Source organism: Streptomyces sp. NPDC014734 (assembly GCF_043083325.1).
GTDB lineage: Bacteria > Actinomycetota > Actinomycetes > Streptomycetales > Streptomycetaceae > Streptomyces.
Map to the genome: position 1 here is coordinate 441,770 of NZ_JBIBYN010000002.1, position 57,671 is coordinate 499,440.

Annotated in this window: 50 protein-coding genes and 1 tRNA gene (2 of these 51 running past the window's edge); 28 read left to right on the top strand and 23 right to left on the bottom strand. The window is 69.3% G+C overall.

The genetic code is table 11. From position 1 onward, the window contains the following. Positions 1–1,345, top strand: the 3' portion of a protein-coding gene (locus ACF1CT_RS05870; protein WP_391782501.1) for an ABC transporter ATP-binding protein. Its footprint begins 515 nt before the window's first position; the window shows 1,345 of its 1,860 coding nt (coding positions 516–1,860); its start codon lies beyond the left edge, outside the window; it ends in the stop codon at positions 1,343–1,345. 963 nt (positions 1,346–2,308) lie between these two features. Here ACF1CT_RS05870 and ACF1CT_RS05875 read toward each other — a convergent pair. Next, positions 2,309–3,055: a DUF5324 family protein gene (locus ACF1CT_RS05875; RefSeq protein WP_391782502.1), complete on the bottom strand. Its 747-nt coding sequence runs from the start codon at positions 3,053–3,055 to the stop codon at positions 2,309–2,311. Positions 3,056–3,358: 303 nt separating this feature from the next. Here ACF1CT_RS05875 and ACF1CT_RS05880 point away from each other — a divergent pair, with 303 nt between their 5' ends. Both ACF1CT_RS05880 and ACF1CT_RS05885 read left to right on the top strand, forming a co-directional pair. After that, on the top strand, positions 3,359–3,886 hold the full coding sequence (locus ACF1CT_RS05880) for a peptidylprolyl isomerase (RefSeq protein ID WP_391782503.1): 528 nt from the start codon (positions 3,359–3,361) through the stop codon (positions 3,884–3,886). A 154-nt stretch (positions 3,887–4,040) separates the two neighbouring features. After that, complete coding sequence (locus tag ACF1CT_RS05885; protein WP_391782504.1) at positions 4,041–4,943, top strand: rhomboid family intramembrane serine protease; 903 nt, start codon at positions 4,041–4,043, stop codon at positions 4,941–4,943. A gap of 23 nt (positions 4,944–4,966) precedes the next feature. Here the strand turns inward: ACF1CT_RS05885 and ACF1CT_RS05890 are convergent, their stop codons facing one another. Next, a complete protein-coding gene (locus ACF1CT_RS05890) occupies positions 4,967–5,122 on the bottom strand; it encodes a hypothetical protein (protein ID WP_391782505.1) in 156 nt (51 codons plus the stop codon). 333 nt (positions 5,123–5,455) lie between these two features. After that, complete coding sequence (gene crgA, locus ACF1CT_RS05895) at positions 5,456–5,710, bottom strand: cell division protein CrgA (RefSeq protein ID WP_391782506.1); 255 nt, start codon at positions 5,708–5,710, stop codon at positions 5,456–5,458. 141 nt (positions 5,711–5,851) lie between these two features. Between crgA and ACF1CT_RS05900 the strand changes: the two genes are divergently transcribed. The 6 genes from ACF1CT_RS05900 to ACF1CT_RS05925 are packed head-to-tail and all read left to right on the top strand — an operon-like array spanning position 5,852 to position 10,472. Beyond that, positions 5,852–6,619 (top strand): DUF881 domain-containing protein, encoded by a 768-nt coding sequence (locus ACF1CT_RS05900; protein WP_391782507.1) that lies wholly within the window; start codon positions 5,852–5,854, stop codon positions 6,617–6,619. A 26-nt stretch (positions 6,620–6,645) separates the two neighbouring features. After that, a complete protein-coding gene (locus ACF1CT_RS05905) occupies positions 6,646–7,386 on the top strand; it encodes a class E sortase (protein WP_391782508.1) in 741 nt (246 codons plus the stop codon). Positions 7,387–7,444: 58 nt separating this feature from the next. Then, entirely contained in the window at positions 7,445–7,627 is a 183-nt protein-coding gene (locus tag ACF1CT_RS05910) for a hypothetical protein (RefSeq protein ID WP_376236153.1), read from the top strand. Next, positions 7,624–8,262, top strand: coding sequence for an aminodeoxychorismate/anthranilate synthase component II (locus ACF1CT_RS05915; RefSeq protein ID WP_391782509.1), 639 nt, complete (start codon positions 7,624–7,626; stop codon positions 8,260–8,262). The genes ACF1CT_RS05910 and ACF1CT_RS05915 overlap by 4 nt, the downstream gene beginning before the upstream one ends. After that, positions 8,259–9,716: a class E sortase gene (locus tag ACF1CT_RS05920; protein WP_391782510.1), complete on the top strand. Its 1,458-nt coding sequence runs from the start codon at positions 8,259–8,261 to the stop codon at positions 9,714–9,716. The genes ACF1CT_RS05915 and ACF1CT_RS05920 overlap by 4 nt, the downstream gene beginning before the upstream one ends. A gap of 27 nt (positions 9,717–9,743) precedes the next feature. Then, a complete protein-coding gene (locus ACF1CT_RS05925; protein WP_391782511.1) occupies positions 9,744–10,472 on the top strand; it encodes a class E sortase in 729 nt (242 codons plus the stop codon). A 194-nt stretch (positions 10,473–10,666) separates the two neighbouring features. Here ACF1CT_RS05925 and pknB read toward each other — a convergent pair whose 3' ends face one another. The 6 genes from pknB to ACF1CT_RS05955 form a co-directional block, all read right to left on the bottom strand. Next, positions 10,667–12,637 carry a Stk1 family PASTA domain-containing Ser/Thr kinase gene (gene pknB / locus ACF1CT_RS05930; RefSeq protein WP_391782512.1) on the bottom strand — a complete coding sequence of 657 codons (1,971 nt, stop codon included), beginning with the start codon at positions 12,635–12,637 and terminating at the stop codon, positions 10,667–10,669. A 166-nt stretch (positions 12,638–12,803) separates the two neighbouring features. After that, positions 12,804–14,258: a peptidoglycan D,D-transpeptidase FtsI family protein gene (locus tag ACF1CT_RS05935; protein WP_391782513.1), complete on the bottom strand. Its 1,455-nt coding sequence runs from the start codon at positions 14,256–14,258 to the stop codon at positions 12,804–12,806. Continuing rightward, positions 14,255–15,664, bottom strand: coding sequence for an FtsW/RodA/SpoVE family cell cycle protein (locus ACF1CT_RS05940; protein WP_391782514.1), 1,410 nt, complete (start codon positions 15,662–15,664; stop codon positions 14,255–14,257). Before ACF1CT_RS05940 ends, ACF1CT_RS05935 begins: the two co-directional genes overlap by 4 nt. A 22-nt stretch (positions 15,665–15,686) precedes the next feature. Further along, a complete protein-coding gene (locus tag ACF1CT_RS05945; protein ID WP_391782515.1) occupies positions 15,687–17,183 on the bottom strand; it encodes a PP2C family protein-serine/threonine phosphatase in 1,497 nt (498 codons plus the stop codon). Positions 17,184–17,312: 129 nt separating this feature from the next. Further along, positions 17,313–17,828: an FHA domain-containing protein gene (locus ACF1CT_RS05950; RefSeq protein ID WP_391782516.1), complete on the bottom strand. Its 516-nt coding sequence runs from the start codon at positions 17,826–17,828 to the stop codon at positions 17,313–17,315. 10 nt (positions 17,829–17,838) lie between these two features. Next, positions 17,839–18,720 (bottom strand): FhaA domain-containing protein, encoded by an 882-nt coding sequence (locus ACF1CT_RS05955; protein WP_391782517.1) that lies wholly within the window; start codon positions 18,718–18,720, stop codon positions 17,839–17,841. A gap of 314 nt (positions 18,721–19,034) precedes the next feature. Here ACF1CT_RS05955 and ACF1CT_RS05960 point away from each other — a divergent pair. The 3 genes from ACF1CT_RS05960 to ACF1CT_RS05970 all read left to right on the top strand — a co-directional run bounded on the left by ACF1CT_RS05960 (position 19,035) and on the right by ACF1CT_RS05970 (position 21,886). Continuing rightward, positions 19,035–19,117: transfer RNA gene (locus tag ACF1CT_RS05960), tRNA-Leu, on the top strand. Positions 19,118–19,470: 353 nt separating this feature from the next. Continuing rightward, on the top strand, positions 19,471–21,195 hold the full coding sequence (locus ACF1CT_RS05965) for a sensor histidine kinase (RefSeq protein WP_391782518.1): 1,725 nt from the start codon (positions 19,471–19,473) through the stop codon (positions 21,193–21,195). Positions 21,196–21,226: 31 nt separating this feature from the next. Next, a complete protein-coding gene (locus ACF1CT_RS05970; RefSeq protein ID WP_391782519.1) occupies positions 21,227–21,886 on the top strand; it encodes a response regulator in 660 nt (219 codons plus the stop codon). Between the two features lie 153 nt (positions 21,887–22,039). Here ACF1CT_RS05970 and ACF1CT_RS05975 read toward each other — a convergent pair whose 3' ends face one another. Then, complete coding sequence (locus tag ACF1CT_RS05975) at positions 22,040–22,507, bottom strand: MarR family winged helix-turn-helix transcriptional regulator (RefSeq protein WP_391782520.1); 468 nt, start codon at positions 22,505–22,507, stop codon at positions 22,040–22,042. 89 nt (positions 22,508–22,596) lie between these two features. Here ACF1CT_RS05975 and ACF1CT_RS05980 point away from each other — a divergent pair, with 89 nt between their 5' ends. From ACF1CT_RS05980 to ACF1CT_RS05995, 4 genes are all read left to right on the top strand, one after another. Continuing rightward, complete coding sequence (locus ACF1CT_RS05980) at positions 22,597–23,772, top strand: hypothetical protein (RefSeq protein ID WP_391782521.1); 1,176 nt, start codon at positions 22,597–22,599, stop codon at positions 23,770–23,772. 226 nt (positions 23,773–23,998) lie between these two features. Beyond that, positions 23,999–25,555: a DUF2252 domain-containing protein gene (locus ACF1CT_RS05985; protein WP_391782522.1), complete on the top strand. Its 1,557-nt coding sequence runs from the start codon at positions 23,999–24,001 to the stop codon at positions 25,553–25,555. 58 nt (positions 25,556–25,613) lie between these two features. Continuing rightward, entirely contained in the window at positions 25,614–26,633 is a 1,020-nt protein-coding gene (locus ACF1CT_RS05990) for a J domain-containing protein (RefSeq protein WP_391782523.1), read from the top strand. 46 nt (positions 26,634–26,679) lie between these two features. Then, complete coding sequence (locus tag ACF1CT_RS05995; RefSeq protein WP_391782524.1) at positions 26,680–27,024, top strand: rhodanese-like domain-containing protein; 345 nt, start codon at positions 26,680–26,682, stop codon at positions 27,022–27,024. Between the two features lie 100 nt (positions 27,025–27,124). On the opposite strand, the gene ACF1CT_RS06000 is transcribed toward ACF1CT_RS05995, so the two are convergent. The 6 genes from ACF1CT_RS06000 to paaA form a co-directional block, all read right to left on the bottom strand. Further along, complete coding sequence (locus ACF1CT_RS06000; protein WP_391782525.1) at positions 27,125–28,405, bottom strand: acyl-CoA dehydrogenase family protein; 1,281 nt, start codon at positions 28,403–28,405, stop codon at positions 27,125–27,127. Positions 28,406–28,699: 294 nt separating this feature from the next. Then, entirely contained in the window at positions 28,700–29,758 is a 1,059-nt protein-coding gene (locus ACF1CT_RS06005; protein ID WP_391782526.1) for a 2Fe-2S iron-sulfur cluster-binding protein, read from the bottom strand. Next, positions 29,759–30,271, bottom strand: coding sequence for a 1,2-phenylacetyl-CoA epoxidase subunit PaaD (gene paaD / locus ACF1CT_RS06010; RefSeq protein WP_391782527.1), 513 nt, complete (start codon positions 30,269–30,271; stop codon positions 29,759–29,761). Next, positions 30,265–30,966 (bottom strand): 1,2-phenylacetyl-CoA epoxidase subunit PaaC, encoded by a 702-nt coding sequence (gene paaC, locus ACF1CT_RS06015; protein ID WP_391782528.1) that lies wholly within the window; start codon positions 30,964–30,966, stop codon positions 30,265–30,267. The genes paaD and paaC overlap by 7 nt, the downstream gene beginning before the upstream one ends. Continuing rightward, complete coding sequence (paaB, locus tag ACF1CT_RS06020) at positions 30,963–31,253, bottom strand: 1,2-phenylacetyl-CoA epoxidase subunit PaaB (RefSeq protein ID WP_391782529.1); 291 nt, start codon at positions 31,251–31,253, stop codon at positions 30,963–30,965. The genes paaC and paaB overlap by 4 nt, the downstream gene beginning before the upstream one ends. Further along, the gene (paaA, locus tag ACF1CT_RS06025) at positions 31,250–32,254 is read right to left on the bottom strand and encodes a 1,2-phenylacetyl-CoA epoxidase subunit PaaA (RefSeq protein ID WP_391782530.1); all 1,005 of its coding nucleotides are present in this window, start codon (positions 32,252–32,254) and stop codon (positions 31,250–31,252) included. Before paaA ends, paaB begins: the two co-directional genes overlap by 4 nt. 130 nt (positions 32,255–32,384) lie before the next feature. On the opposite strand from paaA, the gene ACF1CT_RS06030 reads away from it, so the two are divergent. The 3 genes from ACF1CT_RS06030 to ACF1CT_RS06040 all read left to right on the top strand — a co-directional run bounded on the left by ACF1CT_RS06030 (position 32,385) and on the right by ACF1CT_RS06040 (position 35,430). Further along, a complete protein-coding gene (locus ACF1CT_RS06030; RefSeq protein WP_391782531.1) occupies positions 32,385–33,266 on the top strand; it encodes a DUF5819 family protein in 882 nt (293 codons plus the stop codon). Next, complete coding sequence (locus ACF1CT_RS06035) at positions 33,263–34,561, top strand: HTTM domain-containing protein (protein ID WP_391782532.1); 1,299 nt, start codon at positions 33,263–33,265, stop codon at positions 34,559–34,561. The genes ACF1CT_RS06030 and ACF1CT_RS06035 overlap by 4 nt, the downstream gene beginning before the upstream one ends. Positions 34,562–34,809: 248 nt before the next feature. Continuing rightward, positions 34,810–35,430 (top strand): TrmH family RNA methyltransferase, encoded by a 621-nt coding sequence (locus tag ACF1CT_RS06040; RefSeq protein ID WP_391782642.1) that lies wholly within the window; start codon positions 34,810–34,812, stop codon positions 35,428–35,430. Positions 35,431–35,742: 312 nt separating this feature from the next. Here ACF1CT_RS06040 and paaN read toward each other — a convergent pair whose 3' ends face one another. Then, positions 35,743–37,443 carry a phenylacetic acid degradation protein PaaN gene (gene paaN, locus ACF1CT_RS06045; protein ID WP_391782533.1) on the bottom strand — a complete coding sequence of 567 codons (1,701 nt, stop codon included), beginning with the start codon at positions 37,441–37,443 and terminating at the stop codon, positions 35,743–35,745. Between the two features lie 123 nt (positions 37,444–37,566). Here paaN and ACF1CT_RS06050 point away from each other — a divergent pair, with 123 nt between their 5' ends. Beyond that, positions 37,567–38,160, top strand: a complete 594-nt coding sequence (locus tag ACF1CT_RS06050) for a TetR/AcrR family transcriptional regulator (protein ID WP_391782534.1) — start codon at positions 37,567–37,569, stop codon at positions 38,158–38,160. Between the two features lie 125 nt (positions 38,161–38,285). Here the strand turns inward: ACF1CT_RS06050 and ACF1CT_RS06055 are convergent, their stop codons facing one another. Continuing rightward, positions 38,286–38,792, bottom strand: a complete 507-nt coding sequence (locus tag ACF1CT_RS06055; protein ID WP_391782643.1) for an Lrp/AsnC family transcriptional regulator — start codon at positions 38,790–38,792, stop codon at positions 38,286–38,288. Between the two features lie 263 nt (positions 38,793–39,055). On the opposite strand from ACF1CT_RS06055, the gene pdhA reads away from it, so the two are divergent. The 7 genes from pdhA (at position 39,056) to ACF1CT_RS06090 (ending at position 47,974) form a co-directional block, all read left to right on the top strand. Further along, positions 39,056–40,219, top strand: a complete 1,164-nt coding sequence (gene pdhA / locus ACF1CT_RS06060) for a pyruvate dehydrogenase (acetyl-transferring) E1 component subunit alpha (RefSeq protein ID WP_391782535.1) — start codon at positions 39,056–39,058, stop codon at positions 40,217–40,219. Further along, complete coding sequence (locus ACF1CT_RS06065; protein ID WP_391782536.1) at positions 40,216–41,247, top strand: alpha-ketoacid dehydrogenase subunit beta; 1,032 nt, start codon at positions 40,216–40,218, stop codon at positions 41,245–41,247. The genes pdhA and ACF1CT_RS06065 overlap by 4 nt, the downstream gene beginning before the upstream one ends. Continuing rightward, complete coding sequence (locus tag ACF1CT_RS06070) at positions 41,247–42,728, top strand: dihydrolipoamide acetyltransferase family protein (RefSeq protein WP_391782537.1); 1,482 nt, start codon at positions 41,247–41,249, stop codon at positions 42,726–42,728. The genes ACF1CT_RS06065 and ACF1CT_RS06070 overlap by 1 nt, the downstream gene beginning before the upstream one ends. A gap of 103 nt (positions 42,729–42,831) precedes the next feature. Beyond that, positions 42,832–43,680, top strand: coding sequence for an NTP transferase domain-containing protein (locus tag ACF1CT_RS06075; RefSeq protein WP_391782538.1), 849 nt, complete (start codon positions 42,832–42,834; stop codon positions 43,678–43,680). A gap of 44 nt (positions 43,681–43,724) precedes the next feature. Continuing rightward, positions 43,725–45,599, top strand: a complete 1,875-nt coding sequence (locus tag ACF1CT_RS06080) for a molybdopterin-binding protein (RefSeq protein ID WP_391782644.1) — start codon at positions 43,725–43,727, stop codon at positions 45,597–45,599. Next, on the top strand, positions 45,557–46,693 hold the full coding sequence (locus tag ACF1CT_RS06085) for a potassium channel family protein (protein WP_391782539.1): 1,137 nt from the start codon (positions 45,557–45,559) through the stop codon (positions 46,691–46,693). Before ACF1CT_RS06080 ends, ACF1CT_RS06085 begins: the two co-directional genes overlap by 43 nt. A 294-nt stretch (positions 46,694–46,987) precedes the next feature. After that, positions 46,988–47,974: an NAD(P)H-quinone oxidoreductase gene (locus ACF1CT_RS06090; RefSeq protein ID WP_391782540.1), complete on the top strand. Its 987-nt coding sequence runs from the start codon at positions 46,988–46,990 to the stop codon at positions 47,972–47,974. Positions 47,975–48,404: 430 nt separating this feature from the next. On the opposite strand, the gene ACF1CT_RS06095 is transcribed toward ACF1CT_RS06090, so the two are convergent. From ACF1CT_RS06095 to ACF1CT_RS06115, 5 genes are all read right to left on the bottom strand, one after another. Further along, positions 48,405–48,953 (bottom strand): bacterial proteasome activator family protein, encoded by a 549-nt coding sequence (locus ACF1CT_RS06095; protein WP_391782541.1) that lies wholly within the window; start codon positions 48,951–48,953, stop codon positions 48,405–48,407. Positions 48,954–49,113: 160 nt separating this feature from the next. Next, entirely contained in the window at positions 49,114–51,960 is a 2,847-nt protein-coding gene (locus ACF1CT_RS06100; protein WP_391782542.1) for an FtsX-like permease family protein, read from the bottom strand. Beyond that, positions 51,957–52,736 (bottom strand): ABC transporter ATP-binding protein, encoded by a 780-nt coding sequence (locus ACF1CT_RS06105; protein ID WP_391782543.1) that lies wholly within the window; start codon positions 52,734–52,736, stop codon positions 51,957–51,959. Before ACF1CT_RS06105 ends, ACF1CT_RS06100 begins: the two co-directional genes overlap by 4 nt. A gap of 331 nt (positions 52,737–53,067) precedes the next feature. Then, positions 53,068–53,706 carry a PadR family transcriptional regulator gene (locus tag ACF1CT_RS06110; protein ID WP_391782544.1) on the bottom strand — a complete coding sequence of 213 codons (639 nt, stop codon included), beginning with the start codon at positions 53,704–53,706 and terminating at the stop codon, positions 53,068–53,070. A 1,286-nt stretch (positions 53,707–54,992) separates the two neighbouring features. Then, on the bottom strand, positions 54,993–56,645 hold the full coding sequence (locus ACF1CT_RS06115; RefSeq protein WP_391782545.1) for a protein kinase: 1,653 nt from the start codon (positions 56,643–56,645) through the stop codon (positions 54,993–54,995). 310 nt (positions 56,646–56,955) lie between these two features. Between ACF1CT_RS06115 and ACF1CT_RS06120 the strand changes: the two genes are divergently transcribed. Beyond that, positions 56,956–57,671, top strand: partial view of a protein kinase gene (locus ACF1CT_RS06120; RefSeq protein ID WP_391782546.1) — the 5' end (the start) only. It continues 919 nt past the right edge of the window; the window shows 716 of its 1,635 coding nt (coding positions 1–716); its start codon is at positions 56,956–56,958; its stop codon lies off the right edge, out of view.

A 57,671-nucleotide genomic window follows, 5' to 3' on the forward strand; every position in this document is an offset into this window, starting at 1 on the left:
CCTCGGGATCCTCGCCTCAGCCGGCATCCTCACGGGTCTTGACCCTGTGCTGCTGCCCCTGCTGTTGCTCGCGGTGATCCCCCGGGGCGCGGCTGCTGTCCGCGGTGCCCGCGCCGCTCACCTCGCCGAACGGCATACCCTCGCCGACCGCCGCCTGCGCCACACCCTGATCTACAACACCTCCGGACGCCCCACCGCCCTGGACGTGCGGGCGAACACCATGCGGCCCTGGCTCCTACGACAGTTCACCGCTGTCACTGGCCGGCTGGAGACACATGCCGCCCGAGTGGGACGCACCACCGCCCGCTACCAGCTGCTCGGTGATGCCCTCGCCGGGACGGCGGCCCTGCTCGTCTACGCCGCCCTGCTGTGGCTGGTGACCTCCGGGCGCATCGCGCTGGCCTCGGCCGGAACCGCCGTCATCGCCGTCCAGACCAGCCGCATCCTGCTCACCGGCCTGGTCACCGGCATCAATACCACCTACAAGACGGGCCTCTATCTCGGCGACTGGGCCACCTTCCTCACCGACGCCGAGCACCGCACCCAGCTGCCCAGCAAGCCCGTCCCCGTACCGACGCGGCCGTCAGTCATCCGCGCGGACCGTCTCACCTTCACCTACCCGGGCAGTGAACTGCCCGCGCTGCACAACGTGAGCGTCAGCATCCGCCAGGGCGAAGTCCTGGCGATCGTGGGCGCGAACGGCTCGGGGAAGTCCACCCTGGCCAAACTCCTCGCCGGCCTTTATACCCCTACCAGCGGCACCGTCACCTGGGACGACGTGGACTTGACCACCACCGATCCCGAAGACGTCTGGGGCCGCCTGGCGATGCTGCCCCAGGACATCGCCCGCTGGCAGGTCACCGCCCGCGAGAACATCACCCTCGGCCAAGGGGACGGCGATGACCAGGCGGTGATGTCCGCAGCGAAGGCATCCGGCGCCGACGACGTCTTGGCCGCGTTGCCCGACGGACTTGACACCAGTCTCGCGCCCTCACACTGGGGCGGACGCGACCTGTCCGGAGGCCAGTGGCAGCGCCTGGCCGGAGCCCGAGCCTTCTACCGGTCCGACGCACCCCTCCTCATCTGCGACGAACCCACCTCCGCACTCGACCCGCGGGCCGAGGAAGCCGTCTACGAACGCATCCGCGCCCTGAGCGCGGACCGCACGGTCATCCTGATCACTCACCGGCTCGGCTCCACCCGCGGCGCCGACCGGATCATCGTCCTGGACGGCGGCCACCTTCTGGAGGAGGGCACGCACGAAAGCCTCCTGGAGGAACAGGGGGAATATGCCGAGATGTGGAAGGCGCAGGCCCAGACCTACAGCGCACTGCCCACACCCTGACACCGCTGTGGGCCCGTAGGTCCAGCCGCCCGGACGGGAGAGTGACACCCCGTCCGGGCGGCTGGCCTTCACCAGGCAACGGAAGAAGTCGGCGATGACATCCTTCGGGCGGTAACACCCGCTTTGGTTCACTTCCGCTCTGCATCAGTTCGCCGTTTGCGTGTTTGCTGGTAAGGCGAGGGTTGGAACCCTAAGATTCTGGGGGTTGGTGCGCTTTCGAGTTGCACCCGCAACGGGTTTTGAGTGTGTGCCCACTGGTGGGCACATTCGGTCGGGGTAGCGGGATGGAGCAGGATGGAGCGGGATGGAAACGGGCCGGAAAGTCCGTTTCCAATGCAAAGACTAGGTAAAACCACAGGTGGGAGGCCCGGCCGTTTCGGGTTCGAATCTCCTAGGCTCCACATCGGTAGAGGTCTCCATCACCTGCGAAAACGCGGGTGATGGAGACCTCTCGCGCGTGTGACGTCAGCACTGTGCCGGCGAGAAGGTGACCGCCGCCCGCCGCGACGCGTCCTCCGGCCCCGTCCACGCGGCTGCGGTCCACGATCCGTCCGTGACCGGGCCGGCCGCCGACAAGGCGCTGCCCGGCGCCAGGAACGGCGACGTACCGCTGGACGACAGTTCCCTCCTCGGCCACGCGGACGCGAGACCGGCCAAGCCGCTCCCCCACGGCATGGCCGGGGCGATGCGGACGGTGTTCGTGATCGATGGCGTCATGCCGACGATCGCCCCGGTCCTGGCGGCCATTTCGAAGGTTTGCCCCGGTCTGCCGGGCGTGCCCCGGTCCTCGACGGATCCTCGCCCTGTCCGGCGCGGTGGCACCGGTGCCCTGTGCTTCCCGGAACACCTTGTCGCCGATCGAATCTCCCGGGCTCCACACACGACGGAGCGGGTGCCGAAGATCCTGAGACCTTCCGGCACCCGCTCCGTCGTGCGGGGTGGGGCAGGGGCGGGGCGGGGTGTTCAGCCGCGGCCGGTGCCCTCCGGGCCGTTCGTCCCACCGGGCCCCTTGTTCCCCCTGCCCTCTCCGTCCTCCTCGCTCAGCGGGGTCTCCGCCCCCGTACCCGAGGTGGCCGAAGCCGGGCCGGAGCCGTCGACCGAGGACAGCGGGGTGCGTTCGGAGACCTCCGTGGCGGCGGACGGTTCGACCAGCCAGTCCGGGTTGGCCTGCCTGTCCCACCACCTCCAGGCGGTGTAGGCGGCGCCCGCCACGGCGCCGGCCACGAGAAGGCCCCGGCACAGCCGCCCGGCCCTCGCCCGGCGCTCGTGCTTCCTGGCGAGCTGCCTGATCTCCTTCGCGGTGACCTGACCGCGCAGCGCGGCCAGCGCCGCGGCGCCGCGGGCCGATGCCTCAACGGCCACGGGCTGCGCCACGGCCATGGCGTGTTCGACGCGTGGGGCGGTGTAGTCCGCCGCGGTACGGGCGGCCCGCCGGGTGTGGTGCGCGGTCCGCCGGGCGGCCTCGTCGACCTTGGGCGGCACATGGGCCCGGGCGAGTTCGATGCGCGGCGCGACGTGCGCGCCGTACTGGACACGGGCCTGGTGGGCCGCCTTCGACACCTTCGGCGCGAGCCGCGCGCGGGCCTCGTACGCGAGGTGCGCGGCCTGGTCCCTGGCGGTGTCGGCATAGGGCGCCACCACGTCCGCGGCGTGCTGCACGCTGTCCTTGGCCGAGTCGGTTGCGGCACGCACGCTGTCGATGCGGGTCACGGGATCCTCCTCCTTGGTGGCGGGTGTTTGGTCCGCCTTTCCACCCAATGAGAGATCATGCCTGCCGGAGACGGGTCCGGCATGCGGGGCAGGCATACGGGTCATCCGGACAGCGGGGTGGTGCGCGCGGTCGGCGCAACGGTCGTGCCGGGCGGTGGCTCCCCCGCCCGGGCGGGAATCGGGCAACGAGGTGAGCACGGCGTGTACGGAGTGGCGGCCGTGCGCCGCGACGTGCCGACCGTGCGAGGATCGGTGGACATCACTGAAGACCTGACGTCACCGACGACTTACGGAAGGCAGATCGTGGCTGAGCAGCTTTACGCCACCTTGAAGACCAACCAGGGCGACATCGAGATCCGGCTCCTGCCGAACCACGCGCCCAAGACGGTCAAGAACTTCGTCGAACTCGCCAACGGCGAGCGTGAGTGGACGCACCCCGGGACCGGAAAGAAGTCCACGGACAGGCTGTACGACGGCACGGTCTTCCACCGCGTCATCAGCGGCTTCATGATCCAGGGTGGCGACCCGCTGGGCAACGGCACCGGCGGTCCGGGGTACGAGTTCGGTGACGAGTTCCACCCCGACCTCGGCTTCAACAAGCCCTACCTGCTGGCCATGGCAAACGCCGGCCCGGGCACCAACGGATCGCAGTTCTTCGTGACCGTCGCGCCGACCGCCTGGCTGACCGGCAAGCACACCATTTTCGGCGAGGTCGTCGACCCCGCAGGCCAGAAGGTCGTGGACGCCATCGCGTCCGCCCAGACCAACCCCCGTACCGACCGTCCGGTGAAGGACATCGTGATCGAATCGGTCGTCATCGAGAAGCGTTGATCACCGATGGTCAAGGCATGATCACGTTCTGATCGTCCTTTCGGGGAACCAACCGCCCTGCCCGTCCGTACTTGTTACATAGCGGACGAGCAGGGCTGCGTTGTGCGTGCTGCCGCCACGACGAGGACCGAGGGGACCGGAAACGATGGGACCGATGGACCAGCAGCCGCCGGAAGGCCAGGACCGGCCCGCCGTCACGGACGGCTCGACCGGCTGCTACCGCCATCCCGACCGCGACACCCATATCCGCTGCACGCGTTGCGACCGCCCGATCTGCCCCGAATGCATGGTCAACGCCTCGGTCGGATTCCAGTGCCCGGACTGCGTCCGCCGGGCGACGGGCACGGGGCACGACCCGGCCGCCGCCCGGCCGCGTACCGTCGCCGGCGGCACCATCACGGCCGACCCCCGTCTCGTCACCAAGATCCTTCTGGGCATCAACGTCGCCGTGTACATCGCCGTCCTGGCGAAGGGTGACGAACTGGTCAACGAACTTCTGCTGCTCGGCCGCGCCACCACCCACTACGGCGGTCCGCTGGAAGGTGTCGCCGAGGGCCAGTGGTACCGCCTGGTGACGTCGATGTTCCTGCATCAGGAGATGTGGCACATCCTCTTCAACATGCTGGGGCTCTGGTGGCTCGGCGGCCCGCTGGAGGCGGCGCTCGGCCGGGCCCGCTATCTCACCCTCTATCTGCTCTCCGGCCTGGCGGGCGGCGCCCTCACCTACTGGCTCTCCGCGCCGGTACAGGGGTCACTCGGGGCTTCCGGAGCGATCTTCGGCCTGCTCGGTGCCACCGCCGTGCTGATGCGGCGGCTCAACTACGACATGCGCCCGGTCTTCGTGCTGCTTGCCGTGAACCTGGTCATCACCTTCAACCCCTGGGGCGGAATCGCCTGGCAGGCACACGTCGGTGGCCTGATCGCGGGCACGCTGATCGCGATCGGCATGGTGCACGCGCCCCGCGAGCGTCGCGCACTGGTGCAGTACGGCACCTGCGCGCTGGTCCTGCTCGCCGTCGTCGCCGTCGTCGTGGCCAGAACGGCCGCGCTGACCTGACGTGCCGGTGGCGCAACCGGTCATCACTGGACGCAACCGGTGATGTGTCGGTTGGTGCGGTGGTGCGGTGGTGTGCGGCGGTGCGCGGTGGTGTGCGGCGCCGTCCGCGTCGGACCGGGGCCGGTGTGCCGGGTCGGTGCGTCGGTGATGTGGTGGCGATGCTCAGTTGTCCACAGCATGTGCCGGATCTTGTGCGTTCTGTGGGAACAACTGAGCCCCTTGTCACTGAGCTGGGTTTTTCCAGAAGAGACAAGGGGCGTGCCCGCTTGTGAGACGGGAGGATGTAGTCACATCGGCGTCAACCACCGGTGAGTTATCCACAGATCGTCTGACCTTTTCCCCTGGCTGTGGATAACGCTGTGGGTAACTCGGGGCACGGGTTGCGGAACCCGGGCACGCCGTGGGATGGGCGCGGCGTGCGTCGGGTCCCTCGCAACCGTCGCGGGCCCGACCGACGGCCAGCCGACGCGGCCGGGAACCGGGCTCGGCCGCTGATCAGGCCCTTCGCGGGACTACTTCCACTGCGTGGAGACGCCGAAGCCGCCGGCGATGAAACCGAACCCGACGACGATGTTCCAGTTCTTCAGCGACTCGATCGGCAGGTCGCCGTCGGTCACGTAGAAGACGACGATCCAGGCCAGACCGATCAGGAAGAGCGCCAGCATCACCGGCGCGACCCAGCTGCGGTTGGTCAGCTTTATGTTGGTCGCCTGCTTCGCCGGAGGGGGCGTGAAGTCGGCCTTCTTGCGGATACGTGACTTCGGCACGAGGAACTCTCCTGTCGATGCGCTGCGTGACCGCGCAGGTAACTGTGGCTGACGCCGGGGCAAGGCGCGAGGGGGAATGCTGCCTCCCCCGGGCGTCCGTTAGCGTAGTGCTTCCGTGGCGCCGAAGGAGATAAGGGTACGTTGAGCAATTCTGCCGACTCCTCCCGAGGACCGGGCCGAGGCCTTCTCCGGCACCCGGCCCGGGTGCTCACCGCCGCGGTCTTCGCGCTCGCCGGGTTGATCTTCGTCACCAGCGCCAACACGGCCAAGGGCACCAATCTCCGCACGGATTCCTCGCTGCTGAAGCTCTCCGACCTCATCCAGCAGCGCAGCGGCAAGAACGCCCAGATGGAAGAGACCAACGCCGCCGCGCGCAAGGACATCGACGCCCTCGTCCGGCGCGACGACGGCAGCACCGAGGCGGAGAACGCCCGGCTCAAGGCGTTGGAACAGACCGCGGGCACCACCAAGCTCTCCGGCCGGGCGGTGTCCGTCACCCTCGACGACGCCCCGCCCGACGCCACCGCCAACCCCGGCTACCCCGACCCGCAACCGAACGACCTGGTGATCCACCAGCAGGACCTCCAGGCTGTCGTCAACGCCCTCTGGCAGGGCGGCGCGCGGGGCATCCAGGTCATGGACCAGCGGCTGATCTCGACCAGCGCCGTCCGCTGCGTCGGAAACACCCTGATCCTCCAGGGCCGGGTCTACTCACCGCCGTACAAGATCACTGCGGTCGGCGACCCGGCCGATCTCAAGCGGGCGCTCGACGACTCCCCGGCGATCAACAACTACCTGCTCTACGTGAAGGCGTACGGGCTCGGCTGGAAAGTCGACCAGCACCGGGCGGTGACTCTTCCCGGCTACTCGGGCACAGTGGACCTCCACCAGGCGGAGCCGGTGAAGTAGCGAGCAGCTGTGGGGAGGCCGGCGCGGTGTCGGTGCGACTGATCGTGCGGACGTTCAGCGAACTCTGCGTCACCGTCGGTGCCCTGATCGTGCTCTTCGTGGTGTACGTGCTGTTCTGGACCGGAGTGAGGGCCGCGGGCGAGGCCGCGGGCCAGATCGACACCCTGCGCGACCAGTGGGCGCGGGGAGCCGCCGCGGCGCCCGCGTCCCCCGTCCCGTCCACGACCTCCGCGCCTTCCGGATCGCCGTCGCCCGCGTCTCCGTCGCCCGTGCCGCCGCCCGCCGCGGCGGCGTACCGGGACGGCAAGCCCTTCGCGATGCTGTACATCCCTCGCTTCGGCAAGGACTGGGAGTGGCCCGTTCTGGAGAACACCCGGGTCAGGACCCTGCAGAAGGGAATCGGCCACTACGCCGGGACCGCCCGCCTCGGCGCGCGGGGCAACTTCGCGCTGGCCGGTCACCGCCGCACCTACGGAGACCCGTTCAAGGACTTCCCGAAGCTCCGCCCGGGCGACGCGGTGCTGCTCACGGACGGGACGACGTGGTTCACGTACCGCATCGACAAGAAGCCCTACCGGACCGTGCCGACCGACGTCGGGGTCATCGACCCCGTGCCCGGCAAGTCCGGCTACGACGGGCCGGGCCGCTATCTGACACTGACCACCTGCGAGCCCGAATGGGGCAGCAGCCACCGGCTGATCGCCTGGGCGCACCTCGACGGGACCCGACCGGTGAGCGCGGGCAGACCGACGGCTTTCCACAGCTGACCCACGTTGTCCGCCGCGGCCCTTTAGTCTGGTTCCCGTACCGAATGGAGGGGACTGCATGTACGGCTGGATCTGGCGGCATCTGCCGGGGAACGCGTGGGTGCGCGCGCTCATTTCGCTCGTGCTGGTGCTGGCCGTCGTCTACGCGCTTTTCCAGTACGTCTTCCCATGGGCCGAACCACTGCTTCCGTTCGGCGACGTGACGGTCGACGGCGCGAGCGGATCGGGGGCCGGACGATGAGTGCCCGCATTCTCGTCGTGGACAACTACGACAGTTTCGTCTTCAACATCGTCCAGTACCTCTACCAGCTCGGCGCCGACTGCGAGGTGCTGCGGAACGACGAGGTGACCACGGCGCACGCCCAGGACGGCTTCGACGGAGTCCTGCTGTCCCCCGGCCCCGGCACGCCCGAGCAGGCGGGTGTCTGCGTCGAGATGGTCCGCCACTGCGCGGCGACGGGTGTCCCGGTCTTCGGGGTCTGCCTCGGGATGCAGTCGATGGCGGTGGCGTACGGCGGCGTGGTGGACCGCGCCCCCGAGCTGCTGCACGGCAAGACCTCGCTGGTCACCCATGAGGGAACGGGCGTCTTCACCGGCCTGCCGTCCCCGTTCACCGCCACCCGATATCACTCGCTCGCCGCCGAACCGGACACCGTTCCGGCGGAGCTGGAGGTGACGGCGCGTACCGCCGACGGCATCATCATGGGGCTGCGCCACCGCGAACTGCCGGTGGAGGGTGTCCAGTTCCATCCGGAATCGGTGCTGACCGAGCACGGTCACCTGATGCTGGCCAACTGGCTGGTGCGGTGCGGCGACAGCGGGGCCGTCGAGAGGTCGGCAGGACTCGCACCGGTGGTGGGCAAGGCAGTCGCGTGACACGGCTCCGTCCCGGTCCCGACGCCGGAGAGGACGGTCCCCACGAGCAGAGCGGATACCCGCCCGCAGGCCCGTTCGAGGCGACGGGCGGGTTCGAAGCCGCTGTCGACCGGCTGGCGGATCCGCTGAACGACCCGCTTCCGGGACGGCACGCCTCGCCGTGGTCCGGCGCGGACAACCCGCCGCCGGACGAGCCGGGAGCGGCACAGGAGCACGGACGGGGGCAGCATCGGGCCCCGGACCGGCAGGCGCGCGAACCGAGACGGCCGCAGGCGCCCCAGGGGGCGCACGGCCGCCGCGGGGCCCCGCAGGAGTGGTACGACCCCGAGGGGTTCGAACGGGACTGGTACGGGCCGCAGAGTCCCGTCCCGCCGACCGGTCGCCGACGGGCGGCCCCGCCCGCCCCCGTTCCGGAGAACGCGCCTGTTCCGGAGAACGCCCCCGTTCCGGAGAACGCGGCCGCTGTACCGGGCACTGCCTTTTCCGCCCGTCCGGACGACGACGCACCGACACGGCTGATGGAACCGGTCTCCGTCTCCGCCCCGGCCCCTCCCCCCGCCGAGCCCGCCGCGGATACGTATACGCCTGCCGGCACGGAGCGGCCGGAGGCCGAACCGGAACCACCCGCCGGGGGGCGCGCCGAGCGGCGGCGCGCGGCCAAGGGGCGGGGCCGCCGACGCGCCGAGCCGCGTCCGGAGCCCGCGCACCCCGCGTCGGCGTCGGCGTCGGCAGGGAAGCCGATGTCGCGCGTCGAGGCCCGGCGTGCGGCACGCGCGGCCAAGGACAGCCCGGCCGTGGTCGCGAGCCGTGTCGTCGGGGAGCTGTTCATCACGTTCGGTGTGCTGATGCTGCTGTTCGTCACGTATCAGCTGTGGTGGACGAATGTGCGTGCCGACCAGTACGCGGGCAAGGAGACGCACAAGATCCAGGACAACTGGGCGAAGGGCGACCGCAATCCCGGCACGTTCGAAGCGGGCCAGGGCTTCGCGATCATCCACATCCCGAAACTGGACGTGGTCGCTCCGATCGCCGAGGGCATCAGCAAGGAGAAGGTCCTCGACCGGGGCATGGTCGGGCACTACAGCGAGGGCACGCTGCGCACCGCGATGCCGTCGGCAGCACAGGGCAACTTCGCGCTGGCCGGTCACCGCAACACCCACGGCGAACCCTTCCGGTACATCAACCGGCTGAGCCCCGGTGACCCGATCGTGGTCGAGACGCAGGACGCGTACTACACGTACGAGATGACGAAGATCCTTCCGCAGACCACGCCGTCGAACGTCTCGGTCATCGGGCCCGTGCCGCCCGAATCGGGGTTCACCGAACCGGGCCGGTACATCACCCTGACGACCTGTACGCCGGAATTCACGAGTACGTACCGTTTGATCGTCTGGGGCAAGATGGTCGAGGAACGACCGCGCAGCAAGGGGAAGCCCGACGCGCTCGTCGGCTGAGGCATCATCATGACAGGGACGGGTGCGGTGACATCGAGGACCGAGCACGAACAGCCGACCGACGAGTCCGCGCCCCCGCGGCGCGGCGGTGGCCGCCATCCCCTCGCCACCGTCGTCAGTGTCTTCGGCGAGCTCCTGATCACGGCGGGTCTGGTCCTCGGCCTCTTCGTCGCGTACTCCCTGTGGTGGACCAACGTGCTCGCCGACCGGGAGGCGACGAAGCAGGGCCATACCGTCCGCGACCGCTGGGCCGACGGGCCGGGGGCGCTGGACACCAAGGACGGAATCGGCTTCCTGCACGTTCCGTCGATGAGGAACGGCGAGGTGCTGGTCAAGAAGGGCACCGACACCGACAACCTGAACGACGGCATCGCGGGCTACTACACGGACCCGGTGAAGTCGGCCCTGCCGTCGGACGAGAAGGGCAACTTCACCCTGGCCGCGCACCGTGACGGGCACGGCGCCAAGTTCCACAACATCGACAAGGTGAGGACGGGCGACGCGATCGTCTTCGAGACCAGGGACACCTGGTACGTCTACAAGGTGTTCAAGGAACTTCCCGAGACGTCGAAGTACAACGTGGACGTGCTGCAGCCGGTGCCGAAGGGGTCGGGCGCGAAGAAGCCGGGCCGGTACATCACGCTGACGACCTGCACCCCGGTCTACACGTCCAAGTACCGCTACATCGTGTGGGGCGAGCTGGTGCGTACGGAGAAGGTGGACAGCGACCGCACCAAGCCGGCGGAACTGCGCTGAGTCGATTCCGGGGCCCGGCCCGAGGGCGCGGCGCGGTGTGGTCCGAAGCTGCGGCGCGGTGGGTTCCGGTTCCGGGGGTATCCGGTCGGTGGTCCGGTTCGGCGACGCGTATCCCGTGACGACGGGGACGGCAGAGGACCCCGGTCACCTGTTGCCGGGTGACCGGGGTCCTCTGTCGTCGGTGCTGAGGGCGGTCAGTGTCCGCGCGAACCGGACGGGCCGCCGAATATGTTGCCGTTCCCCCCGCCCGGGATGGTCCGCACGTTGACCGCGCTGTTCCTGGCGACCGGCTGGCCCGCTCCGGGATCGACGGTGATGATCCTCGCGTTGTCGTCGTTCGGACCGTCCACCTGGCCGAGTTGCAGACCCGCCCCGGCGAGGAGGTTCTTCGCGTCCCCGATGCTCTTGCCCATGAGATCGGGAACCGTGGTCTGCTCCGGCTGCTGAGGCCCCTTGGAGACCTTCAGCACGATCTGGGCGTCCTTGGGCTGCTTGCCGGCCCCCGGGCTCTGTTCGACAACGGTGTCCGCCGGCTCGTTCGAGTCGACGTCCGTGCGCGAGATGTTCGTGAACCCGATGTTCTTGAGCTGGTTCTCGGCGTCGTTCCACGAGCGGCTGACCACGTTGGGGAGGTCGAGCGCGGCCTTCTTGGCGACCGTGATCGTGACTTCGGAGTTCTTCTCGGCCTTGGAGTTGCCCGCGGGGTCCTGCTTGATGACCGTGCCCTCGTTGCTCTCGGACTCCTCCGTGGTGACCTTGACCGTGAAGCCCTTCTCCTCAAGGTACTTGCGGGCGTTCTCCTCGGACTTCTCGGTGACGTCCGGGACCTCGACCTTCGGCGCGCCGGTCGAGACGACGACCGTGACGGTCTCCTTCTCGGCCATCCGGTCGTCGGCACCCGGAGTCTGACTGCAGATCTTGTCCTTGGGCTGTTCCTCGCAGGGCTCGCGCGAGCCGACCTTGAGGACGACACCGGCGTTGTCCGCGAGTCTCTGCGCTTCCTCCACGGTCGAGCCGACCAGGTTCGGCGCGTCGATCTTGCCGCTGTCGCTGTTGTTCTTGAACAGCGACTGGCCGATCAGAACCGCACCTATCAGCACCAGGACACCCGCGACGACCAGCAGGATCGTCGAGGTGCTGGTCTTCTTCTGGCGACGGCGGCCGGGGCGGTCGTCGTAGCCGTAGCCGCCGTCGTCCGGGTTGACCGGGGGAAGCATGGACGTGGCCGCGCCGTTCGGGTCGGCGGGGTGCAATGCCGTGGTGGGCTGGTCGTTGCCGTAGCCGCCGTAACCCGGTGCGCCCATCGCCGCGGTGGCGGCGACCGGCTGTCCGTCGAGGCACGCCTCGATGTCGGCGCGCATCTCGTCGGCCGACTGGTAGCGGTAGTCGGGGTCCTTGACCAGGGCCTTCAACACGATCGCGTCCATGGCGGGCGTGATCTCGGGGTCGAAGTTGCTGGGAGGCTGCGGTTCCTCCCGCACGTGCTGGTAGGCGACCGCGACGGGGGAGTCCCCGACGAACGGCGGCCGTACCGTCAGCAGCTCGTAGAGCAGGCAGCCGGTCGAGTACAGGTCGGAGCGCGCGTCCACCTGCTCGCCCTTGGCCTGCTCGGGGGAGAGGTACTGGGCGGTTCCGATGACGGCCGCGGTCTGGGTCATGGTCATGCCGGAGTCGCCCATGGCGCGGGCGATGCCGAAGTCCATGACCTTGACCTGACCGGTGCGCGTCAGCATGACGTTCGCCGGCTTGATGTCACGGTGGACGATGCCCGCGCGGTGCGAGTACTCCAGCGCCTGGAGGATGCCGACGGTCATCTCCAGGGTGCGCTCGGGCAGCAGTTTGCGGCCGGAGTGCAGAAGCTCCCGGAGCGTCGAGCCGTCGACGTACTCCATCACGATGTACGGGATGGAGACCCCGTCGACGTAGTCCTCGCCGGTGTCGTAGACAGCGACGATCGCCGGGTGATTGAGCGAGGCGGCGGACTGGGCTTCACGGCGGAACCGGGCCTGGAAGGACGGGTCGCGGGCCAGATCGGCCCGCAGCGTCTTCACCGCCACGGTGCGGCCGAGCCGGGTGTCGTGTGCGAGGTAGACCTCGGCCATGCCACCACGGCCGAGCACCGAGCCCAGCTCGTACCGGCCGCCGAGGCGACGCGGCTCTTCCATAACTGTTCCAGCCCTCTCCGTCAGTCCCGACCGCACCGGTGTGCGGTCCGGCGGTGTGCTGCTCGCGCATACGCTACCGGCCCCGCACTGTCCGGTCGGCCCGGAGTTCGGACCTGATACCCGACCGGTATCGAAGGCGCAGGTATGGCACCGCGTGTGATGGTCATCACCTCTTGTCGATGACCGCCTTCATCACTGCCTTGGCGATCGGGGCGGCCAGCCCGCCACCGGAGATGTCGTCACGGTTGGCTTCGCCGTCCTCGACGACCACGGCCACGGCGACCGGGGAGCCCTTGTCGGTCTTGGCGTACGAGATGAACCAGGCGTACGGCTTCTCGCTGTTGTTGAGACCGTGCTGGGCCGTACCGGTCTTGCCGCCGACGGTGGCGCCCGGGATCTGGGCGTTCTTCCCGGTGCCGTCCTGGACGACGGTCTCCATCATCTTCTGGAGCTTCTGTGCGTTCTCGCCCGAGAGCGGCTGGCTGAACTGCTCCTTCTTGTGGGTGTAGATCGTGTCCAGGTTGGGCGCCTTGCGCTTGTCGACCATGTACGGCTGCATCAGCTTGCCGTCGTTGGCGATCGCGGCGGCGACCATGGCCATCTGGAGCGGAGTGGCGCGGTTGGACGCCTGGCCGATGCCGGCCATGGCGTTCTGCGGCCGGTTGTCCTTGGGATAGGCACTGGCGTTGGACCGGACCGGGGTGAAGATCTCCTGGTTGAAGCCGAACTTCCCGGCCGTGTCCATCATCTTCTGGTTGCCGAGGTCGTCGCTGATCTTGCCGAAGACGGTGTTGCAGGACCACCGCAGCGCCTCCCGGAGCGAGGCGTTCTCGCACGGGATGTTGCCCTCGTTGTCGAGGTCCTGGGTCGACTGCGGCAGCCGCCAGGGCAGCGGGGAGTCGGTCTTCGCGTCGATGTCGGTGTAGAGGCCGTTCTCCAGGGCGGCGGCGGCGGTGACGACCTTGAACGTGGAACCGGGCGGGTAGGTCTCGCGCAACGCCCGGTTGACCATCGGCTTGTCCTTGTCGTTCAGGAGCTTCTGCCTGGCCTTCGCGTCGGCGTCGGAATTGCCCGCGAAGACCGAGGGGTCGTACGAGGGGGTGCTGACGAGGGCCAGGATGGCGCCGGTCTGCGGGTCGATCGCCGCGACGGCGCCCTTCCTGTTCCCGAGCCCCTTGAACGCGGCCTTCTGGGCGGCGGAGCTGAGGGTGGTGACGATGTTGCCGCCCTGCTTCTTCTCACCGGTGAACATCGACATCGTCCGGTTGAAGAAGAGCTGGTCGTCGTTGCCGGTGAGGATGCCGTCCTCGATCTTCTCGATCTGGGAGGCGTCGAAGGCCTGCGAGGAGTACCCCGTCACGGGGGCCCACATCGCGCCGTCCTTCCAGACCCGCTTGTACTTGAAGTCGCCCGACTTGGTCTCGACCGAGCCGGTCACCGGCTCGCCGTCGACGATGATGTCGCCGCGCTCGTGCGCGTAGCGCTCGATCCGGACGCGGCGGTTCTCGTCCCGGGTGCTCAGTTCGTCGGCCCGCACGTACTGGAGGTAGTTGGTGCGGACGAGCAGGGCGAGGACGAGGACGCCGCAGAAGATCGCGATTCGGCGCAGGGGCTTGTTCACGGTCGGACCACCTGGGTCATCTCGGCGTCGGGGGACGGTGCGGGGGCCGGGGCGGGGCGGCGGGCGGTGTCGCTGATCCGGATCAGGATGGCGATCAGTGCCCAGTTGGCGAGCACGGACGAACCGCCGTAGGCGAGGAACGGCATGGTCATACCACTGAGGGGGATGAGCCCCATGACGCCGCCGGCGACCACGAAGATCTGGATCGCGAAGGCGCCCGACAGACCGATGGCGAGCAGCTTGCCGAAGGGGTCGCGGGCGGCGAGCGCCGTGCGCACGCCCCGCTCGACGATCAGGCCGTAGATCAGCAGCACGGCCATCATCCCGGCCAGGCCCAGCTCCTCGCCGACGGTCGAGAGGATGAAGTCCGCGTTGGCGGCGAAGAGGATCAGGTCCGAGTGGCCCTGGCCGAGCCCGGTGCCGAGCGTGCCACCGGATCCGAAGGCCATCAGCGACTGGGCGAGCTGTTCGCTCTGGAGCCAGGTCGCCTCGGAGAACGGGTCGAGCCAGGCGTTCACGCGCTCCTGCACGTGGTGCTCGAAGGACGCGACGCCCACCGCGCCGACCGCGGACATCAGCAGACCGAAGACGATCCAGCTGGTCCGCTCGGTGGCGACGTACAGCATCACCACGAAGAGGCCGAAGAACAGCAGCGAGGTACCGAGGTCGGTCTCGAAGACCAGGATCAGGATCGACAGGGCCCAGATCGTGATGATCGGCCCGAGGTCGCGTCCGCGCGGCAGGTACATCCCCATGAAGCGACGGCTGGCCAGCGCCAGCGCATCGCGCTTCACCATGAGATAGCCGGAGAAGAACACCGCGATGAGGATCTTGGCGAACTCTCCCGGCTGGATCGTGAAGGGGCCGAGACTGATCCAGATCTTCGCGCCGTTCACCGCGGGGAAGAACATCGGCAGGATCAGCAGGACCAGTGCCACGGCCATCGAGATGTACGTGTAGCGCTGCAGGATGCGGTGGTCCTTGAGGATCACCAGCACCGCGACGAAGAAGGCAACGCCGATCGCCGAGTACAGCAGTTGCTTGGGAGCGTCCGGGCTGTACTTCCCGTAGTAGCGCTCGGCGCGCTGGATGAGTCTCTGCGACTGGTCCAGACGCCAGATCAGCACCAGCCCGAGACCGTTGAGCAGGGTCGCGAGCGGCAGCAGCAGCGGGTCCGCGTACGGGGCGAACTTGCGCACCACGAGGTGGGCGACGCCGCCGAGCAGGATGAGTCCGGCGCCGTAGCCGAACATGCCGGACGGCAGTTTGCCGTCGATGGCGAGTCCGACATTGGCGTAGGCGAACACCGAGATGGCGATGGCGAAGACCATCATCATCAACTCGGTGTTGCGGCGGCTCGGTGCGTCGATCGCGCCGATCGTTGTCGTGTTGGTGACTACGCTCATGGTGCTGAAGGCCCCCTACGGCTTACTGCTTACCGCACTGCGGGACCAGCTTTTTCTCTTCCGCCGAGAGGCTGGGACCAGGAGTGGGAGTCGTTTCGGTCGACTTGGTCTTGGAAGTGCCCGGTTTGTCGGGCGACTCGGTGGAGTCCGAGTCCGTACTGCCGGCCTGGCCCTCGTCCGAGTGGGCCTTCGCGGCCGACTGCCGCTGGGCGTCCTTCTTGCAGGCGGAGGCCTGGACGGCGAGTTCGTCGATCTTCTCGCGGGCGGCGGCGAGGTCGCCCTCGGCGATGGTCGCCTCGACCTGCTTGCGCTGGTAGGCAGGGAGGTACTTGAGTTCGATCTCGGGGTGGTCGGTCTCGACCTCCGAGAGCGAGACCCACGCCAGGTCCTGGCTGATGCCCCGGAACAGAGCGACGTTCTCGTTGTTCGCGCCGACGTAGAACTGGTTCTGCGTCCAGTGGTACCCGCCGTAGGCTCCGCCGCCGATGACGGCCAGGGCGAGGACCGTGTAGAGGGACCGCTTGAGCCACTTGCGGCCACCACCGGGCTTGACGAAGTCTTCGTCGGTGTAGGCGTCGAAGGAGCCGTCCGGCATTTCTCCGTAGTCGACGCCGTCGCCGCTTCCGGGCGGGCCGAAGCCGCCCGCGGGCGGCGGCACGGGACGGCCGAGTCCGGCCGCTCGTCCGGCGGGGGTCTGCATGGCACCGCCGTCGTTCAGCTGGGCGGCCTGGTTCTCGGCGACCGCGCCGACGACGACCGGGGTGTCGTTCAGCTGCGCGGCAAGGGTGTCGTTGTTGTCGACGTCGAGGACGTCGGCGACGATGCAGGTGATGTTGTCCGGGCCGCCCCCGCGCAGGGCGAGCTGGATCAGATCCTGGATGGTCTCCTGGGGGCCCTGGTAGCTGGCGAGGGTCTCCTCCATGGTCTGGTGGGAGACGACGCCGGAGAGCCCGTCGGAGCAGATCAGATAGCGGTCGCCGACCCGTACCTCACGAATGGAGAGGTCGGGTTCGACGTGGTCGCCGCTGCCCAGCGCCCGCATCAGGAGAGCACGCTGCGGGTGGGTGGTGGCCTCTTCCTCGGTGATCCGGCCCTCGTCGACGAGGCGCTGCACCCAGGTGTGGTCCTGGGTGATCTGGGTGAGTACGCCGTCGCGCAGCAGGTACGCCCGTGAGTCGCCCACGTGGACGAGGCCGAGGCGCTGACCGGTCCAGAGCAGGGCGGTGAGCGTGGTGCCCATGCCCTCAAGCTGGGGGTCCTCCTCGACCATCATGCGCAGTTGCTCGTTGGCCCGCTGTACCGCCATTCCGAGCGAGGTGAGGATGTCCGACCCCGGGACGTCGTCGTCGAGCTGGACGAGAGTGGAGATCACCTCGGAGCTGGCGACCTCGCCGGCCGCCTGGCCACCCATGCCGTCGGCGATGGCGAGAAGGCGCGGGCCGGCGTAACCGGAGTCCTCGTTGCCCTCCCGGATCATGCCCTTGTGCGATCCGGCGGCGAAGCGCAGGGAAAGACTCATGCGCACCTCGCCCGTCGGCTCGGGGTACAGCCGGTCTCGAGCCACACTGCCCACCCTCCGGTCGGGAGCCGGGCCGGGTCCGTTGCCCGGGCCGTCGCGGCTCGCTCGCTCCGCTCGCTCATTGTCGTACTACTTCCGCAGCTCGATGACGGTCTTGCCGATACGGATCGGCGCGCCCAGCGGAACAGGCGTCGGGGTGGTGAGCCGGGTCCGGTCGAGATAGGTGCCGTTGGTGGACCCCAGGTCCTCGACGATCCACTGGCCGTCACGATCGGGGTAGATCCTGGCATGCCTGCTGGACGCGTAGTCGTCGTCCAGCACGATCGTCGAGTCGTGCGCCCGGCCCAGTGTGATGGTCTGCCCCTGGAGCGCCACCGTGGTGCCGGTGAGGGAACCCTCGGAGACGACCAGCTTTGTGGGCGCTCCCCGGCGCTGGCGCCCGGGTTGCTGGCGTTGCTGCGGGGGCGCCGCGGCGTTCTGGCGCCCCTGTGGTGGTCGTGCGTCGGTCGTGGTGCGGCGTGAGCCGCGTTGCGTGACGCGTGTTCCGAACAGGTCGCTGCGGATGACCTGGACGGCCACGATCACGAACAGCCACAGAACGGCCAGGAAACCCAGCCGCATGACCGTCAGGGTCAGCTCTGACATTGCCCCCGCTTCACCCTTCGGCTTGCCGGTAAACGATGGTGGTGCTGCCCACGACGATCCGCGAGCCGTCGCGGAGCGTAGCGCGGGTGGTGTGCTGCCCGTCCACCACGATCCCGTTGGTGGACCCGAGATCCTGGATCGTCGCGGGCGTTCCGGTCCGGATCTCGCAGTGCCGACGGGATACGCCGGGGTCGTCGATCCGTACGTCTGCGTCGGTACTGCGTCCCAGGACCAGCGTCGAGCGGGAGATCTGATGGCGGGTGCCGTTGATCTCGACCCAGCGTCGCACCTGTGCGTTCGGCAGGGGGCTGGGCCCGGCCGACGGGTGCCGGTCGGTACTGGGGGCTCCGGGCCTGCCGGCGCCCGGCGGCGGGGCCGACGGCATGGGCGGGGCGGGGCTGGGCGGGTAGCCGTAACCGCCGGTGGTCTGCGGAGGCCGTCCCTGGCCCGGATGGGGGGGCTGTCCGAGCTGTCCCGAAGGGTTCGGCGCTGCCGGGAAGTCCTGCTGCTGCGACGAACTCGACGCCAGGGTGCGGCTGCGCACGCGGTAGAGCCCGGTGTCGAGGTCGTCGGCCTTCTCCAGGTGGACCTTGATCGGGCCCATGAAGGTGTACCGCTGCTGCTTGGCGTAGTCGCGGACCAGACCGGAGAGCTCGTCGCCCAACTGGCCGGAGTACGGGCTGAGTCGCTCGTAGTCGGGGGTGCTGAGCTCGACGATGAAGTCGTTGGGGACGACGGTCCGCTCACGGTTCCAGATCGTCGCGTTGTTGTCGCACTCGCGCTGGAGGGCGCCCGCGATCTCCACCGGTTGGACCTCGGACTTGAAGACCTTGGCGAAGGTGCCATTGACCAGCCCTTCGAGACGCTGCTCGAAACGCTTCATGACTCCCATGGGGCACCTCCTCCGTCGTAGTCGTCCCGGTACTGCTTACTGATCGTATCCACGCGTGGGGAAATCGGCTGGTTCCCCTTGTCTGCCCAGTGGATGAGTGTCACCTCTCACACGGATCGTAGAGGCGGCCTCCTCACAGTGTCCCGCACCAGGGGCGTACTGAGGAGGAGTGGGGGCGGCCGTTCGGCGTTCCCGCTTCCCGCCAGGCGTTCGGTCAAACAACGGATGTGAATCCACCCTGTCCAGCGTGCTAATCTTCCGGTGTCGCCAGGCGCTCGCACCGAAAAGTGAGAGAGTCTGAAAACACCACTCATGCGCGAGTGGCGGAACGGCAGACGCGCTGGCTTCAGGTGCCAGTGTCCTTAGGGACGTGGGGGTTCAAATCCCCCCTCGCGCACAAGAGAGAAGCCCCACAGGTCAACGATCTGTGGGGCTTCTCCGTTCCCTGATGTTCCGAGAGATCTTTCCGGCGTTCTGCGAGAGCTTCGGGCGTGGCCCCAGCGCTTCTCGGATCTTCTCGCCGCCTTCGCGTCGGCCTCCTCCCGGCGTCGGGCCTCCTCCCGGCGTTGTCGTGCTCGCTGCCTTCGTAGCTCGACGTTCGACGTCTTCGTGCCCGGTGTCCTGGTGCTCGCTGCCTTCGCGCTCGCTGCCTCGGCGCTCGCTGCTTTCGTACCGGGGCGACTTTCGTCGTGGGTAGGTGCGACGAAAGTGGGGCGTTTCCCGTATGCGGAGCTGTCTAGGGTGCAGGACGTGTACGTGATATCGAGGCTTCGGGCCGGATGGCGGTGGTGGGCGGCGCCCGAGCTGTGGTCCCGGCGCAGGACGGCCGGGGAGGCCGTGCTGGCCGCGGTGCTGGGACTGCTCGCGGCCGGGACGGAAGAACTGCAGGGCAGCGGGCAGCTACGGCTGTGGGCGGTGTCGGCCGCGGTCGTGGTGCTGTCGCTGATGAGGCGCCGACTACCGGTGACCGTGCTGGTGGCGACGTCCGCCCTGGCCGGTCTCTCCGGTGGCTTCGGGCTGCTGCTGATGGTCGTGGCGTGGAGCTCGGGCCGTCGGATCGCCGGAGCGGGACGGGCCCTGGGCGCCTTCACCGCCTCGTACGCGCTCTACACGGGTCTCACGGTCGCGGTGAACTGGTCGTCGCTGCGCCCCCTGACCGAGGTGCTGTTCACCACTCTCTACTTCTTGGCGACGACCCTCGTGCCCGGCCTCGCCAGCCGGTACTGGACACAGCGCAGGACCTTGTTGCATGCCCTGCAGGAGCGCAACGCGCGGCTCATCAGGGAACGGGCCATGATCGTGGATCAGGCGCGGCTCATGGAGCGCCAGCGGATCGCCCAGGACATGCATGACAGCCTCGGTCACCAGCTTGCGCTCATCTCTGTTCACACAGGGGCGCTGGAGGTCGACCGGGGTCTGACGGAACGACAGCGTGAAGTGGTCGGGGTGCTGAGAGAGGCGTCGGTCCACGCGATGCACGAGTTGCGGGAGGTCGTCGGCCTGCTCCGGGACGGTGTGGAAGCACCGGCGAACGGCGCCGAGGGCGCACAGTCGACAGCGCGCGGCACGGCGGGGATCGAGGCGCTGACGGCGGAGGCACGGGCCGCCGGGAGCGAGGCGGGGTTCCGTCGCAGCGGAGAGGTGCGGGCTCTCTCGGGGCCGGCGGACCGTGCGGCGTACCGCATCGTTCAGGAAGCGCTGACCAATGCGTACAAGCATGCGCCGGGCGCGGCGATCGCGGTGGAGCTGCGCTACGAGCCGGATTCCCTCGTCGTCGAGATCGTCAACGGGCCGCCGAGTCGTGCGAGGCCGGCGGTGGAGGTGGTCAGCGGAGGACAGGGGCTTCCCGGCCTGCACGAGCGGGCCCGGCTGGTCGGCGGCATGGTGCACACCGGGCGGACCCGGGACGGCGGCTTCCGGGTGGCCGGGGTGCTCCCTTATGGCGCCGAGGGCCTTGTGGCGGGCGGCACGGTGGGCGCGCCGATGGTCGATGTGGAGGACGACTTTCGGCAGCAGTCCCAGAACACCCCGTGGGGGAACGGTGGTCCGGTCATGGACTGGACGGTTTCCGAACGGGAGTTGGCTATGGGCGGCAACAGGAGAAGCACGGGTGGCGCTATCGCGTTGGGCTGCGGCATAGGGGCGGGAGTGCTGCTCCTGCTGGCGCTGGCCGGTGGCTTCGGCATGTACTTTCTGATGAAGGAGATAGACAAGGCGACGATCGACCCGAGCCAGTACCGGTCGATCGAGATCGGTACGCCCGAGGACGAAGTGCGGGACCAACTCCCCGACGGGGATACTTTCATCGCGGCAGGGTTGGACCGCGAGGGTCCCGAGGAGCCGGCCGGGGCGCGGTGCCTGGTCCTGATGTCCTCCGAGCTGGGCGAGAAGTTCAACACCGAGCCGGTGTTCCGGTTCTGTTTCCGGGACGGCAAGTTGATCGAGAAGAAGTCCTATGAGGTCGCCACGAGATGAGGCACCCGGGACGCACGGGGGTGCGAGCGAAGTGACGGGGCAGTCGATCAGAGTCGTCATCGCCGACGACGAGCCCCTCATCCGGGCCGGGATACGGATGATTCTCACTTCCGACCCTTCCATCGAAGTGGTCGCGGAGGCCTCGAACGGGCGCGAGGCCGTCGAGCTGGTCCGCGCCCACGGCGTGGACGTGGTGCTGCTCGACATCCAGATGCCGGTGCTGGACGGGCTTTCGGCGCTGGCGGAACTGCGCGTGGCGGTACCGAACGCGCGGGTGATCGTGCTCACGACGTTCGGCGAGCGGGAGAACGTTCTGCGGGCGCTGGAGCAGGGCGGCGCAGGGTTCCTGCTCAAGGACACCGCCCCGGCCGAACTGATCCAGGCCGTGCGGGCGGCGGCGGCCGGAGACGCCTATCTCTCCCCCGCGGCCACCCGGCATGTGGTGGACCAGCTGACCCTGGGCAAGGCTGCGGTTCGGGGCGAGGGCGCACGGCAACGGGTGGCCGCGCTCAGCGAGCGGGAGCGCGACGTGCTGGCACTGCTCGGTGAGGGACTCTCCAACGCGGACGCGGGCCGCCGCCTGCACATGAGCGAGGCGACGGTGAAGACGTACGTGAGCCGGATCCTGGCGAAACTGGGGTGCGAGAACCGGGTGCAGGCCGCGCTGCTGGCGAGGGACGCGGGGCTGTAAGGGGCCTGTTCTCCGCGATGTGGGGACGAGGGCGGATCCGTGGGGGACGCCGTGGGGGACGGGTAGTGGGCCCTGTGCGTGGCGGTGGCAGTGACGGTGCGGTCGCGTTTCACGTGAAACACACCTCATGGGGTCGATTGTGGACCTCATGGGCTATCGCGGGTCGATTGCCGTGTCCGTGCTCCCGTCGCTCGCGGAGTTGTAGCGCAGGAGGTACTCCGCGAACCTTGCGAGGTCGTTCGCCGTCCAGTCCGCCAGGCGTTCCTGGTAGGCGGCGCGTCGGCTGGCCTGTGTCGAGGCCAGTGCCCGGGTTCCGGCCTCGGTGGGGTGCAGCACCTGGATGCGATGGTCGTCCGGGTCCGGATGGCGTTCCACCAGACCCAGCTTTTCCAAGGTGCCGACCTGTCGGCTGACTGTCGATTTGTCCAGCATGTAATGCGCTGCCAGGTCTGTCGCGCGGCAGCCATGCCGATCGTCGATGTGCGCCAGCAGCGTGTACGAGACCAGCGGCAGCTCCGGATGGAGGCGCGCGGCGGCGGCCCGGGCGCGGCGTGCGAAGGCGGTCAGCTCGCGCTGGATGACGTCCAACGACACTTCGCGTTCCGAAGGTGTGCCCGGCACTGATCTGCCTTCCTTTTCACGGTTTCCTCTGCTGGTTGTATAGTACAACGAGATTGAGTTGTAAAAGCCAACCAATTGGAGATTCCCGGATGTCCTCAGGCCCGGATGCCGCCGCCGGCTCCACCGCCGCCGCCCTGCGTCATGTGCTGGGCCACCTCGTCACGCCGCTGCTGATGTGCATCGGCATGGGGCTCGCCTACCTCGGCGCGTTCCACGCCCCTGAGCCGCACGACCTGCGCGTCGACGTGGTCGGGTCGGGGCCGAGCGCGCGGTTGCTCGCGCAGACCTTGCAGGACACGGGCGACGGTGCGCTGAGTGTGCGTACGGTTCCGGATCGTGCGACTGCCGTGAACCACCTGGGAACCCAGGCGAGTTACGGCGCCTACCTGCCCGGTAAGCACCCGGAGCTGCTGGTGGCGAGCGCGTCCTCCGATACCAGCGCCACAGTGGTCGAGAAGGTTTTCACGAAAGTCGCGGCCGAACACGGACATCCGCTGAAGGTGACCGACACGGCCCCGACCGCCGACGGTGATCCCACCGGGCAGGGCATCTTCTTCCTGCTGGTCGCGGTGAGCATCGGCTCCTACGCGTCGGTCGCGGTGATCGGTGGTGCGGGCGCGGTGCTTGCGTTGCGGATCAGGGCCGCGCTGGCGGTCGCCGCGTCCCTGGTGGTGAGTGTGATCGGGGCGGTGTTCGCCGATCCGCTGTTCGGGCTCGTGGACCACGGACTCGGTGGTCTGTGGGCCATGGCCTGGTTGTATTCGGCGGGCATCCTGATGATCGGTGTCGGGCTCCACACCTTCCTGAAGCGATGGACGACGCTCGGTGTGATGGTGCTGTTCGTGATGCTCAACTTCACCAGCTCCGGCGGGATCTTCCGGCCCGAGCTGCAGCCCGGCTTCTTCGGTGCGCTCCACTCCTTCTGGAACGGGGCGGGCTTCGTCGAGGGCGTACGGAGCCACGTGTACTTCGGTGGCCACGAACTTGGCCGGAACATACTGGTCCTGGCGCTCTGGTTCGTTCTGGGTCTGGTGGTGATGGGCCTGTCCGGTCTGGCCGAGGGCAGGCGGCGGAAGGCGGCCGCGGCGGTGGCCACGGCCGATGGGGTGGCCACGGTCGATGGGTTGGCCGGCGCCGGATCGGTCGGGGGCGGGGAACCGCACGGGCATGGGCGGCACGGCAGGGCCCGGAACCGGGGCGTTGCGCGCGACGGGGAGCGTGATGGGGAACTGCAGGAAGAGCTGGAGGAAGCGGTCGGCGTCTGAGGCGTGGCCCGAGCCGGCTCGCGTGTTGGTTCGGATGTCCGTCCGAGGCCGGTTCCCGAGCGGATCCTGGGTGCTCATCCACGGAAAGATGGGTTTTCCACAGAGTTTTCCACAGGGGAGACGGCTTTGGGATACCGGTTGTAGCGTCGTCGCAATTGATCTGCGCGCAATTGATCTGCGACAGACCGGCACGGGCCGGGTGCGCAGGACGATGCCGGGGGGCGCCATGCGTGACATCGAAGTGACAGTGCCGGACCAGCGAGGTGGGCCGGACCGCCGGGGCGCGGCGGACCGTCGGGGTGGGGCGGATCGGTGGGGTGGGCCGGACCGACGGGGCGCGGCGGACCGTCGGGGTGGGGCGGACCGTCCACGCATTCCGGTCGTGCCCGGATTCGCCGTCCGGGCGGATGACGGGTCCGCTGCGGACGGCGGCGGTTCCCGGTCGCCCTCGCCCAAGGCCGTGGGCAAGGCGCTGCGGGACAGGGTGCCCAGGTCCTCCCACTCCTCCTTGGCCCTTCCGGCCGGGCGGCCCGATGCTGTGCGAGCCGTCGAGGAGTCGAGCCTGGGCAGAGTGACCGCTCTCGCCCCGATCCGGGTGGGGCGGATGGCGGCCACCCCGTTCGCCTTCCTGCGGGGCTCGGCGGGACTGATGGCGCACGATCTCGTGGGAACACCGGTCAGCGGGGTGGGAGCTCAGCTCTGCGGTGACGCGCACGCCGCCAACTTCGGCCTGTACGGCGATGCGCGGGGCAGCCTCGTCATCGATCTGAACGATTTCGACGAGACGGCTTTCGGCCCCTGGGAATGGGACCTCAAGCGGCTTGCCACCTCTCTGGTGCTGGCCGGTCGGGAGGCCGGGGCGGATGAGGAGACCTGCCGCCGGGGCGCGTACGACACGGTAGGTGCGTATCGGCGGACCATGCGGCTGCTGGCCCGGCTTCCCGCGCTCGACGCCTGGAACGCCATCGCGGACGAGGAACTTGTCTCTCACACGGATGCGCGAGATCTGCTCGGCACGCTGGAACGTGTCTCCCGGAAGGCCCGCAACAACACCAGCGCCCGTTTCGCGGCAAGGTCCACCGAGGATTCCGGCGACGGCGGGCGCCGCTTCGCCGACACACCACCTGTGCTGCGGCGGGTACCGGACACGGAGGCCGCGGCGGTGGTGGTCGGACTCGGCGACTACCTGGGCACGATCTCGGAGGAGCTGGTTCCGCTCCTCGGCCGGTACACAATTCACGACGTGGCGTTCCGGGTGGTCGGCACGGGGAGCGTCGGTACCCGGTCGTACGTGGTGCTCCTGCTCGATCACCGGGGCGAGCCCCTGGTGCTGCAGGTGAAGGAGGCGCGGCCCTCGGTACTGGCGCCGTACCTGTCGGCTGTCGGGTTCGATGTGCCGGACGTGGCGCACGAGGGGCGCAGAGTGGTGCTCGGGCAGAAGCGGATGCAGGTCGTCAGCGACATTTTGCTGGGCTGGGCCACGGTGGACGGACGCCCCTTCCAGGTGCGGCAGTTCAGGAATCGAAAGGGCAGTGTGGACCCGGCGGGCCTGGCGGCCGACCAGGTGGACGACTACGGCCGGATGACCGGTGCGCTGCTGGCACGGGCCCACGCGCACAGCGTCGATCCGAGGCTGATCGCGGGCTACTGCGGCAAGAACGACGAACTGGACGAGGCGGTGGCCGCGTTCGCGGTGACCTATGCGGACCGTACGGAAGCGGACCATGCGGAGTTGGTGCGGGCCATCGGCTCGGGCCGGATAGCCGCTGAGCCGGGCGTGTGAGGGCACCGTTGCGCCACCGTGTGTCCTGCGGCCGGGAAGAGGGCCATACGCTGGACAGGTGACCCACGAAGCCGCCGGGGTGCCGACCACCCGGAACGACGAAGACCGGCAGGACAACGACCGGCAGTACGAGCAGCATGCACACGCTGAGCAGCCAGGGCCGGACGGGCAGTCCGAGCCGAATGGGCAGTCCGAGCCGAAGGGGCAGGACGGGGCGGCCGGTGGTGTGCCGGGGGCGGGTGCTGCCGCCGGGGCCGGTGGGGGCTCCGAGGCCGGTGGGGCTGCGGCGGGGGCCGCCGAGGGAGCCCGACCCGAGGCGCGGCTCGCCAGGGCCGTGAAGGCGGCGGAGCAGGCGCTGATCGAGTTCGAGATCGCGGTGGAGACCTTCCGGGTCGAGGTCGAGAACTTCTCCCGGTTGCACCACCAGAAGCTCGGACCGATGTACACCCGTCTCGACGAGCTCGACGCACAGATCGCCGAGGCCAGGGCCGCCAGGACCGGTGATCCCGAAGACCTTCGCAAGGCGCAGGAGGCACGGGCGGTCGTGATGCCGATGCCGGGGGTCGACGAGTTGTTCCACGAGTGGATCGACTCCGATGGATTGTCTCCGGAGGCGGCGGCGATGCTGACCGATCAGCCGGTCCGTCCGCCCAAGCGGGTACGGCCGACCGAGGAGGCCCGCAAGCTCTACCGCGAGCTGGCGCGCAAGGCCCACCCGGACCTGGCCCAGGACGAGACGGAGCGCTCACGCCGGGAGGAGTTCATCACCCGCGTCAACGCCGCCTACGGACTCGGGGACGAGGCGATGCTGAGGGAACTGGCGCAGGAATGGGCTTCCGGGCCGTCGGTGCCGGAGGCGGAGCTGAACGAGAGCGAGCACCTCTACGCCCGGCTGAACTGGCTGACCCAGCGCAAGGAACTCCTGACGGTACTGGCGAAGGAGCTTGAGGAGAGTGCGATCGGGTCCATGCTGCGGATGGCGCCCGATGATCCGGACCGGCTGCTCGACGAGATCGCGGAGCAACTGCTGGGCGAGGTCGCCCGGCGCGAGGAGGAGCTGGCCGGGATGGTGCAGTAGCGTTTCCGGTGTCTCAGGAGCGTACATACGAGAGAAGGCATGTCCCATGAATTTCGCCCCGCTGCCCTCGGTGGATGTCGCGGCGGTTCCGTCGGACGGCCTTGTGCTGGACGTCCGGGAGAACGACGAATGGGCGGCCGGCCATGTCGAGGGCGCCCTGCACATTCCGATGCGCGACTTCGTGGGTCGCTTCGGTGAGCTGACCGAGGCCGTCGAGGACGGTCGGCGCGTGCACGTGATGTGTCGGGTCGGCGGACGGTCGGCCCAGGTCACGCAGTATCTGGTGGGACAGGGGATCGACGCCGTGAACATCGACGGAGGGATGATCGCCTGGGAGGGCGCCGGACGTCCGATGGTCACGGAGAACGGCAGCCAGGCGTTCGTGCTCTGACACGATCCGGCTTTCCGCACGGGGTACGGCGCCTGCGCGCCTGTCCGGTCGTGCGCCTGTCCGGCCGGGGGCAGGGGCGGGTACGAGGTGCCGGCGGAGGTCAGAGAAGTGGCTGTGCGGCCAGGAGATCTCCCAATGCCTCCTCGTGCGCGGCTGCCGGGCCGAGAGAGAGCTCGATCTGTTTCGCCCAGGCATGGAAACGGTGCAGGGGGTAGTCGGTGTCCGCGCCGAAGCCACCATGCAGGTGCTGTGCCGTCTGCACGACTCGCCGTACCCCCTCCGAGGCCCAGATCTTCGCCACGGCGACGTCTCCCTCGACGGGCAGAGCACCTCCGGCACCGGTGGAGAGCCGCCAGGCCGCCTGCCAGAGCGTGACTTCCATGGCCCGCAGGTCGATGTAGCGGTCCGCGGCCTGTACGGCTACGGCCTGGAAGGTCGCGATCGGAAAGCCGAACTGCTCGCGCTTGCCGGTGTATTCACTGGTCATGGCGAGTACGGCTTCGCCCAGACCCAGCGCGAGTGCGCATGTCCCGGTGGTGAGCAGGGCCCGTAGCCACTCCCAGGCCCCCTCGTCCTCGATCAGCGCGTTGCTGTCGATGTGTACGGAGTCCAGCCGAACCTCGGCGAACGGTTCGCCGTTGGTGGAGACCTGTTCGGCCAAGGTGACGCCTTCGAGGGAGGTCCGGACGAGTGCGACGACGGCCCGGCCCCGTTCCGTGACAGCGGGTACCGCGATCAGGTCCGCGGACTGTGCCCACGGCACGCCCGACTGCACCCCGTCGAGCACCCAGGCGTCGGCGTTGTCGTCGTTGCCACGGGTGGTCGCGGGGGCGGTCCCTCGCGCGTTGCCGACGGCGGAGTCCTCGGCACCATCGACGGGATGCCTGCTGTTCGGACCTCTGCCATGGGGGCCGTCTCCCTGCCGGGCGGGGTTCGTCGCCCGGACCGTCCGACGAGCGGTGACGGCGAGTTCCGCGGGATCATGGCCGGAGCGGCCGTTGGCCCCGGCGGTGAGGACCAACTCACCACGCCCGACCGGCGGAAGCAGTTCGGCGGCGAACTCCGGGGTGCCATAACGGCGGAGGGCCATCGCGACCGCGCACGTCTCCAGCAGCGGTACCCGTGCGAGCACCTTGGCGGACTCCCGCAGCACCAGACAGAGCGCGACGAGGTCGAGCCCCGCCCCACCATGCTCCGCTGGCAGCGTAAGGCTCAGCAGATCTCCCGCCGCGAGCCGTGCCCACAGCGGCCGGTCGATGTCCTGCGCCACCGCGCCAGGCACCAGGGCGGGACTGGGAACGCCGTCGGGCACGACGTTCGAGAAGACCGCCCTTGCCGCTTCCACGGCCGCCTGTTGCTCCTCGGTGAAGGTGAAGTCCATGTGCCCCGGCCTCCCGTGAACGATTGCTCCCGCACCCAAAGCTGACGGGCCGTCAAGATAGAACACGTTCTATGAGAAGGGAACAGGTGGAGACGACGCGTTGACTTGGGCGGTGAGAGGCGGTGAGAGGCGGTGAGAGGCGGTGAGAGGCGGTGAGAGGCGGCGGGGGTCGATGAGGGGCGGTCGTGGCGGGTGATCCGGAGGCGCTCGGCAGAGACATTCCGGAGGCGTGCGATGGGCGGTTCCAGGCGTGCGGTGGGCGGTCCGGAGGTGTGCGGTGGGCGAGAGTCGTGATCAGCGGTCGAAGTCCAGCTCCACTTCCGGGGTGGCCGGATGCGACTGGCATGCCAGCACGTACCCGGCGTCGGTCTCCTCGGGTTCCAGCGCGAAGTTGCGGTCCATCCGGACCTCGCCCGATACCAGGAACGCCCGGCAGGTTCCGCACACTCCGCCCTTGCACGCGTACGGTGCGTCGGATCGGCTGCGCAGGACGGTCTCCAGCAGGGAGTCGCCGTCCTGTACAGGCCATGTGCCGGAGCGGCCGTCCAGTGTTGCCGTGAGTCTGCTGTGGGCGGGGGCATCGGGGCCGGGGCGGGCGGGTGCGGCCGGGCCGTCGTCCACATGGAAGATTTCCTGGTGGACGCGCGTCCGGTCGACGCCGAGGCCGCGCAGCGCGTCCTCGGCGGCACGCACCAGCCCGAGGGGCCCGCACAGGAACCAGCCGTCCACCTCCGTCACCGGGAGCAGTGCCGGAAGAAGCGTGTCGAGCCGGTCACGATCCAGTCGGCCCGAGGGCAGACCTGCCTGCTGTTCCTCCCGGGAGAGCACCGTTACCAGCTGGAACCGGTCCGGGTATCGGTCCTTCAGATCGGCGACCTCGTCCAGGAACATCGTCGATCCCGCTGTGCGGTCGCTTCGGATCAGGCAGAACGTGGCGTCGCGCTTCCGCTCCAGCAGGGTTCCCGCGATCGAGAGCACCGGGGTGATGCCGCTGCCACCGACGATCGCCGCGAAGCGCCCGGCACGCGGTATGAGCACGAAACGGCCCGTGGGAGGCATGGCCTCGATCAGGTCGCCGACGGCGAGTTCCTTCAGCGCGTAGGTGGAGAACGTGCCGCCGTCGACGAGCCGAATCCCTATCCGCACTACTGGATCGGCCGCGTCGTCGGTGGCCGGGGAACAGATCGAGTACGAGCGGCGGATCTCCTCGCCATCGGCGGCGTAGCGCACGTTGAGGTGCTGCCCGGGCTTGTGGCGGAAGGTCTCGCGCAGCTCGGGCGGCACGGCGAGAGTGACGGCCACCGAATCGTCAGTGAGCCGTTCGATCGCGTGGACCCGGAGCGGATGGAACATCTACAACTCCTTGAAGTGGTCGAACGGTTCGTGACACGTCACACACCGGCGCAGTGCCTTGCAGGCGGTGGAGGAGAACCGGCTCAACAGCTCCGTTTCGGTCGAGCCGCAGTGCGGGCACCGTACGGAAAGCGCGAGCGGTACCGGGCCCTTCCCGGGGGTGCTGTCCGTGACGTCGCGCGGGCGCGGGGGCGCGATGCCGAACTCCGCCAGCTTGCGCCGCCCCTCCGCACTGATGTCGTCCGTCGACCACGCCGGTGAGAGCACGGTGATCACGGAGACATCCGGTATGCCGTGGTCGTGCAGCACCTGTTCGATGTCGGCGGACATGGCCTCGATCGCCGGGCAGCCGGTGTACGTCGGGGTGAGGCGTACGGTGACCCGGCCGGGCGCGACCACGTCCACACCACGTACCACTCCCAGCTCGTCGAGGGTCAGCACGGGCAGCTCGGGATCGGGTACGGAGCCCGCCAACCGGTGCAGTTCGTTTTCGAGAGGTGTTCCGGTCACCATGTCGCCCCCGGATGGCTGCGATGCAGATGCTGCATTTCGGCGATCATGCGGCCGAAGGGCTCGGTATGGATGCCCTGGCGTCCCGCTCCCGCCGTCCACGCTCCGCGCCGCGGTCCTTCCGGCACGGTGAGAGTGGCGCGCCGGAGTACCCCGGTGACGGACTCCAGCCAGCCCTTCCGCAGCGAAGCCTCGTCGACGTCCACACCTTCGACGGGCTGGAACAACTCGTCGGTGAACCGCCACAGAGCGTTCACCCCGCGCTGCATCCGTTCATGGCTTTCGGGTGTTCCGTCGCCGAGCCGCAGAGTCCAGTGCTCCGCGTGGTCCTGGTGGTAGGCGACCTCCTTGACAGCCTTCGCCGCCAGGCCGACGAACGGCCCGTCCCCGGTTGCCAGTTGTTCGTACAGCAGGTGCTGGTAAGTGGAGAAGTAGAGCTGGCGGGCGATGGTGTGGGCGAAGTCGCCGTTCGGCTGTTCGACCAACTGGGCGTTGCGAAAGGCGCGTTCCTCCCGCAGATAGGCCAATTCGTCCTCGTCCCCCACGAGGGAGAGGAGTATCCGGGCCTGTCCCAACAGGTCCAGGGCGATGTTGGCCAGAGCCACCTCTTCCTCCAGTACGGGGGCGTGGCCTGCCCATTCCCCCAGCCGGTGCGAGAGCACCAGCGCGTCGTCCCCGAGGGCGAGTGCCGCGCTCACAGGTGCTTCACCCCCTCGGGGATCTCGTAGAAGGTCGGGTGCCGGTACGGCTTGTCTCCTGCGGGCTCGAAGAAGGAGTCCTTCTCGTCCGGCGACGAGGCCGTGATCTGTGAGGAGGGAACGACCCAGATGGAGACGCCCTCGGATCGGCGTGTGTACAGATCTCGGGCGTTGCGCAGGGCCATCTCCGCGTCCGGGGCGTGAAGGCTGCCCGCGTGGGTGTGGGACAGGCCTCGGCGCGAACGCACGAACACCTCCCACAGTGGCCATTCGGTCGAACCGCTCATGCTGCCGCCTCCCCGTTCCTTACCGGCGTGTGCTTCGCGGCGTACGCGGCCGCGGCCTCCCTGACCCAGGCGCCTTCCTCGTGCGCCCTGCGGCGCTGAGCGAGGCGCTCCTCGTTGCACGGGCCGTTGCCCTTGAGGACCTCCTGGAACTCCTGCCAGTCGATCGCCCCGAAGTCGTGGTGCCCACGTTGCTCGTTCCACCGGAGGTCCGGATCCGGAAGGGTGAGTTTCAGTGCCTCGGCCTGCGGGACGCATATGTCCACGAAACGCTGACGCAGCTCGTCATTGGAATGGCGCTTGATCTTCCACGTCATCGACTGCGCCGAGTGTGCCGACGCGTCGTCCGGCGGGCCGAACATCATCAGGGAGGGCCACCACCAGCGGTTCACCGCGTCCTGGGCCATTTCGTGCTGGGCCGTGGTGCCGCGACTGAGCGCGAGAAGCAGCTCGTACCCCTGACGCTGGTGGAAGGACTCCTCCTTGCAGACGCGCACCATCGCCCGGGCGTAGGGGCCGTAGGAGCAGCGGCAGAGCGGCACCTGGTTGGTGATCGCGGCACCGTCGACGAGCCAGCCGATCGCGCCGACGTCCGCCCAGGTCAGCGTGGGGTAGTTGAAGATCGACGAATACCGCTGTTTGCCCGCGTGGAGCTTGTCGAGCAACTCCTCGCGGCTGGCGCCGAGCGTCTCCGTGGCGCTGTACAGGTAGAGGCCATGGCCTGCCTCGTCCTGCACCTTGGCCATCAGGATGGCTTTGCGGCGCAGCGAGGGCGCTCGCGAGATCCAGTTGGCCTCCGGCTGCATGCCGATGATTTCGGAGTGGGCGTGCTGCGCCATCTGCCGGATCAGTGAGGCACGGTACGCATCCGGCATCCAGTCGCGCGGCTCGATGCGCTCGTCCGCGGCCACGGCGGCGTCGAAAGCCGCCTTCAGGGCCTCGTCCGCCGCTTCGGGGTCCTCCCTTCCCGTCTGTGCCGTCTGGCCCGCAGTCACTGCCGTCATCCCGGACTCCCTACCGACCGACCGATCGTTCGGTTCATTGTCTTCAATGGTTAGTCGGCGGCCCGTAGGGTGTCAACCCTGTGGATAACTCACCGGGATCGACGGGGATCGGGGCGGGATGGATTCTGGGATGGATTCGTACGACGACGCGGGCGGCGAAAGCGGCAGCGGGAGCGCCGGACCGGGGGACGGACGGGAAGGTGCGGCGGGGCGGGACGAGGAGGCGCTCCCGGCCCCGTTCCCCGTTTCGGTGCCGGCTTCTCCCCCGGTCTCGGACCGGGGCCCGGCTCCGGTTCCGGGCCCGCCCTCGGGGCCGGCCGCTTCACCCGACCGGGTTCCGGCTCCGACCCCGGCGGTCGGTTCCGGGGGCGGCATGGCCGCGCTGTCGCTTCCGTACCAGGTCGCCGCGGCGATCACGCTGTCGGTCATCGGGCTGATCGCCTGCGGCCATCTGGCCATGATCTTCCTGCATGTCGCGCCCTCCAACACCCTGACCAAGCAGCACGGTGAAGCGGTGGACGAGTGGATCTATCCGGAGTTCGAACGGAACTGGAAGCTGTTCGCCCCGAATCCGCTCCAGCAGAACGTGTCCATCCACGTACGTGCCGTGGTGGTGGGCGCCGACGGACAACGCACCACGTCGTGGATGAGCCTGTCGGCCGAGGACGGCAAGGCGATACGCGGAAATCTCCTCCCCAGCCACATCCATCAGAACGAGTTGCGCCGAGGCTGGGACTTCTACCTCAATTCCCATGATCGCGAGAACCGGGCGAACGGCCTGCGCGGTGAGCTCTCCGAGCGCTACATGCGGCGCCTCGCGATGCTGCGCCTGAGCGAGCACGACTACGGCGGCACCATCGAGCGCATCCAGCTCCGTTCCGAGGCGCGGACCGTGGCGGCGCCGCCGTGGAGCAACGAGCGGGTCAGCACGGAGCCGTCCTATTGGGAGCTGCCGTGGTGGACCGTGACCGAGGACGACCTCCCCAAGGGCGCCGAGGGGGCCGACAAGTGAGTACGGACACGTTCGACCGCAAGCTTGCCCGCGGCATCCAGCGCATCACCTCCACGGCTCTCGGGCCGTATCAGAGTGCTGTCGTCCGCATCGGCATCTCCGCCACGTACCTGCTGTTCCTGCTGCGTGAAGTACCGAACCGGCATGAGATGTACGGCCCCGACGCCCCGTGGCGCTGGGACATGGCGCAGCAGCTGATATCCGGCAACCAGGCCTTCACCGCGCTCATGTGGTCCGACAGCGCCGTCTGGTTCGAGATCGTGTACGCGGTCACGGTGCTCTCGGCGGCGCTGCTGATGGTCGGCTGGCGCACCCGCGCCATGTCGGTCCTCTTCATGGCCGGGGTGCTCTCCCTGCAGAACCGCAGCATCTTCATGGGGGACGGCGGCGACAACGTCATCCACCTGATGGCCATCTATCTCGTGCTGACGCGTTGCGGACAGGTCTGGTCGTTGGACGCCCTGCGAAGCGCCCGAGCGGCGCGCGCTGCCGCTCGGGCGGACGTGGGCACCGACGCGGACGCGGGTACGCCGCCGGCGGCGGTGGCGGCAGACCCCTCCGGGAAGACGGTGCGAGGAGATGTGGTCGGCCCCGTCCTGTGGGGCGTACTCGGTCTGGTCCTGATCGCGGCCACAGCGACCGGCGGCCTCGGTGGCACCTGGTGGCTGCCGACCCTCCTCTGGTTCCTCTGGGCCGGCCAGGGGTGCTGGTGGATCCTGAACCGGCGTGCCCAGCAGAGCGAAGCGCGCATCCTGCTCGATGTGGTCGCCAACCTCGTCCACAACGTGACACTCGTCGTGATCATGGCCGAAGTGTGTGTGATCTACGCCACGGCAGGCTGGTACAAGATCCAGGGATCGCGGTGGCAGGACGGAACCGCGCTCTACTACCCGCTGAAGCTCGACTACTTCACGCCGTGGCCCGCCCTGTCGGACATCCTCGCCTCCAACGGTGTGATGGTGATGCTGCTGACGTACGGCACCGTCATCGTTCAGGTCGCCTTCCCCTTCACCCTGCTCAACCGGCGGGTCAAGAACATCCTGATCGTCGTCATGATCTGTGAGCACGCGGGCATCGCCCTGCTGCTCGGCCTGCCCTTCTTCTCCATGGCGATGATCGCGGCCGACTCCGTGTTCCTGCCGACGGTCTTTCTGGTGTGGCTGGGCAACCGGGCGAGCCTCGGACGGAGGAGGCTGTTCGGGCGCGGGAGCAAGGTGCCCGCTCAGAGGCGGGCCATCGATGACGACGAGGCCCCGCAGCGCAGTGGCGGCGGGGGCCATACGCTCGTCGGGTGAGTAGCGAGAGCGGCAGCAGTACCGGCGGGTCCGGTCACATCAACGGGAACGGCGGAACCGGCGGGATCGGCGACGGCGGAAAAGTGAGGGGCGAGGAGGCCTCCGGGCGCGAATCGTCCCGCACTTCCCCGACGGGCGGCGGCCTTGGACGGGCGGGGGGCCGGGGCCCGAACGGTGATCCCGGTACGGCCGCGGACCCCGGCCCCACCGAGGAACCGGCGCAGTACGACGAAGGGTACGGAACGCAGATCGGTGTCGGGCCCCATCCGCTGCCCTGGCCCGACGACGCGCGCTACGATCCCGAGTTGCTCGCCCATGGCGACCGGCGCAATGTGAGCGACGCCTATCGCTACTGGACGCGGGAGGCGATCGTCGCCGACCTGGACCCGCGACGGCACGACTTCCATGTGGCGGTCGAGAACTGGGGCCACGACTTCAACATCGGTTCCGTGGTGCGCACCGCGAACGCCTTCCTCGCAAAGGAGGTCCACATCGTGGGGCGGCGGCGCTGGAACCGTCGAGGGGCGATGGTCACCGACCGGTACCAGCATGTGCGGCACCACCCCGATACGGAGTCGCTGACCGCATGGGCGGCGACGCAGGGGCTGCCGATCATCGGTATCGACAATCTGCCGGGCGCGGTGCCACTGGAACGGACCGAACTGCCACGTCGCTGTGTACTGCTTTTCGGGCAGGAGGGCCCCGGGCTCACCGAGGAGGCCCGCAAGCACGCGGCCATGGTGTGCTCCATCGCGCAGTTCGGGTCGACGAGATCGATCAACGCGGGCGCCGCGGCCGCGATCGCCATGCACGCATGGGTGCAGCGGTACGCGGTGATTCCGGACCCGGGGCCGATGCCGGAGCTCTGACCCGGAGAGGGCGGGACGAGGCGGGAGGAGCGCTTGTGCCGGAACCGCCCCTCCCGCCCTGCGAGGCCCACCTTGCGAGGCCCCGCCCTTCTCGCTGGTCTGCCTCAGCTTGCGCGGTTGCTTGCCCGTCGTCTGTCTGTCCTGCCGTCCGTCTGCCCGACCGCAGCCGACCGCCCGTCTGTCGGTTTGCGGCAAGCCGTCTGTCCGTCCGCAGCCGGCCGCCCGCAGTCGTTCACCATGTGTGACTGTTGCTTCGGCCTCGGTCGACCTGTGGGCAGGGCGCCCCGGCTCCGGACTGTTCGACCTGCGGGATCACGCCTGGCGGCGGACCTCCACCATGCGGAAGCGCTGCGCCACGAAGGCTCCGTCGCACAGGGCCGCGTTCGCGGCCGGGTTGCCGCCCGAGCCGTGGAAGTCCGAGAACGCGGCGGTCTGGTTCACGTACACCCCTCCGGTCAGGTTCAGTGACAGCTGGGCCGACTCGTCGAGGCAGACGTCCTCCACGGCACGTTCCACCTCCGGCGAGGTGGTGTAGGCGCCTACCGTCATGGCGCCCTTGTCGCGGATCGTGCGGCGGAGCAGTTCCACGGCGTCGGGCGTCGAGTCGACCGCCACGGCGAAGGAGACCGGCCCGAAGCACTCCGACATGTAGTGATCCGCGTCGTCCGGCTTCGTGCTGTCCAGTTTGACGATCGTGGGGGTGCGCACCACGGCGTCGGGGAATTCCGGGTTGGCCACTTCGCGGGACGGCAGGACGACGTCGCCCAGTTCTGCGGCTCCTTCCAGACGGGTCTTCACGTCGGGGTTGACGAGGGCACCGAGCAGGGCGCTCGCGCGCCCGTCGTCGCCCAGCAGGCCGTTCACCGCGGCGCCGATGTCGACGACGACTTCGTCGAACGTCTTGTCGCCGACGTCGGTCGAGATGCCGTCACGGGGAATGAGCAGGTTCTGAGGGGTGGTGCACATCTGGCCGCTGTACAACGAGAGGGAGAAGGCCAGGTTGGCAAGCATGCCCTGGTACTGGTCGGTGGAGTCGATGAGGATCGTGTTGACCCCGGCCTTCTCCGTGTAGACCTGGGCCTGGCGCGCGTTGGCCTCCAGCCAGTCACCGAAGGCGGTGGACCCCGTGTAGTCGATGATCTTGATCTCGGGGCGCACGGCGAGGGTCTTCGCGATGCCCTCCCCCGGCCGTTCGGCGGCCAGGGCGACCAGATTGGCGTCGAAGCCCGCTTCGACGAGCACCTCGCGGGCCAGCTGCACCGTGAGCGCGAGCGGGAGCACGGCACGTGGGTGCGGCTTGACCAGCACGGGATTGCCGGTGGCCAGGGACGCGAACAGGCCCGGATAGCCGTTCCACGTGGGGAACGTGTTGCAGCCGATCAGGAGCGAGATGCCGCGCGGGGCCGCGATGAACGACTTGTGCAGTCGGAGCGGGTCGCGTTTGCCCTGCGGTTTGGACCAGTCGGCGCTTCGCGGGGTACGGACCTGCTCCGCGTACGCGTACGCCACGGCTTCCAGCCCGCGGTCCTGGGCGTGCGGGCCACCCGCCTGGAACGCCATCATGAAGGCCTGCCCGCTCGTGTGCATCACGGCATGGCCGAACTCATGGGTTCTGGCACTGATCCGCGAAAGGATCTCCAAGCAGACCAGGGCCCTGACCTCCGGCCCCGCCGCGCGCCAGGGGCCCATTCCCTCGCGCATCGCGGGAAGCAGGACGTCCAGGTCGGCATGCGGATACTCGACGGCCAGCTCGGGACCGTACGGAGAGATCTCGCCGCCCGTCCAGCCGTCGGTGCCGGGCTGGCCGAGGTCGAGGCGGGTGTGCAGGACGGTGTCGAACGCCGCCTTGCCCTCGGCGGCGCTCAGGCTGCCGGGGGCACCACCCTCGCCGTACGCCTTCGGATGCTCGGGATGCGGGGACCAGTAGGCACGCGAGCGGATCGCGTCGAGGGCCTGGTCGAGCGTGGGGCGGTGCTTCTCGGAAAGCAGGTGCGGGGTGAGCTCGGCGGCCATGACGGACCAACTCCTCATCGAGCTGGGCAGGAACGGGCGGACAGAGTTAGAGTAACCGAACGATCGGTCGGGACAAGGGGGCCCGCCATACCTGTGGACAACGCGTAGGGGAGGATCGCGGACATGACCACGGCCAAGCGGGACACATACACCCCGGAGACCTTGCTCACCGTTGCCGTGCGTGTCTTCAACGAGCGCGGCTACGACGGCACGTCCATGGAGCATCTGTCCAAGGCGGCGGGCATCTCCAAGTCCTCCATCTACCACCACGTCGCGGGCAAGGAGGAACTTCTCCGCCGTGCGGTGAGCCGGGCGCTGGACGGGCTCTTCGGGATTCTCGACGAGCCGGGGGCGACGTGCGGACGGGCGATCGAGCGCGTCGAATACGTCACGCGCCGCACCGTTGACGTGCTGATAGCCGAACTTCCCTATGTGACCCTGCTGCTGCGCGTGCGCGGCAACACGAAGACCGAGCGCTGGGCCATGGAGCGTCGACGCGAGTTCGACCAGCGGGTGACCGATCTGCTCGGGGCGGCCGTCGCGGACGGGGACCTCCGTTCCGACGTGGACATACGGCTGGTGACGCGGCTGCTGTTCGGAATGGTCAATTCTCTGGTGGAGTGGTACCGGCCGCAGCCGGACGGCGGCGTCGACGGGGAGATGCTGGCCGACACGCTCGTCCGGGTGGCCTTCGAGGGGATGCGGTCCAGTCGGTGAGCTCCGGCCGAAGGGGTGGTCGGTGAGAATCCGGGGTGCGGGGCACGGCTCGCGGGTTTCTGACGGCCGGCCCCGGTCGGTTCTTCGCTCCGTGCTCGGTTTCCCGCACCGGTGTCTGACGCGTGTCAGGTGAGCTCGGTGGGCCTGTCCGGGCCGGGGGCCAGGTCCGTCTCCTCGAACACGAGAAGCGTGCGGGTGGAAAGCACTTCCGGGATGGCCTGGATCTTCGTCAGGACCAACTCGCGCAGTGACCGGTTGTCCGGGGTGTGCACCAGCAGCAGGACATCGAAGTCGCCGCTGACGAGTGCGATGTGAGTGGCGCCCGGCAGGGCCTGGAGCTGCTCGCGAACGGTGCGCCAGGAATTCTGGACGATCTTGAGCGTGATGTAGGCGGATGCGCCCTGCCCCGCCCGCTCGTGGTTGACACGGGCACCGAAACCGCGGATCACGCCGTCGTCGATGAGCCGGTTGATGCGGGCGTACGCGTTGGCCCGGGACACGTGGACACGATCGGCCACCGAGCGTATCGACGCCCGTCCGTCCGTCTGGAGCAATCGCAGAATGTCGCGGTCGATGGCGTCGAGCGGGCGTGCGGGAGGGAGCTGACCGGGGTCCCCGGTCCCGTCGGCCATTTGTTCAGCTGTCATGTGCCCGCGCCTCCCCGTCCTGGACGACCTGCCCCTATCTCAGGCTGTGGAGAACCGTTTGTCCACAGGCTGAAGGTGCCTGTAGCCAAAATGCGCTCACGACCGAACAATCGGTAGGTGAGGCACGCCACAACCGCGCCTCGAACACCGCTCGACATTTCGATGTATTTCGACATCCTTCGGCAGCGGGCCATCGCCGATGCCGACAGTTACCGCTCGGAACCCCTCGATGCCAGGAGGTGCTTGTCATGACGGTCCAAGAGCTGCCCGGCGCGGCTGCCCACCACCCCACGCCGCCCCCGGCCTGGAAGCCGCTCACCGATCCCGCGCCGCTGCTCCCGGACCCCGAGCCGTACCGCGTTCTCGGTACGGATGCCGTGGGCGATGCCGATCCCGAGCTGCTGCTCCGGCTCTACGCGGAGCTGGTCCGCGGCCGGAGGTACAACGCACAGGCCACCGCACTCACCAAGCAGGGGCGGCTCGCTGTCTACCCGTCGAGCACCGGGCAGGAGGCCTGCGAAATAGCGGCCGCGCTGGTCCTGGAGGACCGGGACTGGCTCTTTCCGAGCTACCGCGACACGCTGGCGGCCGTGGCCCGCGGTCTGGACCCGGTCGAGGCGCTGACGCTTCTGCGCGGCGACCGCCACACCGGGTACGACCCGCGCGAGCACCGCATCGCACCCCTGTGCACACCGCTTGCCACCCAGCTGCCGCACGCCGTGGGCCTGGCGCACGCCGCACGTCTCAGCGGTGACGATGTCGTGGCGCTGGCCATGGTCGGTGACGGCGGCACCAGCGAGGGGGATTTCCACGAGGCGCTCAATTTCGCCGCCGTGTGGCAGGCCCCGGTCGTCTTTCTCGTGCAGAACAACGGCTTCGCGATCTCGGTACCGCTGGCGAAGCAGACCGCCGCGCCGTCCCTGGCGCACAAGGCCGTGGGGTACGGAATGCCGGGCCGCCTGGTGGACGGCAACGACGTGGCCGCCGTGCACCAGGTTCTCGGTGAAGCGGTGGCACGGGCACGGAGCGGAGGCGGTCCGACGCTCGTCGAGGCGGTGACGTACCGCATGGACGCCCATACGAACGCCGACGACGCCACTCGATATCGCGCCGACAGCGAAGTGGAGGCGTGGCGGGCGCATGATCCGATCCAGTTGTTGGAACGGGAGCTGACCGGGCGGGGGCTGCTGGGCGATGACGGGATGGAGGAGGCACGCGCGGACGCCGAACGGATGGCGGCGGCGCTGCGCGAGCGCATGAATGCCGACCCGGTGCTCGACCCGATGGACCTGTTCGCCCATGTCTATGCGGAACGGACCACGCAACTACGGGAGCAGGCCGCCCGGTTGTGCGTCGAGTTGGAGGCCGGGCAGGACCAGCACACGCGTGACGAAACGGAGGAGGGGCGATGACCACCGCAGCGGTGCCGGCCGGGACACGGACGACGAAGGCCAAACCGGCCACGATGGCGCAGGCCCTCGGACGGGCGTTGCGTGACTCGATGGCCGAGGACCCCTCGGTACACGTGCTCGGGGAGGACGTCGGCGCACTCGGCGGGGTCTTCCGGATCACCGACGGGCTGGTGAAGGAGTTCGGCGAGGACCGCTGCACGGACACGCCGCTGGCCGAGGCGGGCATACTCGGCACGGCTGTCGGCATGGCGATGTACGGCTTGCGGCCGGTGGTGGAGATGCAGTTCGACGCCTTCGCCTACCCGGCGTTCGAGCAGCTCATCAGCCACGTCGCGAAGATGCGGAACCGGACGGGTGGCGCCATGCCGCTGCCGATCACGGTCAGGATGCCCTACGGCGGCGGGATCGGCGGGGTCGAGCATCACAGCGATTCCTCGGAGGCGTACTACATGGCCACGCCCGGCCTGCATGTCGTCACGCCTGCCACGGTCGAGGACGCGTACGGGCTGCTGAGGGCCTCGATCGCCTCCGACGACCCGGTGGTCTTCATGGAGCCGAAGCGGCTCTACTGGTCGAAATCCGACTGGTCTCCCGACGCGCCGGCGGCTGTGGAACCGATCGGCCGGGCTGTCGTCCGCCGCGCCGGACGCAGCGCGACGTTGATCACCTACGGACCGTCGTTGCCGGTGTGCATGGAGGCGGCGGAAGCCGCTGTCGAGGAAGGCTGGGATCTCGAAGTCGTCGACCTGCGTTCGCTTGTGCCGTTCGACGACGAGACCGTCACGGCCTCCGTGCGGCGTACGGGACGCGCGGTCGTCGTCCATGAGTCCTCCGGCTTCGGCGGTCCCGGCGGCGAGATAGCGGCCCGGGTCACCGAGCAGTGCTTCCACCACTTGGAGGCGCCGGTGCTGCGGGTCGCCGGGTTCGACATCCCCTACCCGCCGCCGATGCAGGAACGGCACCACCTGCCGGGCGTGGACCGGGTGCTCGACGCGGTCGCCCGCCTGCAGTGGGAGGCGGAGAACTGATGGCCCAGGTACTCGAATTCAAACTGCCGGACCTCGGTGAGGGGCTCACCGAGGCGGAGATCGTTCGCTGGTTGGTGGAGATCGGCGATGTCGTGACCATCGACCAGCCGGTGGTCGAGGTCGAGACGGCCAAGGCGATGGTGGAGGTTCCGTGCCCGTACGGGGGCGTGGTCACGGCGCGGTTCGGTGAGGAGGGGACGGAACTTCCGGTCGGGGCACCGCTGCTGACGGTGGCGGTGGGAGCCGGGGAGAGCGGGACGAGCGGGAGGAACGGGACCGGGGAGAGCGGGAGGAACGCGGAGAGCGGGAGATCCGTGGGGTCCGAGGCGTCCGGGAGCGGTGCGGCCGAGGCATCCGGCAACGTGCTGGTCGGGTACGGAACGGGAGCACCGACGGCACGCCGCCGCCGAGTCCGTCCCCAGGCATGGGCGGCACCGGGCATCGCGCGGGAGAGGGCCGCGTCGGCCGGTGCGGCCCGGGCGGCGGTCCCCACCACTGCCCCGGACGCGGCACAGGGGCCGGTGCCGGTGGTGTCACCCCTGGTGAGGAAGCTGGCACGACAGCATGGCCTCGACCTGCGGAGGCTGACGGGTTCCGGGCCCGACGGGCTCATTCTGCGGGCCGATGTCGAGTCCGTGATCAGAGCGTCGGCGAGGGTCTCGGAGACAGCGTCGGCGGGGGCCTCGGAGACGCCGATGTCCCTGGCACCACATCCGGTTGCCGCCTCACCCGCACCTTCCACGGCACGGCAGCCGTCGGCGGGCCGAGACGCTCTCCCGGGCGCGGAGCGCTTCCCGTTGCGGGGCGTCCGAGGGGCGGTCGCAGACAAGTTGGCGCGCAGCCGACGGGAGATCCCCGATGCCACGTGCTGGGTCGATGCCGATGCCACGGAGCTGATGGCGGCCAGAGCCGCGATGAACGCCGCGGACGGTTCGGCAGCCGGGCCGAAGGTGTCGGTGCTCGCTCTGCTGGCACGTATCTGCACCGCGGCTCTGGCCCGATTCCCCGACCTCAACTCCATGGTGGACTCGGAAGCACGGGAGATAGTGCGGTTGCCGGAGGTCCATCTGGGCTTCGCGGCCCAGACCGAGCGGGGGCTGGTCGTCCCGGTCGTACGAGACGCACAGGCCCGCAACGCGGAGTCGATCGGGGCCGAGATCGCACGGCTGACCGAGGCGGCCCGGACAGGGAGGCTCACCCCGGCAGAACTGACAGGCGGCACGTTCACGCTGAACAATTACGGGGTGTTCGGCGTCGACGGGTCGACGCCGATCATCAACCATCCGGAGGCGGCGATGCTCGGTGTCGGCCGGATCGTGCCCAAGCCGTGGGTGCACCGGGGCGAGCTCGCGGTGCGTCAGGTCGTCCAACTCTCGCTGACGTTCGACCACCGGGTCTGTGACGGTGGTACGGCGGGTGGATTCCTGCGCTACGTGGCCGACAGCGTGGAGCAACCGGCGATCCTGCTGCGCACGCTGTAGCGGAGGGACCGCGGCTCTTCGTCGCCGTCGTCCGCGGATCCTCCGAGGGCGTGTGTGGGGGTACGGGGTTACGGGGCAGGCCGCGGCCCGCATACTCGGACGCATGACCGTGTATGACGCCATCGTTCTTGCCGGAGGCGCCGCCGAACGGCTCGGCGGCGCCGACAAACCCGGGATACGGGTCGGCGGCCGGACGCTGCTCGACCGGGTGCTCGTGGCTTGCGCGGGGGCCTCGAACACCGTGGTCGTGGGCGGTCGCAGGCCCACCGTTCGCCCTGTGACGTGGACGCGTGAGGAACCGCCGGGCGGCGGGCCGTTGGCCGCCCTGGGCGCCGGGATCCGCCATACCCGTGCGGAATGGGTTCTGGTGCTCTCCGCGGATCTGCCGTTCTTCGCGCAGAGCACCGTCGCGGAGCTGTTGGGCGCTGTCGACGGCGGCAGACGGGAGGGAGCCCTGTGCACTGACCGGGAGGGCCGCGATCAGCCCCTCGTCGCCGCCTACCGCGCCGAACCGCTGCGCCGCGAGCTCGCTCTGATCGCCACCGAGCACGGTGGTCTGTCCGGGCTGCCGCTGAGGTTGCTGACGGAAGAGCTCGACCTCGTAAAGGTGGCGGCCGGGCCGCTGGCTTCCTTCGACTGCGACACCTGGGAGGACATCGCGGCGGCCCGTGCCCGTATCAGAGAACATGGGACCGTGCTGGACGAATGGATCACCTCAGTCAAGAACGAACTGGGAATCGAACTCGACGTCGACACCGACGTCCTGCTCGATCTCGCCCGTGATGCCGCGCACGGTGTCGCCCGACCTGCCGCTCCCCTGACGACCTTCCTGGTCGGATACGCGGCGGCGAAGGCGAGCGGTGACGGCGACAGTACGGAAGCGGTGGCCGAGGCCGCTCGTAGGGCTGCCGCGCTGGCCCTGCGGTGGGCGGACGAGAACGAGAGTCGATGACAGTCCCGGTGGGTGGGGGCACCCCCCTTCCGGCGACCGGCGACATGCCGTCGCAGGATGCCGCAGCCGCCTCGGAGGAAACCCCTCCGGGGCGAGACGCTCGATCGTCGGGTGGAGGGAAACAGGAACGCCCGGCGCCGGAGGCGGCGTGTGTCGACGAGGTGGATTGCGCTGTCGAGCAAGCCCTTGCACTGGTCAGGAACCAGTCGGCAGGTGAGCCGCGCCCCGCGGACCGGCCTCTTCCCACGGATCGGTCCCTTTCCGCGGACCGGCCCCTTCCTGCGGACTGGTTCCTTTCCGCGGATCAGCCTCTTCCTGCGGACTGGTCCCTTTCCGCGGACCGGCCCTGTCTCACAGAACATCCTCCATCCGCGGACCGGTATCCGGCGGACCGGTATCCGGCGGACCGGAATCCGTCCGAGGACCGGGAACGTGCGACAGAGCGGCGTCCTTTCGCCGACGGGGAGGACTCCGCCCGTCAGCCCTCTTCCACCGGGCCGGGGCGCACTGCCGAGCAGTCCGACCCCACGGTGGCGTGCGCGCCCGGCACGCGCTTCCCGATCTCGAACCACGAGGCCGACCGCTCCCGCAGCCGGGGGCGAGCCGGGTGGACGGCGTCCTGGCATGAGGCGCGCGCTGTTGCCGCTCGGGAGGGCCGTGCCGTTCCCGGCCGTGTCCGACGCCTTTCGCTCGGCCAGGCACTCGGGCACGTTCTGGCCGACCCGCTCGTCGCACTCACTGATCTGCCTCCCTTCGACACCTCTGCCATGGACGGCTGGGTCGTCACCGGTCCGGGACCGTGGAACATCCCTGAGTCCGCAGGGTCCGAGAAGGAGGGCCCGGATACGGAGGCGAGTGCTGGGACGGTCGCGGGATCGTGCCCACATCCGGCCCGGGGGATCCTTGCCGGACACCACGCATCCGCCAGGCTGCCCGACGGTGCCGCCGTGCGGATCGCCACCGGTGCACGCATCCCGGTGGATGCCAATGCCGTGATCCGCAGCGAACACGGTCACGTCGATGAGGCCAGAGGGCTGCTCCACGCTCGGTACCAGGTGCACCCCGGGCAGGACATCAGGCCACAGGGCCAGGAGTGCCGCCGCGGGGAGCGGCTGCTCTCTCCCGGAGTCGTGGTGACACCCGCGGTTCTGGGGCTGGCCGCCGCCGCCGGGTACGACGAATTGGCCGTTGTTCCTCGTCCCCGTGTCGATGTTCTCGTCCTCGGCGACGAACTGCTGACCAGTGGCCTGCCCTACGAGGGGCTGATTCGTGACGCGCTCGGGCCGATGATCGGCCCCTGGCTCCGGGCTCTGGGCGCCTCCGTTTCCGCTCCGCAGCACCTCGGCGACGACGCGACGGCTCTCCGGCGCGCTCTCACCACCTTCACGGCGGACCTTGTCATCACCACAGGTGGGACGGCATCGGGCCCGGTGGACCACGTGCACTCGGTTCTGTCGGGGCTCGGCGCCGAATTGTTGGTCGACGGAGTCGCCGTCCGCCCCGGTCACCCGATGCTGCTGGCCGGACTGGCCGGGCTCGGCGGGAAGGGCATCAAGGGCAGCCGGTACGTCGTCGGGCTGCCCGGTAACCCCCTGGCCGCCGTGTCCGGGCTCCTCACGCTCGCCGAGCCGTTGCTTCGCGGGCTGGCCGGCCACGTTCAGGAAGAGCCCTACCGGGTCGTCGTCCGCGACGAAGTGTCCGGGCACCCGCACGACACCCGCCTGGTGCCTGTGGTGCACGGCACTGCGGAGCACGTCGTACCACTGCGTTACAGCGGTCCGGCGATGCTCCGGGGAATTGCTGTGGCGGACGGACTGGTCGTGGTGCCACCGGGCGGGGTACGGTCCGGCACCGAGGTGGAGCTCATAGAACTACCGTGGGCCTCGGCGATGCCGTGGACGGAAGGGTGTTTCACGTGAAACTTCCCGGCCACGATGCGATGGCCAGGCGGGCGGACGAGCATGTCGTACCCACACGGGTGCAGCTCCCGCGCAGGGTCGTCGACCGGCCTGCACGGCAGGTCGCCAAGCGCTTGTTGATGGCGCTGTTGGTGCTCGCCATCACCGTGCTGATCGTCTGGGTCGATCGTGAGGGATATCACGACGCCGCCGATGGCAAGGTCGATCTGCTGGACTCGGTGTACTACGCGACAGTCACTCTCTCCACGACCGGCTACGGCGACATCACCCCGTACAGCGACAGCGCCCGGCTCATCAATGTGGTGCTCGTAACACCACTGCGGGTGCTCTTCCTGATCATTCTGGTCGGCACCACTCTTGAGGTCCTCACGGAACGGACTCGGGAGGATTTCCGGCTGAAGCGTTGGAGAAGCAACTTGCGTGACCACACCGTTGTCGTCGGTTTCGGTACGAAGGGTCGTTCGGCCATCCAGACCCTGCGTGCCACCGGCCTGAGGAGCGAGCAGATCGTTGTCGTCGATCCGGCGTCCAAGGTGATAGAGATCGCCAATGCCGAGGGGTACGTGGGTGTGGTCGGTGATGCGACGCGCAGCGACGTGCTGCTGCGGGCCGAACTCCAGAAGGCGCGGCAGATCATCATCGCCACCCAGCGTGACGACACGGCGGTGCTGGTCGCATTGACGGCACGGCAACTCAACCGGGGAGCGAAGATCGTTGCCGCGGTGCGTGAGGAGGAGAACGCTCCTCTGCTGCGGCAGTCCGGTGCCGATGCCGTGATCACGAGTGCCAGCGCGGCCGGTCGGCTGCTCGGACTCTCCGTTCTCAGCCCCAGCGCGGGCACGGTGATGGAGGACCTGATCCAGCAGGGCAGCGGGCTGGATCTCGTCGAACGGCCGGTGATAAAGGCCGAGGTGGGCAAGAGCGTGCGGGAGACCGATGATCTTGTGGTGAGCGTGCTGCGTGGGCATCGGCTGCTCGCCTACGACGACCCGGCGGCCAGTCCGTTGCAGTTGACGGACCGACTGATCACCATCGTGCGCGCCTCGAAGGAACCGCCGGTGAACCATCCGGCACCGGGCGGCCCTCGCCTGTAGCAGGGGCCCGTGACCCGTGCCCATGCGGTCAGGGGCCTGTGCCCCATGTGGTCGGGGGCCTGTGCCCCATGTGGTCGGGACTCGTGCTCATCATCGGGCCGGTGTCTGTACTCGGGGTCCGTGGCCGTACTCGGGGCCCGCGTCTGTTGCTCGGGGCCGGGCCCGTGCCCGTGGTCGGGGCTTGTGGCTGAGGGCTGCGGCCCGTAGCCCGTGGCCGGGACCTTTGGCCCCGGTGCTGTGTCCGGTCCGCGTCACGATGTCGTCGTGCCTGTGCCACGGAGTAGCCTCGCCGCCATGTATGCGATCACGATCCCCGAATCCGGCGGCCCCGAGGCGTTGGTGTGGGCGGAGGTGCCCGATCCGGTGGCGGGCGAGGGCGAGGTCCTCGTCGATGTGGTGTCCAGCGCCGTCAACCGCGCGGACGTGCTGCAACGGCAGGGGTTCTACAACCCGCCGCCGGGCGCGTCCCCGTACCCAGGCCTGGAGTGCGCAGGCCGTGTCTCGGCGATCGGTCCCGGTGTCAGTGGCTGGTCGGTCGGCGACGAGGTGTGCGCGCTGCTTGCCGGTGGCGGCTATGCGGAGAAGGTCGCCGTACCCGCGGGACAACTGCTGCCGGTGCCGGACGGTCTCGATCTGGTGTCGGCCGCGGCCTTGCCCGAAGTGACGGCGACGGTCTGGTCGAACGTGTTCATGGTGGCCCATCTCAGGCCCGGCGAGACGCTGTTGGTGCACGGCGGGTCCAGCGGCATCGGCACGATGGCGATCCAGCTGGCCAAGGCCGTGGGGGCACGCGTCGCCGTGACCGCCGGTGGTCCGGAGAAGCTTGCGCGGTGTGCGGAACTCGGAGCCGACATCCTGATCGACTACCGGGAACAGGACTTCGTCGAGGAGCTGCGCAGAGCGACGGACGGCACGGGTGCGGACGTCATTCTCGACATCGTCGGGGCGAAGTACCTGGACCGCAACGTCAAGGCGCTCGCTGTCAACGGTCGACTGGCCATCATCGGCCTCCAGGGCGGCGCCAAGGGAGAGCTGAACCTGAGCACTCTGCTGAACAAACGGGCCGCCGTCACCGCGACCTCGTTGAGGGGGCGTCCGCTCGCCGAGAAGGCGGCGATCGTCGCGGCTGTACGCGAGCACGTCTGGCCGCTGATCACCGATGGTGTCGTCCGGCCCGTCGTGGACCGTTCGTTGCCGATGCAGGATGCCGCCGAGGCCCACCGGGTGCTGGAGTCCAGCACACACATCGGAAAGGTACTGCTGCGGGCCCCCGCAGGCTGACCTGCACAGTGTGCTCGTGCGGTGTGTCCGGGTGGGCGCGTCTGCACTTCGGCTTGCATCTTGAGGGGTGCGTTTCTTCCTGAGGAAGAGACGCACCCCGCGTCGGGTGGTGAACTCACCCCTGAAGCGGGACGGTTTCGCGAGCGGATTCTCCCGGATTCCCGGGGACCCCCGCGGATTCTCGCGGAGGACGTGAGGACGACGGATCCGTACGCACTCACGGCCTTCGTGCTGAGCGTCGTGTGTTCCTCGGTCGGAGCACACGCTCAGCCGAAGGCCGCTCGCGCGTACGGCAGTCACCGGTCGTCCGAGTGATCAAGTGCGAGGACTCGTTCGAGCCCCGGGGCGAGGCCGGGCGAGGCCCGGGTGAGGGCCAGGCCAGAGCTACGGGCCAGAGCTACGGGTCAGAGCTACGGGTCAGAGATATGGATCAGAGGTACGGGCCGGTCCTGATGGCTCCGTGCTGGTCTCCGATGCCGTCCTCCTCCTCGTGACCGCCGCCCGGCGGGAGGGCACGACGCATCTGCTCCAGCTGCGCCCGCGCGGCCATCTGCTGGGCGAACAGCGCCGTCTGGATGCCGTGGAACAGGCCCTCCAGCCAGCCCACCAGCTGAGCCTGGGCGATCCTGAGCTCCGCCTCGGACGGCACCGAGTCCTCGGTGAACGGCAGGGAGAGCCGTTCCAGCTCCTCCACCAGCTCCGGCGCGAGGCCGTCCTCCAGCTCCTTCACGGAGCCGGCGTGGATCTCCTTCAGCCTGACCCGGCTCGCCTCGTCGAGAGGAGCCGCCCGGACCTCCTCAAGGAGCTGCTTGATCATGCTTCCGATGCGCATGACCTTCGCGGGCTGTTCGACCATTTCCGTCACCGGGACCTCACGCGATTCGTCGTCAGTGCCACCGCCGCCGATCGCCATGCCGTCCTGCCCCACCACGAGGACTTGGGGGTGCTCCTGCGACCGTTCATTCCTCGGCATCTCCATGGCGCCATTGTCTCCCACACCTGCCGTACTACACGGCGGTGCCCCCGCAGACGGTTGATCAACCGTCTGCGGGGGCACCGGAACACCCGGTCGGGCCCGCGCACGCACCGCGCGTCACACCGGCCGGACCGTCAGGTCGTACGAGGTATCGGCCGCCCCGTCATCCGGCGCGGCGGGCCAGCGCCAGGCGCGACCGGGTGAAGGCCGCGGCGAGCACCCCGGCGACCAGCGGAACGGCGATGACGAGCAGGGCGAGGGTGTCCCAGGGCAGCACGATCGGCGTGTACGCCGACTCCATGGGCTCGCGCCGCATCACCTGCAGCGCTTCGCGCAGATCGACGAGACGCAGTGCCACCGCGGGCACCAGGCCCGCCAGCGAGCCGAGCACCACACCCGTGAGTGCCACCACCACGCACTGGAATCCGGACAGCGAACGCCGCACTCCCGGCGGTGCGCCGACCGCGCTGAGCGTGTTCAGATCGGCCTCCGCGTCGGCCTTGGCGAGCCCGGTCGTGATCGCCGCCGCGCCCACGGTCACCATTCCGGCGAACAGCGCAAGGACCAGCATGATCGTGTCCTGCCGTTGGCTGGGCCCGGGGTCGGACTGGACCCAGATACCGCCGCCGGCCTGCTGGAGCGCGGCGGAGACCCGCTGGTCCTCGACGTCCGACGGCGTACGCGAGACGGTGTACACGCTGCCCTGCTGCTCCACGTGCAGCCCGAGGCGCTTCGCGGTCTTCTCCGGAAGGATCATGCGGACACCGGGGGTGGCCGCGTACCGCTCGGGGGCCACGTACACCTTCAGGCGGTCCGTGGTGGTCCGCGCCTTGCCCGGGTGCAGCTTCCGGTTCTCCTTGTCCCGGTCGTTGTACGTGTGGACGGCCTTGAGCGTGATCTCGTCGCCCTTCGCGTACGCCTTGTTGAGGAGTACCGGGGTGCCCTCCTCCAGCGCCTTCACGGCTGCCGGGTCGTCGAGCTTCACGTATGTGCTGAGCAGGTCCGCGTCCGCCACGATGATGTTGTGCTCGTCCCAGGACAGCCCGCTCGCGGGCATGTACTCGCCCAGGCAGGCGGGTGTGTTCATCAGGTCCCGGTGCTCGTCGGCGGAGAGCCGTGCGGCGAGATCCTTGGCGCCCTTGCCCTTCAGCGGGCAGTCGTGGTCCTTGCCGGTGGGCTTGACCAGCTCGATGGTGCCGCAGCCGTCCTCCTCGTCGTAGTAGATGTTGCAGTCGCTGCCCGCCCAGACCCGTTTGATGTCGGCGTGTCCGCCACTGACGGGCATGCTCCGCTCGACGGTCGTCCGGGCCAGCGGGAGCTGTTCCGCCGCCTTGGCCCCGGTGGCCATGACGGCGATCGTCCCCGGAGTGAGGTTGGCGGTGTACTCGTAGTCGCGTTCGGCCGTCGTGCTGGCCGTGTACGTGGCGATGGCCACGGATCCCGCGACGGCCGCCATCACCGCGGCGACGGCGGGGGCGGTGCGACCGCGGTTGCGGGCAGCGTCGCGCAGCGCCATCCGGGGCGCGAGCGGCAGCCTGCTGCCGAGCCGTCCGAGGAAGCCGACGATCACCGGGATGCAGGCGAGCAGCCCCAGCTCGGCGACGATCGAGCCGCCGGAGACCAGCGCCGACTTCCCGCTCATGCCGCCGTAGACGGCGACGACGATGCCGAGGACCAGTACGCAGACGCCCAGGACGGGCATGATCCGGGAGGAGTGCCGGACACCGCGGCGCCCGGTGAGCGACTCCAGGACGGACTGCCGGCTCGCCACGATCGCCGGGGCGAACGCCGCCAGGAGACCCGTGACCATGCCGATCGCGGCGATCAGGAACAGTTCGCTCGGCTTCAGGACGAGGGAGCCGAACCGGTTTCCGGCCCAATCCTCGATCATGGGCCGGAACAGCACGGTGAGACCGAGGCCGGACACCACACCGGTCACGGCGCCGATGCCGCCGAGCACCATGCCGCCGCCGAGCACCACGGCGCGGACGTGCCGTCGGTCCCCGCCGCAGGTGCCCAGCAGTCCGAGCTGGCGGCGGGAGCGGCGCGCGCCGACCGCGAAGGCGGGTCCGGCGAGCAGCACGATTTCCAGGACCGCCATGGCGACCACGGTGATGAGCGCGGTGCTCATCTGCCCGGAGTCGTCCATGGACGTGTACTGGTTCTTTCTGGCCATCGGGACTTCGGAGTCCGGCGGCGGGTCGAGGACGACCTGGCGGGACTTGACGAGGACACCCGACGCGTTGGCCTTCATCACGTCCGGCCAGGTCACGCCCACCCCGTCGGGGCCCTTGACCAGCCACTCCCTGGCCCGGACGTTCGGCGGGAGGATCTTCTTGTCGCGGTCGGACTTGGCCTTCCACGGGGCGATGACCGTGTCCGGGTCGGCGAACAGCGCCTTGGCCTTCAGGTCGAGGGGTTGCTCGATCACACCGGTGATCGTGTACTTCTCACCGGAGTTGCGCACGGTGGTGGTCGAACCGATGTGCAGCCCGGTCGAATCCAGGAACGGCTGGGTGGCGGCCATCTCGCCCGCGCCGTGCGGGAAGGCGCCGCTGATCAGGACGGTCTTGCCGCGGGCCAGCTTGTCCGACGTCGGGAACTCGTGGATGTCGGTGTCGGCGATGCCGTACCCGGTGGTGACGCTCGCCGGGACGGACTGGAAGGTGATCGCCCGCGAGCCCTTGGGGAACGTGGCCGGGACATCGGCCGGAGGGAGCGTCTCGTCCACCGGGGCGTTCTCGTCGACCCGCTGGTACGAATTCGCGTCGGCCAGCTGTTCCAGCGGGCCCAGTTCCTCGTCGCTGAACAGCGCGTCGGCCGAACCCATCTCGCCCGTCAGCCGTTCCGCGACGGTCGGTTCCATGCTGCGGTACGTGACGTCGAGGGCCGTGACGCCGAGTACCGGTACGGCGATCATCGCGACCACCAGTGCGCTGCGGCCCTTGGCGCGCAGCGCGTCGCGCCTGGCTATGCGGAGGGCGGCGCGCCAGCCCGTGAACACGCTCACTTGGCGACCTCGGCGGCCAGCAGCGAGTCGGCGCCGGTGGTGAGCGTCTGATCGACGATCGAGCCGTCCCGGAGGAATACGACCCGGTCCGCCCAGGCCGCGTACCGGGGCTCGTGCGTCACCATCACGGCCGCCGCCCCTCGGTCGCAGCGGGTGCGCAGCAGCGCGAGCACGGCCTCACCGGTCTCGGAGTCGAGTGCTCCGGTCGGCTCGTCGGCGAGCACCAGGCGTCGGTCGCCGACCAGGGCGCGGGCGATCGCGACACGCTGCTGCTGGCCGCCGGACATCTCGTCGGGGAACCGGTCGGCGATCTCCAGGAGCTTCATCTCCTCCAGCGCGGCGCGTGCCTCCTTGCGGGCCTTGCGCACGGAGACCCCGTCGAGTTCGCGCGGCAGGGCGATGTTCTCGGCGGCGGTGAGGGCCGGGATCAGGTTGTAGTCCTGGAAGACGTAGCCGACGCTGCGCCGCCGCAGAGCGGCTATGCCCTTGCGGCCGAGGCCGGATATCTCCTGCCCCTCGATGATGACCTGGCCGCTGGTCGCGGTGTCGAGTCCGCCGGCGATGGTCAGCAGGGTGGACTTGCCGGAACCGGACGGTCCCATCACCGCGACGAGCTCACCGGCGTGCACGGAAAGGTCGATGCCGCGCAGGGCGTGCACTTCGGCGATGCCGCTGCCGTGGGTGCGGGTCAGGGACCGGAGTTCGAGGACCGGTTCGCCGCCTTGGGACGGCGTACCGGCCGGGGAGGCGGGTCGGGACGGGGCAGGTGAGGACATGACGGTGGTTCCCCCTCGGAACGTTTCTGTGGGTCGGCACCGGGCATCGGAGCGGTCCGTTGCCGGTGCGGGGCGTGCGGGGCGTGCGGGGCGTGCGGGGCGTGCGGGGCGTACGGGGTGTACGGGGCGTACGGGGACGTGGCGCGGTCCTCCGTGGAGCCGGGCCGGACGCCGGGTGCCGGTGCGTACACGTGTGTGGTCTGTGGCCGGTGGTTGTGCGCGGATGGTGCTGCCCCGCGCGGGCCGGCGCTGTGCGGGCGGTTCCCCGTGAGCCGGTCGTGGTCGGTCGGGCCGTGGTCGGTCCGGGCCGTGTCCTCGGCGCGGCGGCCGGTCAGCCTCGATCGCGCGGGCGACCGACCCGGGCCGGAACGCGGGCAGGTGCACGTACCGGGGCTCGGCCGGGTGCGCGCGTCTGGGGTTCCGGTTCCGTGGCGGCGGCCTCGGCGAGGCGGACCAGCCGGGATTCGCAGTGATCCAGCCAGCGAGCCTCGGCCTCCGCCTGGAAGATCAGTTGTTCGAGCACGAGCAGCCAGGCCACCTCGTCACGGTTGGTCGGGACGTCGACGAGGGCCTGTGCCTTGAGCCGGGTGTAGTCCTGCATCGCCTTCACGGTGTGGTGGCGCTGGGACTGGATGACGGCCCGGATGTCCACCCCCGGTGCGCCGACCGCCATGGCGAGCTTGATGGCCAGCTCGTCGCGGGGCGGGCTGGTGCGGTCGACGGGTGTCTCGAACCAGCTTCGTAGCTCGGCCCGGCCGGAGTCGGTGATCGCGTAGAGGGTGTGTCCCTGGTCGTCCTCGTCGTTCTGGGCGACCAGGCCGTCGCGCTCCAGCCGACTCAACGTCGTGTAGACCTGGCCGACGTTGAGCGGCCAGGTGGAGCCGGTGCGTGACTCGAATTCGGTGCGGAGCTGGGAGCCGTATCTGGGGCCGCGCTCCAGCAGGGCCAGTAGCCCATGGCGGATCGACATACTGAGTATGTATACCGAGTATGTCGATGGGCGCAAGTTCCTGCCGTGGGATGGGACCGCAGGTGGGAGCCGTGGGACGGGGTCACAGGCGGGACGACCCTCGCTTCCCGGGTCGTCAGTCCGTGCGGCGCATGCGGAGGGCCAGAAATCCCAGACCCAGTCCTATCAGGGCGATTCCCGCGCCCAGCGAGACCTGTTGGACGTCCCGCGCGACGGGCCTGCCGAGTGCCCGGGACGTGAGCGGTCCGCCTGCGGGGGACGTGCTCGGAGTCGGTCGTCCGACGAGTGCCTCCGGTGCCGGATCGGTCGCGGCGGGGCGGGTGTCCGATGCGTCGAGGGCGTTGTCGATCTGCGCGAGCTCCTGGGGCGAGAGCGGTCGGCCGGGTCTCGGTCTCCCCTCCCCGGCCTCACGTCCGGCGAGCGGCGGCTGTGCTTCGGGAGGGCGCGTCGGCCTCTCGGCTGCGGAGGGCGCGGAGGCTGCGGAGGGCGCGGAGGCTGCGGAGAGTTCGGAGGCTGCGGCGGGCTCGGAGGGTACGGAGCCCGCCGGGGATATCGGGGATATCGGAGATGCCGGGGGTGAAGGAGAGACGGAGGGTGTGGGGGCGGAGGCGGTGACGTGTGCGGAGGCGGTGACAGCGGCGGAGGGCGACGAGCCCGAAGGCGGTCCGGATGCGGGGGCGGAGGACCCTGGGGATATCGCAGGTGAGTGGGCGTGGGCGTGGGTGTAGGTGGCCGAGCCGCCGTCGGGAGGCACGGCCGCCGGTATCGCGGACGGGTCGGCCGAAGGGATGCGGGCCCCGTTCGGCGGTTCGACGCCCGGGGCGGCGGTGAGGAGGGCGGAGAGCCGGACGGCGGGGCGGGCGGGCGATGCGGATGCCGTGTTCGTGGGTGTCGTCGCCGGGGCGCCGGCCGCCCCCGGTATCTCGCCGGGCGTGCGTCGCGCGATGTGTGCCTCACCGGCGGCGGCTCCCAGTGCCGCGCCCGCCGAGAGTATGAGGCAGGCCACGCACCTCGTGGATCGTGAAGGCAGAAATCCCTGAGCCATGAGGTCAGGGTCACATGCGGTGACATATCCGGCATCTTGAGTGAACCGGACAAGAGGAAGTCCCGTAGCGGGAAGAACCCACGAGCCTCCTCGGCCCTGGTTCGGGACCGGGGCCCAGGACTCCCGCCCGGACCCCCGCGCGCGGCCGAGGCCCGGAGCCTGCCGGGGACCTTGAACGAGGACCCCGGCCCAAGGCCCCTTCCCCGGGACCGAGGTTCGAGCCTCCCGTCCAGGGCGTCCGTCAGGCCGGGTCGCCCGTCGCGACGCGCAGCTCGAACTTGGCGCCCACCTTGTCCACGGCGGTCCCGGCGGAGGGGAACTGGTCGATGACCTGGTCCTCCGCGTAGGTGTTCCCCGGTATCTCGATCCTCTTGACGATCCAGCCCGCCGCGTCCGCGCACGCCTTGGCGGAGAGATAGTCCTTGTACAGGAACTTGGGCGCGTCGACCTTCGCCGGGTCGTCGGTGCTCTCCAGGGCGTCCGTGCACTTCTCGGTCTTCATCGTGCGGTTTCGCTCCGGCCCCTTGTGCTCGCTCACGGCCGGGGAGTCCTTCGCGCTCGGATCGTCCTTCTCCTTGCCGTTCAGCGAGAGGACCGTGATCAGGCCGCCGATCGCGACCAGCGCGACCACGATCGCGCCGATGATCACCGGCATGTTCCGCTTCGATCCACCCCCGCCCGAGAGGTGCTGGGACTGCGTCTGCGGCGTGGCCGCGTACGGCGGAGGGGTGTGCTGCTGCATCGGCGCCACCGGCGCCTGGCTCTGGTACGCCGGAGCCGCCTGCGGGTAGCCGTACGACGGCGCGGGCGCGGGCGCCGGGGTCGTCGGACCGTACGGGCCGGGCTGGGCGCCGGACTGGTACGGGCCCGGCTGGTACGGAGTCTGGACGCTCTGCGGCTGGGGAGCGGACTGGTCGACCGGCGGGAAGACCGCCGAGCCGACGCCCGAGCCGCTGTTCGCCGGCGCGCCCCCGCCCGTGACGATCACCGGGGCGCTCGTCTGACCGCCCGCGTTCAGCACGCGCGCGATCTCGTTCTGCATCGCCGCGGCGCTCGGGAAGCGTTCGTTCGGATTCTTCTTCAGCGCCCGGGCGACGAGCGCGTCCATCACGGGCGGAACCGACCGGTTGATGGTGGAGGGCGCGACCGGCTCCTCCTGGACGTGCGCGTATGCGATGGCGAGCGGCGAGTCCGCGTCGAACGGCAGGCGTCCGGTGAGCAGTTGGAACAGCATGATCCCGACCGAGTACAGGTCGGAACGCGCGTCCACGCCGCGCCCCAGGGCCTGTTCGGGGGAGAGGTACTGCGGGGTGCCGACGACCATGCCGGTCTGTGTCATCGACGTCACGCCCGACTGCATGGCGCGGGCGATGCCGAAGTCCATGACCTTCACGACACCGCGCTTGGTCACCATGACGTTGCCGGGCTTGATGTCCCGGTGGACCAGCCCCATCTCATGGCTGGTGTCCAGCGCGGCCAGCACGTCGTTCGTCACCTTGAGCGCCTTGTCGGCGGGCATGGCACCGTAGTTCTGGATGTCCTCCTGGAGCACCGAACCGAGCGGTCGGCCCTCCACGTACTCCATGACGATGTACGGCATCAGCGCGCCGCCGAGCTCGTCCTCACCGGTGTCGAAGACCGAGACGATATTGGTGTGCTGCAGTTTGGCAACAGCCTGTGCCTCGCGGCGGAACCGCTCACGGAACGACTGCTCGCGACCCAGCTCCGTGTGGAGTGTCTTGATCGCGACCTGTCGGTCCAGCGCGGAGTCGTACGCCAGGTATACGGACGCCATCCCGCCTTCGCCGAGCAGGTCGCGAAGCTGGTACCGGCCACCGGCGACCGAACCGCCCGCGTAGCGCCCCTGAGGGCCGTGTGCGCCGTCCTGGCTCATGACTTGCTTCCCCCTCGGCGCGCGACTGACACGCTGATCGCTTATTACGCGCCAAGTCTGCCCGAGGGGTACGACACGTCAAGCCGGGTGCCCGTTCCGTGACCCTACGCACAAGAAGCGTCTCGGAAGCGTTACAGGAAATGTGTGGGATTTGCGTGGACGGCGCGCCGACCGATTGGATGGCCGGTCCCTCTCGGAAACGGTGTGTCCGGCGGAGGCTGTAGCGTGACGTGGAAATGCAGCCAGACGCAATGCAGCTGGACACCGTGAGAACCCGCGGACGCGCGGACAGAAACGACGGCGAGGACTGATGGCACCCGATTCCGAAGCAAACGGCGGCGGAGTCTCGGATGGCACCGACTCCTGGGGCATCGGCGGCGTCGTCGGTGACGGGCGTTACCGGATGACCCACCGCCTCGGCCGGGGCGGCATGGCGGAGGTCTTCGCGGCCGAGGACGTCAGGCTGGGGCGCACGGTCGCGGTGAAGCTCCTGCGCTCGGATCTCGCCGAGGACCCGGTCTCCAAGGCCCGGTTCACGCGTGAGGCGCAGTCGGTTGCCGGCCTCAACCACCACGCGATCGTCGCCGTGTACGACTCAGGCGAGGACGTCGTGGGCGGCCAGACCGTCCCCTACATCGTGATGGAGCTCGTCGAGGGCCACACCATCCGCGATCTGCTTCTCAGCGCCGAGGCCCCGCCTCCCGAGCAGGCACTGATCATCGTCTCGGGCGTGCTGGAGGCACTCGCCTACTCGCACCAGCACGGCATCGTGCACCGGGACATCAAGCCCGCCAACGTGATCATCACGAACTCGGGCGCGGTCAAGGTGATGGACTTCGGCATCGCCCGTGCCCTGCACGGCGCGCAGTCGACGATGACCCAGACCGGCATGGTCATGGGCACGCCGCAGTACCTCTCCCCCGAGCAGGCGCTGGGCAAGGCGGTCGACCACCGCTCCGACCTCTACGCGACCGGCTGCCTGCTGTACGAACTCCTGGCGCTGCGGCCGCCGTTCACCGGCGAGAC

Coding starts and splice junctions, on each gene's coding strand:
- ACF1CT_RS05885 (WP_391782504.1), top strand. CDS start 4,041: ATGGACCAGCAGCCGCCGGAAGGCCAGGACCGGCCCGCCGTCACGGAC.
- ACF1CT_RS05890 (WP_391782505.1), bottom strand. CDS start 5,122: ATGCTGTGGACAACTGAGCATCGCCACCACATCACCGACGCACCGACC.
- ACF1CT_RS05910 (WP_376236153.1), top strand. CDS start 7,445: ATGTACGGCTGGATCTGGCGGCATCTGCCGGGGAACGCGTGGGTGCGC.
- ACF1CT_RS05915 (WP_391782509.1), top strand. CDS start 7,624: ATGAGTGCCCGCATTCTCGTCGTGGACAACTACGACAGTTTCGTCTTC.
- pknB (WP_391782512.1), bottom strand. CDS start 12,637: ATGGAAGAGCCGCGTCGCCTCGGCGGCCGGTACGAGCTGGGCTCGGTG.
- ACF1CT_RS05940 (WP_391782514.1), bottom strand. CDS start 15,664: ATGAGCGTAGTCACCAACACGACAACGATCGGCGCGATCGACGCACCG.
- ACF1CT_RS05945 (WP_391782515.1), bottom strand. CDS start 17,183: ATGAGTCTTTCCCTGCGCTTCGCCGCCGGATCGCACAAGGGCATGATC.
- ACF1CT_RS05950 (WP_391782516.1), bottom strand. CDS start 17,828: ATGTCAGAGCTGACCCTGACGGTCATGCGGCTGGGTTTCCTGGCCGTT.
- ACF1CT_RS05955 (WP_391782517.1), bottom strand. CDS start 18,720: ATGGGAGTCATGAAGCGTTTCGAGCAGCGTCTCGAAGGGCTGGTCAAT.
- ACF1CT_RS05980 (WP_391782521.1), top strand. CDS start 22,597: ATGTCCTCAGGCCCGGATGCCGCCGCCGGCTCCACCGCCGCCGCCCTG.
- ACF1CT_RS05985 (WP_391782522.1), top strand. CDS start 23,999: ATGCGTGACATCGAAGTGACAGTGCCGGACCAGCGAGGTGGGCCGGAC.
- ACF1CT_RS05995 (WP_391782524.1), top strand. CDS start 26,680: ATGAATTTCGCCCCGCTGCCCTCGGTGGATGTCGCGGCGGTTCCGTCG.
- ACF1CT_RS06000 (WP_391782525.1), bottom strand. CDS start 28,405: ATGGACTTCACCTTCACCGAGGAGCAACAGGCGGCCGTGGAAGCGGCA.
- ACF1CT_RS06005 (WP_391782526.1), bottom strand. CDS start 29,758: ATGTTCCATCCGCTCCGGGTCCACGCGATCGAACGGCTCACTGACGAT.
- paaD (WP_391782527.1), bottom strand. CDS start 30,271: ATGGTGACCGGAACACCTCTCGAAAACGAACTGCACCGGTTGGCGGGC.
- paaB (WP_391782529.1), bottom strand. CDS start 31,253: ATGAGCGGTTCGACCGAATGGCCACTGTGGGAGGTGTTCGTGCGTTCG.
- paaA (WP_391782530.1), bottom strand. CDS start 32,254: ATGACGGCAGTGACTGCGGGCCAGACGGCACAGACGGGAAGGGAGGAC.
- ACF1CT_RS06030 (WP_391782531.1), top strand. CDS start 32,385: ATGGATTCGTACGACGACGCGGGCGGCGAAAGCGGCAGCGGGAGCGCC.
- paaN (WP_391782533.1), bottom strand. CDS start 37,443: ATGGCCGCCGAGCTCACCCCGCACCTGCTTTCCGAGAAGCACCGCCCC.
- ACF1CT_RS06050 (WP_391782534.1), top strand. CDS start 37,567: ATGACCACGGCCAAGCGGGACACATACACCCCGGAGACCTTGCTCACC.
- ACF1CT_RS06055 (WP_391782643.1), bottom strand. CDS start 38,792: ATGGCCGACGGGACCGGGGACCCCGGTCAGCTCCCTCCCGCACGCCCG.
- pdhA (WP_391782535.1), top strand. CDS start 39,056: ATGACGGTCCAAGAGCTGCCCGGCGCGGCTGCCCACCACCCCACGCCG.
- ACF1CT_RS06065 (WP_391782536.1), top strand. CDS start 40,216: ATGACCACCGCAGCGGTGCCGGCCGGGACACGGACGACGAAGGCCAAA.
- ACF1CT_RS06070 (WP_391782537.1), top strand. CDS start 41,247: ATGGCCCAGGTACTCGAATTCAAACTGCCGGACCTCGGTGAGGGGCTC.
- ACF1CT_RS06075 (WP_391782538.1), top strand. CDS start 42,832: ATGACCGTGTATGACGCCATCGTTCTTGCCGGAGGCGCCGCCGAACGG.
- ACF1CT_RS06080 (WP_391782644.1), top strand. CDS start 43,725: ATGCCGTCGCAGGATGCCGCAGCCGCCTCGGAGGAAACCCCTCCGGGG.
- ACF1CT_RS06090 (WP_391782540.1), top strand. CDS start 46,988: ATGTATGCGATCACGATCCCCGAATCCGGCGGCCCCGAGGCGTTGGTG.
- ACF1CT_RS06095 (WP_391782541.1), bottom strand. CDS start 48,953: ATGGAGATGCCGAGGAATGAACGGTCGCAGGAGCACCCCCAAGTCCTC.
- ACF1CT_RS06105 (WP_391782543.1), bottom strand. CDS start 52,736: ATGTCCTCACCTGCCCCGTCCCGACCCGCCTCCCCGGCCGGTACGCCG.
- ACF1CT_RS06110 (WP_391782544.1), bottom strand. CDS start 53,706: ATGTCGATCCGCCATGGGCTACTGGCCCTGCTGGAGCGCGGCCCCAGA.
- ACF1CT_RS06115 (WP_391782545.1), bottom strand. CDS start 56,645: ATGAGCCAGGACGGCGCACACGGCCCTCAGGGGCGCTACGCGGGCGGT.